The 55,943-nt window shown below is 65.6% G+C and carries 64 protein-coding genes, 1 tRNA gene and 1 pseudogene (1 of these 66 only partly in view); 29 read left to right on the plus strand and 37 right to left on the minus strand.

The genetic code is table 11. The annotated features are described in order from the left end of the window. Window positions 1–43: 43 nt before the first annotated feature. A complete protein-coding gene (locus ACQPXH_RS27680; protein WP_433599403.1) occupies window positions 44–1,174 on the plus strand; it encodes a MerR family transcriptional regulator in 1,131 nt (376 codons plus the stop codon). A gap of 140 nt (window positions 1,175–1,314) precedes the next feature. Beyond that, the gene (locus ACQPXH_RS27685) at window positions 1,315–1,671 is read left to right on the plus strand and encodes a hypothetical protein (protein ID WP_433599404.1); all 357 of its coding nucleotides are present in this window, start codon (window positions 1,315–1,317) and stop codon (window positions 1,669–1,671) included. 534 nt (window positions 1,672–2,205) lie between these two features. Here the strand turns inward: ACQPXH_RS27685 and ACQPXH_RS27690 are convergent. Further along, window positions 2,206–3,093 (minus strand): sigma-70 family RNA polymerase sigma factor, encoded by an 888-nt coding sequence (locus ACQPXH_RS27690; RefSeq protein WP_433599405.1) that lies wholly within the window; start codon window positions 3,091–3,093, stop codon window positions 2,206–2,208. Between the two features lie 124 nt (window positions 3,094–3,217). Here ACQPXH_RS27690 and ACQPXH_RS27695 point away from each other — a divergent pair, with 124 nt between their 5' ends. From ACQPXH_RS27695 to ACQPXH_RS27710, 4 genes are all read left to right on the plus strand, one after another. Continuing rightward, a complete protein-coding gene (locus tag ACQPXH_RS27695) occupies window positions 3,218–4,936 on the plus strand; it encodes an MFS transporter (protein WP_433599406.1) in 1,719 nt (572 codons plus the stop codon). Between the two features lie 388 nt (window positions 4,937–5,324). Next, complete coding sequence (locus tag ACQPXH_RS27700; RefSeq protein ID WP_433599407.1) at window positions 5,325–5,741, plus strand: hypothetical protein; 417 nt, start codon at window positions 5,325–5,327, stop codon at window positions 5,739–5,741. A gap of 6 nt (window positions 5,742–5,747) precedes the next feature. Continuing rightward, window positions 5,748–5,903 (plus strand): hypothetical protein, encoded by a 156-nt coding sequence (locus ACQPXH_RS27705; RefSeq protein WP_433599408.1) that lies wholly within the window; start codon window positions 5,748–5,750, stop codon window positions 5,901–5,903. A gap of 3 nt (window positions 5,904–5,906) precedes the next feature. Next, entirely contained in the window at window positions 5,907–6,791 is an 885-nt protein-coding gene (locus tag ACQPXH_RS27710) for a hypothetical protein (protein ID WP_433599409.1), read from the plus strand. Between the two features lie 80 nt (window positions 6,792–6,871). Here the strand turns inward: ACQPXH_RS27710 and ACQPXH_RS27715 are convergent. After that, window positions 6,872–6,945 (minus strand) — tRNA-Met (locus ACQPXH_RS27715). Between the two features lie 100 nt (window positions 6,946–7,045). Here ACQPXH_RS27715 and ACQPXH_RS27720 point away from each other — a divergent pair. Next, window positions 7,046–7,459, plus strand: coding sequence for a VOC family protein (locus ACQPXH_RS27720; RefSeq protein ID WP_433599410.1), 414 nt, complete (start codon window positions 7,046–7,048; stop codon window positions 7,457–7,459). 1 nt (window position 7,460) lies between these two features. Here the strand turns inward: ACQPXH_RS27720 and ACQPXH_RS27725 are convergent, their stop codons facing one another. Together ACQPXH_RS27725 and ACQPXH_RS27730 are read right to left on the minus strand one after the other, a co-directional pair. Beyond that, a complete protein-coding gene (locus tag ACQPXH_RS27725; protein WP_433599411.1) occupies window positions 7,461–8,171 on the minus strand; it encodes a hypothetical protein in 711 nt (236 codons plus the stop codon). Next, window positions 8,168–8,290 carry a hypothetical protein gene (locus ACQPXH_RS27730; protein ID WP_433599412.1) on the minus strand — a complete coding sequence of 41 codons (123 nt, stop codon included), beginning with the start codon at window positions 8,288–8,290 and terminating at the stop codon, window positions 8,168–8,170. The genes ACQPXH_RS27725 and ACQPXH_RS27730 overlap by 4 nt, the downstream gene beginning before the upstream one ends. 265 nt (window positions 8,291–8,555) lie before the next feature. Here ACQPXH_RS27730 and ACQPXH_RS27735 point away from each other — a divergent pair, with 265 nt between their 5' ends. From ACQPXH_RS27735 to ACQPXH_RS27755, 5 genes are all read left to right on the plus strand, one after another. Then, window positions 8,556–11,441, plus strand: a complete 2,886-nt coding sequence (locus ACQPXH_RS27735) for a BTAD domain-containing putative transcriptional regulator (RefSeq protein WP_433599413.1) — start codon at window positions 8,556–8,558, stop codon at window positions 11,439–11,441. Between the two features lie 379 nt (window positions 11,442–11,820). Further along, entirely contained in the window at window positions 11,821–12,525 is a 705-nt protein-coding gene (locus tag ACQPXH_RS27740; protein ID WP_433599414.1) for a flavodoxin family protein, read from the plus strand. 70 nt (window positions 12,526–12,595) lie between these two features. Continuing rightward, window positions 12,596–13,168, plus strand: coding sequence for a YdcF family protein (locus ACQPXH_RS27745; protein ID WP_433599415.1), 573 nt, complete (start codon window positions 12,596–12,598; stop codon window positions 13,166–13,168). A gap of 62 nt (window positions 13,169–13,230) precedes the next feature. Beyond that, on the plus strand, window positions 13,231–14,823 hold the full coding sequence (locus tag ACQPXH_RS27750) for a GMC oxidoreductase (protein ID WP_433599416.1): 1,593 nt from the start codon (window positions 13,231–13,233) through the stop codon (window positions 14,821–14,823). Window positions 14,824–14,833: 10 nt separating this feature from the next. Beyond that, on the plus strand, window positions 14,834–15,556 hold the full coding sequence (locus ACQPXH_RS27755; RefSeq protein WP_433599417.1) for a VIT1/CCC1 transporter family protein: 723 nt from the start codon (window positions 14,834–14,836) through the stop codon (window positions 15,554–15,556). A 50-nt stretch (window positions 15,557–15,606) separates the two neighbouring features. On the opposite strand, the gene ACQPXH_RS27760 is transcribed toward ACQPXH_RS27755, so the two are convergent. Then, entirely contained in the window at window positions 15,607–15,765 is a 159-nt protein-coding gene (locus ACQPXH_RS27760; protein WP_433599418.1) for a hypothetical protein, read from the minus strand. A gap of 11 nt (window positions 15,766–15,776) precedes the next feature. Next, window positions 15,777–16,259, minus strand: coding sequence for a hypothetical protein (locus ACQPXH_RS27765; protein ID WP_433599419.1), 483 nt, complete (start codon window positions 16,257–16,259; stop codon window positions 15,777–15,779). A 143-nt stretch (window positions 16,260–16,402) separates the two neighbouring features. Between ACQPXH_RS27765 and ACQPXH_RS27770 the strand changes: the two genes are divergently transcribed. Continuing rightward, window positions 16,403–16,594 carry a heavy-metal-associated domain-containing protein gene (locus ACQPXH_RS27770; RefSeq protein ID WP_433599420.1) on the plus strand — a complete coding sequence of 64 codons (192 nt, stop codon included), beginning with the start codon at window positions 16,403–16,405 and terminating at the stop codon, window positions 16,592–16,594. 12 nt (window positions 16,595–16,606) lie between these two features. Here the strand turns inward: ACQPXH_RS27770 and ACQPXH_RS27775 are convergent, their stop codons facing one another. From ACQPXH_RS27775 to ACQPXH_RS27800, 6 genes are all read right to left on the minus strand, one after another. Continuing rightward, a complete protein-coding gene (locus tag ACQPXH_RS27775) occupies window positions 16,607–18,184 on the minus strand; it encodes a Na+/H+ antiporter (protein ID WP_433599421.1) in 1,578 nt (525 codons plus the stop codon). A gap of 35 nt (window positions 18,185–18,219) precedes the next feature. Continuing rightward, window positions 18,220–18,456, minus strand: a complete 237-nt coding sequence (locus ACQPXH_RS27780) for a DUF418 domain-containing protein (protein WP_433599422.1) — start codon at window positions 18,454–18,456, stop codon at window positions 18,220–18,222. Window positions 18,457–18,462: 6 nt separating this feature from the next. Continuing rightward, window positions 18,463–18,717, minus strand: coding sequence for a hypothetical protein (locus ACQPXH_RS27785; protein WP_433599423.1), 255 nt, complete (start codon window positions 18,715–18,717; stop codon window positions 18,463–18,465). Window positions 18,718–18,762: 45 nt separating this feature from the next. Next, window positions 18,763–19,458 (minus strand): hypothetical protein, encoded by a 696-nt coding sequence (locus tag ACQPXH_RS27790; RefSeq protein ID WP_433599424.1) that lies wholly within the window; start codon window positions 19,456–19,458, stop codon window positions 18,763–18,765. Window positions 19,459–19,633: 175 nt separating this feature from the next. After that, window positions 19,634–19,846 (minus strand): hypothetical protein, encoded by a 213-nt coding sequence (locus ACQPXH_RS27795; RefSeq protein ID WP_433599425.1) that lies wholly within the window; start codon window positions 19,844–19,846, stop codon window positions 19,634–19,636. Between the two features lie 377 nt (window positions 19,847–20,223). Continuing rightward, complete coding sequence (locus tag ACQPXH_RS27800; RefSeq protein ID WP_433599426.1) at window positions 20,224–20,619, minus strand: nitroreductase/quinone reductase family protein; 396 nt, start codon at window positions 20,617–20,619, stop codon at window positions 20,224–20,226. A 150-nt stretch (window positions 20,620–20,769) separates the two neighbouring features. On the opposite strand from ACQPXH_RS27800, the gene ACQPXH_RS27805 reads away from it, so the two are divergent. From ACQPXH_RS27805 to ACQPXH_RS27815, 3 genes are read left to right on the plus strand one after another with little or no spacing between them, the layout of a single operon-like run. Continuing rightward, the gene (locus ACQPXH_RS27805) at window positions 20,770–21,420 is read left to right on the plus strand and encodes a phosphate signaling complex PhoU family protein (protein WP_433599427.1); all 651 of its coding nucleotides are present in this window, start codon (window positions 20,770–20,772) and stop codon (window positions 21,418–21,420) included. A gap of 3 nt (window positions 21,421–21,423) precedes the next feature. Beyond that, entirely contained in the window at window positions 21,424–21,744 is a 321-nt protein-coding gene (locus ACQPXH_RS27810; protein ID WP_433599428.1) for a hypothetical protein, read from the plus strand. 51 nt (window positions 21,745–21,795) lie between these two features. Continuing rightward, window positions 21,796–21,936, plus strand: coding sequence for a hypothetical protein (locus ACQPXH_RS27815; protein WP_433599429.1), 141 nt, complete (start codon window positions 21,796–21,798; stop codon window positions 21,934–21,936). 22 nt (window positions 21,937–21,958) lie between these two features. Here ACQPXH_RS27815 and ACQPXH_RS27820 read toward each other — a convergent pair whose 3' ends face one another. Then, the gene (locus ACQPXH_RS27820; RefSeq protein WP_433599430.1) at window positions 21,959–22,558 is read right to left on the minus strand and encodes a TetR/AcrR family transcriptional regulator; all 600 of its coding nucleotides are present in this window, start codon (window positions 22,556–22,558) and stop codon (window positions 21,959–21,961) included. A gap of 75 nt (window positions 22,559–22,633) precedes the next feature. On the opposite strand from ACQPXH_RS27820, the gene ACQPXH_RS27825 reads away from it, so the two are divergent. Then, entirely contained in the window at window positions 22,634–23,521 is an 888-nt protein-coding gene (locus ACQPXH_RS27825) for an oxidoreductase (RefSeq protein WP_433599431.1), read from the plus strand. On the opposite strand, the gene ACQPXH_RS27830 is transcribed toward ACQPXH_RS27825, so the two are convergent. The 3 genes and pseudogenes from ACQPXH_RS27830 to ACQPXH_RS27840 all read right to left on the minus strand — a co-directional run. Beyond that, window positions 23,522–23,644, minus strand: a complete 123-nt coding sequence (locus ACQPXH_RS27830) for a hypothetical protein (RefSeq protein WP_433599432.1) — start codon at window positions 23,642–23,644, stop codon at window positions 23,522–23,524. Continuing rightward, window positions 23,645–23,950, minus strand: coding sequence for a hypothetical protein (locus tag ACQPXH_RS27835; RefSeq protein ID WP_433599433.1), 306 nt, complete (start codon window positions 23,948–23,950; stop codon window positions 23,645–23,647). A gap of 22 nt (window positions 23,951–23,972) precedes the next feature. Continuing rightward, a pseudogene (locus tag ACQPXH_RS27840) lies at window positions 23,973–24,068 on the minus strand (haloalkane dehalogenase); the annotation flags it as partial. Between the two features lie 643 nt (window positions 24,069–24,711). Here ACQPXH_RS27840 and ACQPXH_RS27845 point away from each other — a divergent pair. Continuing rightward, the gene (locus ACQPXH_RS27845) at window positions 24,712–25,488 is read left to right on the plus strand and encodes an HNH endonuclease family protein (protein ID WP_433599434.1); all 777 of its coding nucleotides are present in this window, start codon (window positions 24,712–24,714) and stop codon (window positions 25,486–25,488) included. Between the two features lie 35 nt (window positions 25,489–25,523). After that, a complete protein-coding gene (locus ACQPXH_RS27850) occupies window positions 25,524–25,748 on the plus strand; it encodes a hypothetical protein (protein WP_433599435.1) in 225 nt (74 codons plus the stop codon). 479 nt (window positions 25,749–26,227) lie between these two features. Here ACQPXH_RS27850 and ACQPXH_RS27855 read toward each other — a convergent pair whose 3' ends face one another. The 4 genes from ACQPXH_RS27855 to ACQPXH_RS27870 all read right to left on the minus strand — a co-directional run bounded on the left by ACQPXH_RS27855 (window position 26,228) and on the right by ACQPXH_RS27870 (window position 30,701). Continuing rightward, complete coding sequence (locus tag ACQPXH_RS27855; protein WP_433599436.1) at window positions 26,228–27,796, minus strand: hypothetical protein; 1,569 nt, start codon at window positions 27,794–27,796, stop codon at window positions 26,228–26,230. After that, a complete protein-coding gene (locus ACQPXH_RS27860) occupies window positions 27,781–28,545 on the minus strand; it encodes an ABC transporter ATP-binding protein (RefSeq protein ID WP_433599437.1) in 765 nt (254 codons plus the stop codon). Before ACQPXH_RS27860 ends, ACQPXH_RS27855 begins: the two co-directional genes overlap by 16 nt. A gap of 105 nt (window positions 28,546–28,650) precedes the next feature. Further along, window positions 28,651–29,859 carry an FAD-dependent oxidoreductase gene (locus ACQPXH_RS27865; protein ID WP_433599438.1) on the minus strand — a complete coding sequence of 403 codons (1,209 nt, stop codon included), beginning with the start codon at window positions 29,857–29,859 and terminating at the stop codon, window positions 28,651–28,653. 179 nt (window positions 29,860–30,038) lie between these two features. Beyond that, window positions 30,039–30,701 carry a PadR family transcriptional regulator gene (locus ACQPXH_RS27870; protein ID WP_433599439.1) on the minus strand — a complete coding sequence of 221 codons (663 nt, stop codon included), beginning with the start codon at window positions 30,699–30,701 and terminating at the stop codon, window positions 30,039–30,041. 141 nt (window positions 30,702–30,842) lie between these two features. Here ACQPXH_RS27870 and ACQPXH_RS27875 point away from each other — a divergent pair, with 141 nt between their 5' ends. The 3 genes from ACQPXH_RS27875 to ACQPXH_RS27885 all read left to right on the plus strand — a co-directional run bounded on the left by ACQPXH_RS27875 (window position 30,843) and on the right by ACQPXH_RS27885 (window position 32,594). Then, entirely contained in the window at window positions 30,843–31,718 is an 876-nt protein-coding gene (locus ACQPXH_RS27875; RefSeq protein ID WP_433599440.1) for an oxidoreductase, read from the plus strand. Window positions 31,719–31,767: 49 nt separating this feature from the next. Then, entirely contained in the window at window positions 31,768–32,223 is a 456-nt protein-coding gene (locus ACQPXH_RS27880) for a transcriptional regulator (protein WP_433599441.1), read from the plus strand. 71 nt (window positions 32,224–32,294) lie between these two features. Continuing rightward, entirely contained in the window at window positions 32,295–32,594 is a 300-nt protein-coding gene (locus ACQPXH_RS27885; RefSeq protein ID WP_245567036.1) for a DUF3817 domain-containing protein, read from the plus strand. Between the two features lie 494 nt (window positions 32,595–33,088). On the opposite strand, the gene rdgB is transcribed toward ACQPXH_RS27885, so the two are convergent. From rdgB to clpS, 10 genes are all read right to left on the minus strand, one after another. Then, entirely contained in the window at window positions 33,089–33,700 is a 612-nt protein-coding gene (rdgB, locus tag ACQPXH_RS27890; protein ID WP_433599442.1) for an RdgB/HAM1 family non-canonical purine NTP pyrophosphatase, read from the minus strand. Next, window positions 33,700–34,470 carry a ribonuclease PH gene (gene rph / locus ACQPXH_RS27895; protein WP_433599443.1) on the minus strand — a complete coding sequence of 257 codons (771 nt, stop codon included), beginning with the start codon at window positions 34,468–34,470 and terminating at the stop codon, window positions 33,700–33,702. Before rph ends, rdgB begins: the two co-directional genes overlap by 1 nt. A gap of 42 nt (window positions 34,471–34,512) precedes the next feature. Further along, window positions 34,513–35,277, minus strand: coding sequence for a cyclic nucleotide-degrading phosphodiesterase (locus ACQPXH_RS27900; protein ID WP_433599444.1), 765 nt, complete (start codon window positions 35,275–35,277; stop codon window positions 34,513–34,515). A 157-nt stretch (window positions 35,278–35,434) separates the two neighbouring features. Continuing rightward, the gene (locus ACQPXH_RS27905; RefSeq protein WP_433599445.1) at window positions 35,435–36,139 is read right to left on the minus strand and encodes a rhomboid family intramembrane serine protease; all 705 of its coding nucleotides are present in this window, start codon (window positions 36,137–36,139) and stop codon (window positions 35,435–35,437) included. A 155-nt stretch (window positions 36,140–36,294) separates the two neighbouring features. After that, the gene (locus ACQPXH_RS27910) at window positions 36,295–37,257 is read right to left on the minus strand and encodes a PLP-dependent cysteine synthase family protein (protein WP_433599446.1); all 963 of its coding nucleotides are present in this window, start codon (window positions 37,255–37,257) and stop codon (window positions 36,295–36,297) included. 8 nt (window positions 37,258–37,265) lie between these two features. Beyond that, complete coding sequence (locus tag ACQPXH_RS27915) at window positions 37,266–37,538, minus strand: MoaD/ThiS family protein (RefSeq protein WP_433599447.1); 273 nt, start codon at window positions 37,536–37,538, stop codon at window positions 37,266–37,268. A 33-nt stretch (window positions 37,539–37,571) separates the two neighbouring features. Next, window positions 37,572–37,994 (minus strand): Mov34/MPN/PAD-1 family protein, encoded by a 423-nt coding sequence (locus tag ACQPXH_RS27920; protein ID WP_040687189.1) that lies wholly within the window; start codon window positions 37,992–37,994, stop codon window positions 37,572–37,574. A 153-nt stretch (window positions 37,995–38,147) separates the two neighbouring features. Continuing rightward, entirely contained in the window at window positions 38,148–39,224 is a 1,077-nt protein-coding gene (locus ACQPXH_RS27925) for a P1 family peptidase (RefSeq protein WP_433599448.1), read from the minus strand. A 15-nt stretch (window positions 39,225–39,239) separates the two neighbouring features. Then, window positions 39,240–39,809 (minus strand): DUF2017 domain-containing protein, encoded by a 570-nt coding sequence (locus ACQPXH_RS27930; protein WP_433599449.1) that lies wholly within the window; start codon window positions 39,807–39,809, stop codon window positions 39,240–39,242. Between the two features lie 23 nt (window positions 39,810–39,832). Beyond that, window positions 39,833–40,153: an ATP-dependent Clp protease adapter ClpS gene (clpS, locus tag ACQPXH_RS27935; RefSeq protein ID WP_040687186.1), complete on the minus strand. Its 321-nt coding sequence runs from the start codon at window positions 40,151–40,153 to the stop codon at window positions 39,833–39,835. A 120-nt stretch (window positions 40,154–40,273) separates the two neighbouring features. On the opposite strand from clpS, the gene ACQPXH_RS27940 reads away from it, so the two are divergent. From ACQPXH_RS27940 to ACQPXH_RS27955, 4 genes are all read left to right on the plus strand, one after another. Beyond that, window positions 40,274–41,611 carry a nicotinate phosphoribosyltransferase gene (locus tag ACQPXH_RS27940; RefSeq protein ID WP_433603600.1) on the plus strand — a complete coding sequence of 446 codons (1,338 nt, stop codon included), beginning with the start codon at window positions 40,274–40,276 and terminating at the stop codon, window positions 41,609–41,611. A 311-nt stretch (window positions 41,612–41,922) separates the two neighbouring features. After that, complete coding sequence (locus ACQPXH_RS27945) at window positions 41,923–42,489, plus strand: nicotinamidase (protein WP_433599450.1); 567 nt, start codon at window positions 41,923–41,925, stop codon at window positions 42,487–42,489. A 124-nt stretch (window positions 42,490–42,613) separates the two neighbouring features. Then, window positions 42,614–44,659, plus strand: coding sequence for an ATP-dependent DNA helicase (locus ACQPXH_RS27950; protein ID WP_433599451.1), 2,046 nt, complete (start codon window positions 42,614–42,616; stop codon window positions 44,657–44,659). Window positions 44,660–44,853: 194 nt separating this feature from the next. Further along, window positions 44,854–45,564, plus strand: coding sequence for a methyltransferase domain-containing protein (locus tag ACQPXH_RS27955; protein WP_433599452.1), 711 nt, complete (start codon window positions 44,854–44,856; stop codon window positions 45,562–45,564). 10 nt (window positions 45,565–45,574) lie between these two features. Here ACQPXH_RS27955 and ACQPXH_RS27960 read toward each other — a convergent pair whose 3' ends face one another. From ACQPXH_RS27960 to glgP, 4 genes are all read right to left on the minus strand, one after another. Beyond that, window positions 45,575–46,120 carry a DoxX family protein gene (locus ACQPXH_RS27960; protein WP_433599453.1) on the minus strand — a complete coding sequence of 182 codons (546 nt, stop codon included), beginning with the start codon at window positions 46,118–46,120 and terminating at the stop codon, window positions 45,575–45,577. 8 nt (window positions 46,121–46,128) lie between these two features. Further along, a complete protein-coding gene (locus ACQPXH_RS27965; RefSeq protein WP_433599454.1) occupies window positions 46,129–46,368 on the minus strand; it encodes a hypothetical protein in 240 nt (79 codons plus the stop codon). Between the two features lie 21 nt (window positions 46,369–46,389). After that, entirely contained in the window at window positions 46,390–46,536 is a 147-nt protein-coding gene (locus ACQPXH_RS27970) for a hypothetical protein (RefSeq protein WP_433599455.1), read from the minus strand. A gap of 152 nt (window positions 46,537–46,688) precedes the next feature. Beyond that, window positions 46,689–49,259: an alpha-glucan family phosphorylase gene (glgP, locus tag ACQPXH_RS27975; protein ID WP_433599456.1), complete on the minus strand. Its 2,571-nt coding sequence runs from the start codon at window positions 49,257–49,259 to the stop codon at window positions 46,689–46,691. A gap of 63 nt (window positions 49,260–49,322) precedes the next feature. On the opposite strand from glgP, the gene ACQPXH_RS27980 reads away from it, so the two are divergent. From ACQPXH_RS27980 to glgB, 3 genes are read left to right on the plus strand one after another with little or no spacing between them, the layout of a single operon-like run. Further along, window positions 49,323–49,649: a LysE family translocator gene (locus tag ACQPXH_RS27980; protein ID WP_433599457.1), complete on the plus strand. Its 327-nt coding sequence runs from the start codon at window positions 49,323–49,325 to the stop codon at window positions 49,647–49,649. Between the two features lie 38 nt (window positions 49,650–49,687). Then, window positions 49,688–51,691 (plus strand): maltotransferase domain-containing protein, encoded by a 2,004-nt coding sequence (locus ACQPXH_RS27985; RefSeq protein ID WP_433599458.1) that lies wholly within the window; start codon window positions 49,688–49,690, stop codon window positions 51,689–51,691. Further along, window positions 51,688–53,844, plus strand: a complete 2,157-nt coding sequence (gene glgB / locus ACQPXH_RS27990) for a 1,4-alpha-glucan branching protein GlgB (RefSeq protein WP_433599459.1) — start codon at window positions 51,688–51,690, stop codon at window positions 53,842–53,844. Before ACQPXH_RS27985 ends, glgB begins: the two co-directional genes overlap by 4 nt. Before the next feature lie 414 nt (window positions 53,845–54,258). On the opposite strand, the gene ACQPXH_RS27995 is transcribed toward glgB, so the two are convergent. The 3 genes from ACQPXH_RS27995 to ACQPXH_RS28005 all read right to left on the minus strand — a co-directional run. Further along, a complete protein-coding gene (locus ACQPXH_RS27995; RefSeq protein ID WP_433603601.1) occupies window positions 54,259–55,107 on the minus strand; it encodes a tetratricopeptide repeat protein in 849 nt (282 codons plus the stop codon). 61 nt (window positions 55,108–55,168) lie between these two features. Beyond that, window positions 55,169–55,537: a DUF3817 domain-containing protein gene (locus ACQPXH_RS28000; RefSeq protein ID WP_433599460.1), complete on the minus strand. Its 369-nt coding sequence runs from the start codon at window positions 55,535–55,537 to the stop codon at window positions 55,169–55,171. A gap of 97 nt (window positions 55,538–55,634) precedes the next feature. Then, window positions 55,635–55,943 carry the 3' portion of an acetyl-CoA C-acetyltransferase gene (locus ACQPXH_RS28005; protein ID WP_433599461.1) on the minus strand. The gene runs 870 nt beyond the window's last position, so only the last 309 of its 1,179 coding nucleotides appear in the window; its start codon lies off the right edge, out of view; it ends in the stop codon at window positions 55,635–55,637.

Raw genomic sequence — 55,943 nt, forward strand, 5'->3', positions numbered from 1 at the left:
CGGCGCTTGACCTTCGAGCTACCTGAGACTCCATGATGAGCGGGTGGCGGGCGATGGTTTGATCACGATCGGCGGGTTGGCGCGGGCCTGTGGGCTCACAGCCAGTGCATTGCGGTTCTATGACGATTGCGGGTTGCTGGTTCCGGTTCGGGTGGATGCGGTGACCGGATATAGGTACTACGGCGAGGCGCAGGTCGAGCGCGGGGTGCTGATTCGGCGGCTGCGGGGAATCGGGGTGCCGCTGGAGGTTGTTTCGGAGATTTTGAACGGGGACGCGGCACGGACGGGGCGGTTGCTCGATGAGCATGTGGCGGAGCTTGCGCAGCGGGCTCGAGAGGCTGCCGCGGTTGCGCGGGTGATCAAGGAGGAGTTCGGGGCAGGCGTGGTGTTGTCCGCGGCGGTGTTGGCGGCGGCCATCGAGCAGGTGCGCTCGGCTGCGGCGTCGGATCGTGAAATACCGGTGTTGGCTGGGGTTTTGGTGGAGTCGGATGCGGATTCGGTTACGTTGACGGCAACGGATCGGTATCGGCTTTCGACCCGGGCGGTGGTGCCGGTGCGGCCGAGTCGTGGGGCTTGGTCGGTGGTTGTCGATGCGGGTGAGTTGGGTGGAATCGGTTCCTGGCTGCGGGGATTGGATGAGGTCACCGTACGCGCTTCGGACGAAGGGCTCGTTCTGGCCGGTGACGATTCCGAGCATGAGTGCGGGACCATCGATGAAGCGTTCCCGGATTATCGAACGATGTTGGCGGGGCTGGGCGCCGTTCGGACGCGGGTGGTGGTGGGGCGGGATACGTTGCTCGCAGTGCTCGAGGCGGGCGGTGCGGCCCCCATTGTCTTCACCGTCGATCAGTCTGGGCTTTTGGCGACCTGCAATGGGCAACTCAGACCCAGCTCTCCCAGGTCACCCCGTTCACCGGGGTCACCCAGCTCACCTCGGTATACCGACCCACTTGCGCGCCTGCACATTCCGGCAACCGTTACCGGTCCGAGTATCGAACTTGCCTTCTCCCCCACGACATTACGGCCCGCATTGGTGAGTGCGCTCGGTCCGGAAATCATGCTCGATATCACTGCGGCCGACGCACCCGTGGTCGTTCGCTCCGCGACGGACGGTGAACTGACCACGCTCATTATGCCGACTGCTATACCGAATTCGAAGGAGTACGGCGCATGAATGCCGCTACGGACACCATGGCCTCCATTACCCAGGCGGTCGAGCTCGGACGAACAGGCTCCCCGGAGACCGCGCGGGAGGCGTTGCTCGGGATATGGGCGGCGCTCGGTCCGCAGGGTGATCCATTGCATCGGTGCACGTTGGCGCACTATCTCGCGGATCTGTATGACGATGCGGCACAGGCGCTTTGCTGGGATGTCCGGGCGCTGGACGCTGCGGACAGTCTGACCGATGAGCGGTTGCATCAGCATGATGCGAATTTGGATGTGCGGGGCTTTTACCCGTCGCTGCATTTGAATCTGGCGGACAACTATCGGCGGCTCGGTTCATTCGATGCGGCGCAATGCGAGATCGACGCGGCGCGAGAGTGTGTGGATGCGCTCGGCGACGATGGCTATGGGGCAATGATTCGCATCGCGATTTATGAAGTCGCCGAAGCGATTCGGACGCGGACGACCGCTCGACGGACCTCCGCGCCAAATGCGCGAGAACGGTGACACGCTCGGCGGGCCCGCAGTGACAACTACCTGTCGTCACTTTCAGCACAGAAGTGAGCGCGCTGTTGTGCGAGTCGTAGCTGATCTTCCCGCCTGGACTGGAGCTGGACGAAATCAAGGAAGGCATGGTGACGGCCGGATTTCGCGGCAGAGCCCGGCGGCGAGTCGAGTCTGCTTGCACTGCCGACGTTCTTCGGTGTGCTGGAGTTGTTGTTGCGAGCGGGTGTCACAGTAGTGGCGGAGGCGGCATTTCAGGATCGCCTGTGGCGTCCGGGGCTCGAGCCGCTAGGTGGTCTGGCCACTATGCGGGTGGTGCACTGCGAGGTCGAACCTGCCATCGCGATGGCGCGAATTCATCGGCGGAAGCGCGAAAACCCTTTGCGGCGAGCGCATTCCGGTCCCGACACAGATGCATCCGATGTCCACGGCGCGTTCGACTGCCTATCGCTGGGTGTGCCGACGACCGAGGTCGATACGACCGACGAGTATCGACCTGGATTCGATGAGATCGTGGCATTCGACAACAGGTGGACGTTACTCATCGGGAACGGCGAGAGACATGTCGGCGATGCGGTCCGGGTCGGCGATGATGTCGATGGTGGTTATCCGTTGGTCGGTGATGGTGAAGGCCAGGAGGAGGTTCAGGTTTCCGCTGGGGGCGACGACCAGGCCCATGTGGCCATCGATGAGGGCGGGGCGGGTGTAGGGGGCCTGGCTGGAGAACATCAGGGCGCTGGAGGCCACGCGGCGGGCGCCGCTCATGCGGATCGGGTGTCCGCCGGGGGCGGCGACGGCGTCGGCGTGCAGTTCGACGTCCGGGTCGAGTACAGCTATCAGTGCGTCGAAGTCACCGGTGCGGGCGGCCTGCAAGAAGGCGTCGACGACCACACGTTCATCGGCGATGCGGTCGGTCTCGGCCACAGGTGCGCCACGGACGCGGCGGCGGGCGCGGGCGGCCAGTTGCGCGGCCGCGGCGGGGGTGCGGCCGAGGATGGGCGCGAGTTCGGCGTATGGCAGATCGAAGAGGTCGTGCAGCACGAAAGTCAGCCGCTCAGCGGGAGTAAGGGTGTCGAGCACGACCAGTAATGCGAGCCCGACCGAGTCGGCCAGCACCGCCTCTTCTTCCGGATTCACGCTGTCCGCGGGGATGGCCGGCAACTCGGTCGGTAGCGCGCCGACCGGGTCTTCACGGCGGGCCTTGCGGGCGCGCAACATATCCAGGCAGATGTGAGCGACGACTGCGGTCAACCAGCTCCGCAGGTTGCGCACGCCTGCGGTGTCGGCGCGGTCCAGGCGCAGCCACGCCTGTTGGACCGCGTCGTCGGCCTCGTCGGCCGACCCGAGCATGCGGTAGGCGACCGCGCCGAGGTGGGCGCGGTGGTCCTCGAAGCGCTGCGCTAGCCACTGGGTCTCGTCGGTCATCGGCGCTCTCCTTCGTCCGATTGGTCCGTCATGTCGATGGGTCGTGCTCCGTCATATCGATGACGGCCGAAACCGCGGTGACATGACACGCCCGCGGATCCACCTCGGAGAGGAGGACGAGCTGATGCGCGAGACATCTGAACTGCGCACGCTGGAGCCGACACCGGACCGGCGACGCTGGCTCGCACTGGTGGTATTGCTGGTGGCCGGGTTCATGGACCTACTCGATGTGACGATCGTGAATGTGGCGCTGCCGACGATCCAAAACGATCTGAACGCACCCTACGCGGATCTGGAGTGGGTGGTGTCGGGTTATCTGCTCGGATTCGCGGCCATGCTGATCACCGGCGGCCGGCTCGGCGACCTGATCGGGCGCAAGACCATCCTGCTCGTCGGCCTGACCCTTTTCACGCTCGCATCGCTGGCATGTGGAATCGCGCCGGGCCCCGCGTGGCTGATCGCCGCGCGGATAGTCCAGGGCGCGACGGCGGGGCTGATGATCCCGCAGATCCTGGCGATCATGCACGTATCGTTCCCCGCCGCCGAGCGCGGGAAGGTGCTCGGCATCTGGGGCGGTGTGCTCGGTTCGGCATCGGTGGCCGGGTTGATCGTGGGCGGAATCCTGGTGCAGGCCAACCTTTTCGGCTGGGCATGGCGGCCGATCTTCCTGGTCAATGTGCCCGTCGGGGTGCTCGCGATTCCCGCGGCGATGGTGCTGGTGCGACAGTCCCGCTCGGCCACGGCGGATCGATTGGATCCGATCGGCACCGTGCTCGCGATCGGGGCGGTACTGCTGTTGGCGTATCCGCTGACCGAGGGACGAGCCCTCGGCTGGCCGGTCTGGACCTTCGTGCTGATGGCCGCCGCCGTGCTCGTCCTCGCGGTATTCGTCGCCTATGAGCGACGCCGAAGCGAAACGGTCGGTTCGCCGCTGGTGGTGCTGAATCTGTTCAGGGAGCGCACATTCAGTACCGGTATGGCGGTGTGGTTGTTGTTCTGGATCGCCCTCGGCGGCTACTTCCTGGTGTGGACGCTGTATCTGCAGGCGGGACTCGGCTGGACGCCGCTGCGGGCCGGGCTGAGTGCGGCACCGTTCGCGATTGCCGCCGCCGCGGGGGCGGGAACCAGTGTGGAGGTGTTCGTGCCGCGCTATGGGCGCATGGTTCTGCTCGCGGGCGCGATGATCAATGCCGCAGGGTTCGGGCTGTACCTCTATCTGGCCGCGCACTACGGCCCCGGCGTCACCTCCACGCAGATGTTCGTACCGCTCGCGATCAGCGGCTTCGGGTTCGGACTCTTCGTCGCCCCGACCGTCGATCTGATCTTGTCCGGGGTTCCCGGCCACGATGCCGGGTCCGCCTCCGGACAGTTGTCGACCATCCAGCAGGTCGGCATGGCGCTCGGTGTCGCGCTGGCCGGAGTCTTCTTCTTCACCCAGATCGACAACACCTCTGCCCACGGCACCACCGCGGCCATCCCTGCCCTCCAACAGCAACTCACCGATCTGAACATCCCGGCCACCGCCCGAGACCAGATACTGACCCAGTTCCGCGCCTGCGTACACGATCGCTCGGCCGCCACCGACCCCACCGCCATTCCATCCAGCTGCCGACCCGCACCCGGACAGCCGTTCTCCGAGCCGTTGCAGCAAGCGCTGACCAAGGCGGGGCTAGCAGCCAACGCGCACAACATGTCTCACACGTTCGCGCGAACACTGTGGTGGGCCATCGGCATTCTCGTCGCCGTCGCGGCAGGTGTGTTCGCACTCCCGCGCCGATTGACCGCAGAACCCGAAACCGATCGGCCCGGCGTGGATTCTCTTGCACCGGATGCCGTGCACTAGCCGGCCGATGCTGGACGAGTACTACGAGCGACGTTCCGGCGCGACTGGTGGCAGCACTACGCCGGTGAACCCAGGTGATGATCGCGCCACGGGGGAAGCGTCGACGCATCCTCTGGAAACCAGGCGGCGCGGCGCCCCGTCGCGTTCGGCATGAATGTGCAGGTGCGGTTCGCTGGAATTGCCGGAATCGCCGATGGCACCGATTCGCGCCCCGCCTCGACGACCTGTCCCGCGACACTGCCACGCCGTAGATGTGCGCGGATGTAGGCCGAACAGACTACAGCGGCAGACCACTCCGGACTGCCAGAATTGTGACCGCGGTGTCGCCCGCTCCCCTTGCGGCACTGAATGATTCAACGTTCCCGACGTCAACAGCCCAGGAGTCACCATGCCCCGTAGGCACAAGTACGCGGATTCCCATTTCGCCATCTCTACTCTGCTCTCGGCGGATCGATTCGCCGAAATCACCAAGCAAGTCGGCGACACGACCAGAATGCTCGGCGTCGGCTCGGTGCGTTTCGAAGGCGCCGAACGCGGAAGAACGAACTTTTCCGTGCGGAGTTTGTCGGGCTTCTACGAGCTGATCACCTTTCATATCGCGATCGCTGACACCGCATACGGATCCTCGGGACGCAGTTGCATCGACACCTACAAAACGACACAGCAGACGTATATGTTCATCCCGCTCTCACCGAAGACCATGAATGGGTACAGCATCTACCGCAAGTTCATGAATGCTGTTGCTGAGGCGATTCGCGCTGAAGACCCACGCGCACAGGTCACGATTTCCGAACGGGCGGTGTGAGTTCGGATGGACGCGCTGTTCACCCTCATCGGTTTGGGCCTGGCCGCGTTGGGCGTGTGGGGCACGATCAGCTTCTGGACCGACGGCAAGTACAAACGGAACCGCCCGGATCAGACGCTGTCCGGATTCAGATCCGACGACGATACCGAAGGTGAAAGATAGGATATGGATTTCGTCATCGGACTGCTCATCGCGTGGTCCGTCGGAAAAGCGAACCGCGTCGGGAAGCAGGTCAACGGCCTGACCGACCAGGCGCTCGACCTTGCGGTCGACCGTGTCCGGAATATCGTCGCGATGAAGCTGGGCAGCACCAACCCCGCGATTGGACGGTTGGTCGCCGAGGCGCAGCGGGGCGAAGTATCACCACAGACGCGCGCCGACGCCCAGCGCGTAATCGACGAGGCCGCCGCCGCGGACCCGCACTTCGGCGCCGCGCTGCGCGAGGCCGCCTCACCCGTCGCACAGACTTCCGTCCAGCGATCGAATACTCGTCAGTTCGCAGGAGTTTCGCTGGAAGGGGCCAGCGTCAACGGTTCGGTCGATATCAGGAACAAGAGCAAGATCGTCAACTATGCCAGCAGGCACCCCGGCGTCACCATCGTCGCGGTGATCGTCGTGATCATCCTGGCAGGCCTGGTCATCGGCCGGCTGACGGGCACGGGGGCCGACGCCGAATCGTCGTCGGGACTCGGTCCCGGCCGCAGCGAAACGAATTCGCCTAGCGGCGGCACGAGCCCGCGAGGCCGCACAGCGACAGACTCCTCGGCGATCGTCGGCACCTGGACCGCATCCGACGCCACCGGAACCAAGACCTTCAGCTCGAGCGGCGGCCGATGCGACGGCTTCTACTACTACCAGGGCAAACCACTCGATATCGGTGGCCCGATGACCTGCGTCATCTCGGGAAAGGCGGGCGCCGACGGACGCTATTCCCTCGTGGTCACCCAAAGCCCGAACCGCAGCACGTACAAAGTCGAATTCAGTGATGCCGACCACGCGGTCGTCTTCGACTCCGCAGGCACCCGCCTGTACGAACTGGAACGGTTCTGAGCCCGGCCCGAAATAGTCCAGGCCAGACCGAAGCAAATCGAAATTGGCCCGGAACAATGTGTTCCGGGCCAATTCCCTTGTAGCGGGGACAGGATTTGAACCTGCGACCTCTGGGTTATGAGCCCAGCGAGCTACCGAGCTGCTCCACCCCGCGTCGGTAGGGATAACGCTACAGCATGGGTCGGCGCTTACCTAAACGGCAGGTGGGAGGGGTTAACCAGCGGGTAATCGGCGGTGGGTGCGAGCATGTGGGTATGCCGATTACCACTAGTGCCATTGCCCATGTACGACTGACGGTTTGCGATATCGATCGGTCGCGGGCGTTCTACGAGAAGGTGTTCGGATGGCCGGTTGCGCTGGAGGTGCCCGCCGATGCGGATGAGGCGACACGGGAGCAACTCGGGTTCCTGTTCGGCGGGGTGATCTATCGGATGGAGCACGGGATGATCGGGTTGCGGCCGGTCGGCACCGACAGCTTCGACGAGAACCGGGTCGGGCTCGATCATCTCGCGTTCCCGCTGAACTCGCTGGCCGAATTGGAGGCTGCCGCAGCGCATCTCGATGCCTGCGGGATCGCGCGCGAAGACATCAAGGACATCGGGTTCAGCTATATCCTCGAATTCCGGGATCCGGACAATATCGCGTTGGAACTGATCGTCCGCAAGTAGGCTAGGCCGCCTTCACCACCTTCTGCACCGCTGCGACGAAGAACTGATCGAAGGCCGCTTGGTCGAGCGAATCATCCAGCGCGGCAACGCGAACCGCGACCGTGATGCCTCGGACCTCGGCGTAGCCCAGGTACGCGTTCTGCGTCAGCGGAGTACCGCTGGCATCCGTCGTCGCGGTGCTGGTCGCGTGGTAGGCGATTGCGTTCGCGCCATTCAGTCCCTGAGGCACAGGCTGACTCGTGACGCGCTCCGATGCGGTGACCTGATGGCCGTCATAGGTCGCGACCACCTCGACCGAACCGCAGCGCTTATTGCCATCCGCGATCCGTTGCAGATCTCCGGTCCGCCCGGAGACGAATTCGATAAAAATCTGGCCCGACTTACCGGTCGCAGCGGAGATGGACGACTGCGCGAGCAGTTCCTTGGTCGCTGCTCCGAGATCCTGCTGCGTGGAACCGCATTCCGCCGGTGTGAAGGTGGCGTTCTGCTGGGTTGCGGTGAGATCGGCGACCGTCGACTGCAGCTGCTCCGGCGGCAGATCGAGTTTCTTTGTGCCCGCGGGGAATTCCTCCGGGGTCAGTACCAGCTGTTCGCGAGGCGTGGTCGGCGCCGAAGAGTGATCCGCCGCGTCGTCCTTGCCGCTGCAGCCCGCGACGAGTACCGCGGCCGCCGCCATTGCCACTGCCCACCGTGCATTACGCAATTCGATCATGGGGTGATCATGTCAGCTGTCGCCATGAGCACCCATTTGCGGAAGGTATCGGCGGTCTGCTCCCAGTCGAGCGTCAGACCGATCAACGGCGTGAGCCGACCATCGGCGACCGGATCCACAAGGATTCCGAGATCTTCGCCCTTGGTCTCCTCGGGGACAGGGCTGATGAAGCCGACGATATGCGCGTGCCTGCTCGAGAGTAGAAGTCGGCAAGGTCAGGTGCCACCGGATCTGTGATGAAACCTCGCATGCTCGGCCACCCGATCGACCGGCGGTCGAGGTGCAACCGCTGTAGCAAGGATCGATGAACACCGGATAGTCAAGGAATGAACGAGCCGTTCGACGGATGCGCGCGTAAGCTCCCCGGTCCGGGAGGTCGGGTCGGTGAAGTTTTCGGTATTGGGTGAGGTCTGCGGGTGGCGTGGGGAGACGTCGCTCGAATTGGGTCCTCCGCAACGTCGCGCGGTACTGGCCGCGCTGTTGCTGCGTGCCGGAAAGTCGGTCACCGCAGCGGAATTGGTGGAGGGGATCTGGGGCGAGGATCCGGTGCCGCGCGCCGTCGCCGCGCTGCGCACCCATGTCGCGCAATTGCGTCGGGTGCTGGAACCGGAGCGGGTTTCGCGCGCACCCTCGACCGTGCTGGTCTCGGTCGGTGACGGTTACGCATTGCGGATCCCGCCGGGCTCGACCGATATCGAAGAGGTCGAGGCCCTGGTGGCCACGGCCGGACGGGTGCGCGGCGAAATGCCGGACGCGGCACGCGAAGCATTGATCGCCGCACTCGACCGCTGGCGTGGTCCCGCGCTGAGCGGATTGGCCGGACCCTTCGCCGAACGCCACCGCACCCGGCTCGAGCAGTGGCACTTGACGATTCTCGAAGACCGGCTCGCCCTGGATATCGAGGTCGGTCGCGCCGCCGACGCGGTCGCCGAATTGGGTCCGCTGATCGATGAGCATCCGTTGCGCGAACGGTTCCGGGCACTGCTCATGGCCGCGCTGTATCACTGCGGCCGCCAGGCCGAGGCGCTCGCGGTGTTCACACGGGCGCGCCGCGATCTGGTGGACGGGATCGGCGTCGAACCAGGTCCGGAACTGACCGCGATGCACGAACGCATCCTGCGTGCCGAAATGCCGACACCGCGATCGAACGGCTACGGTCCAGAGCCGGTCGTGCCCGCGCAATTGCCGCCGGATATCGCCGATTTCACCGGCCGCGTGCAATTGGTCGAGCACATTGCCGAGCAGTTGACCGGCGGCGGCAGCGCGGTCGCCATTTCCGCGATCGGTGGCATGGGCGGCGTCGGCAAGACCACATTGGCCCTGCATGTGGCCCATCACGTGCGCGATCACTTCCCGGACGGACAGCTGTATGTGAACCTGCGCGGCGTCGATCCGGTGCCGACCTCACCCGGTGACGCACTCGGCGGATTCCTGCGTGCGCTCGGCATCGCGGAAGGCGAGATTCCGGGCACCGTCGACGATCGCGCGGCCGAACTGCGCACCCGCCTCTCCGGTAAGCGCATGCTGATCGTCCTCGACAATGCCCGTGGCAGTGCGCAATTGACGCCGCTGCTCGCCGGAACACCCGGCACCGCCGTGCTGATCACCAGTCGTTCGGCGCTCACCGAGATGCCCGCCGTGCGCCGGACTCGCCTCGATGTACTGGAGCGCGACGAAGCCATGGCATTGCTGATCCGCATCCTCGGCCCGCAACGCGTCGCGGCCGAGGAAGGCGCGGCACGCCAGGTCGTGGCGCTGTGCGGCTACCTGCCGCTGGCAGTCCGCATTGTCGGCGCGCGACTCGCCGTGCGCCCGCGATGGACGATCGGATCGTTCGCGGCGCGACTGGCCGACGAGAAGGGTCGGCTCGCGGTGCTGGAGACCGGTGAACTCGGCGTCGAAGCCGCGTTCCGGCTCGGCTACGGGCAGCTGAACGAGCAGCAGGCCAGGGCTTTTCGCACACTCGCGCTCGTCGACTTCCCGGATCTGCCGGTCGACGGCGTGGCCGCGGTGCTCGGCATCGCGGAGTCCGAGGCCGAGCGAATATGCGAATCGCTGGTCGACCTGAGCCTGCTCGAGACGACGGTGCCCGGCCGCTATCGATTCCACGATCTGCTGCGCCTTTTCGCCCACAGCGTCGCCGACGAGGACGAGTCGGCGGTGCTGGTCCGGCTGCTGGACTACTACCTCGCGGGTGCGAAGAACCTATTGAGCGCCATCGACTACAGCAACACCACGCGCCTGTTGATCCCGACCACGGTGCCCGGGCGACAGTTCGCAGGCGGAGCCGAGGGACAGGTCTGGAACGACGTCGAGCGACCGGTGGTGATCGCGCTGCACCGGCAGGCCGCCAGAAGCGGTGGGCGCGCACTGCGGGTGGCGGCGGATCTGGCCTGGGTTATGGCCGAATGGATGGACGCGGGCACCCGCGCAAGGGAACTGTCCGAAGCACTGACGGCCTTGCTGGACACCGCAATTCGCGAGTCGCACGCGAGCGAACGCCGCATCCGGGTCGCGCTCGGCGCGCTGTTGCAGGTCGGGCTCGGCGAGGTCGGGGCGAGTCTGAAGTATCTCGACGCGGCGGCCGGGCCACCCACCGACGACGCTGATCGCCGGATCGCGGTGCTTTCGGAGGTATTGCTCGGCATTGCCGATCGGCGACTCGGCGATATCGAAACGTCGCGTCGACATTTCGAGAATGCGATGCGTTTCGCCCGTGAACTCGGTGACCGGTCGATGCAGGCCTGGTGTCTGGCCTTGGTCACCCGAACCTATTGCGAGGCCGGGCGATATGACGAGGCGATCGATATAGCGGATCGGGCCATCGCGCTGGCGCGGGCGTCCTCGAATCCGGTCGCACTCGGTTGGGCCACCCACGAATTGGCCGCCACGCTATCGATGTGCGACGAGCACGAGCGCGCCCTCGCACTCGGCCGCGATGCCGTGCGGATCGCGCAGCGCAATGGTGTGCGACTCTGGGAGGGTTGGGCGCGAACCAGATTGGCGCAGATCCAACTGCGCGCCGGCGATGTGGCGGATGCGGAAAGCCAAGCCGCAGAGGCGGTTCGGCTGCTCACCAAGGCCGCCGATCCGATCGATCGGGCGCGTGCCCTGGCTCTGCACGCGAGCGCGTTGGCGGCACAGGGACGCACCGGCCCGGCCGCGGCGGAGTTCGGCGAGGCCACCGAGATCTTTCGGCGGGCGAGGCTGGCCCCGCCCACCGTCGACCGGCTCTTCAGTGCCGCGCCGACCGCTGACGTCGCGGATTAGGCGGCGTTTATTCAACGTTTATCGGATGCTGATGGTTGCCTGGAATTCTCTGGGTCGATGCGATCGCCGTCGTGAGTGCCGCCGTGCGGGCGCGCTGTATCGACTTGTGTGCGCGGGTACGCAAGGCGTATCGGCATGTCCACCCGTGGTTCCGATCGATAGGGTCACCAGATCGCGGGCGTCGCATCGACAGCGGCTGCGGGCCCGCCGGGTCCGGTCCACGCAGTCCGCGCACGCCGTGGTCACCCCGGCAGCACCGGTTGCCGGTGCGCCCGGTCCGGCACCTTTCTGAAAGAACCTCTAGTCGCAATCTGACGAGTCCGTGACATGCCGGGCGAACTCCTTGTCGTGCCCCCCCGGACCAGCACACACTTCGGAGATGACAACCTTCGATGACCTCCGGGCACTGTTCATCAACTGCACGCTCAAGCGCTCCCCCGAGCCGAGCAATACACAGGGTCTGATCGATGTCAGCGCCCACATCATGGCGAAGAACGGCGTCCAGGTTTCGCATATCCGCGCCGTCGATCACGACATCGCGACCGGCGTCTGGCCGGATATGACCGAGCACGGCTGGGCCACCGACGAATGGCCTGCGCTGCAGCGGCAGGTGATGGACGCCGACATCCTGGTGCTGGCCGGACCGATCTGGCTCGGCGACAACAGCTCGGTCACCAAACGGGTAATCGAGCGACTGTACGGCAATTCGTCGATCCTCAACGAGCGTGGTCAGTACGCCTATTACGGCCGGGTCGGCGGCTGTCTGATCACCGGTAACGAGGACGGCGTCAAACACTGCGCCATGAATATCCTCTACAGCCTCCAGCACCTCGGCTACACGATTCCACCGCAGGCCGACGCCGGTTGGATCGGCGAGGCAGGCCCCGGGCCGTCGTATCTGGATCCGGGCTCCGGCGGACCGGAAAACGACTTCACCAACCGCAATACGACCTTCATGACATGGAACCTGCTGCACCTGGCCCGGATGCTGAAGGACAACAGCGGCATCCCCGCCCACGGAAATCAGCGCTCCGAATGGGATGCGGGCTGCCGATTCGATTTCGAGAACCCCGACTATCGTTAGGGCGCGGCAGATTCGGGCATGGTCACCGGACATTCTGTGCCACACCGGGATTCGGGTGTGAACTGCGCCGATGTCAGACACGGGTATCGTCGGAACGGTGTCCGGCCCCAGACGAGCTGGTTTGTTTTTCGGTGCACTGCTCGCCCTGGTCGCGGTCCTCGGTGTGGCGGGTCTGCCGGTGTATGTGCATCCGCAGACCGATCCGTTGCGCCGTGCCGATGCGATCGTGGTGTTGGGCGGCACCGCCTATGAACGTTTCGATGTCGGCCTCGATCTCGCCGAACGCGGATACGCACCGCAACTGCTGATTTCCCGATCGACCGGCGAGAACGATTCGGTGATGGATCGGTATTGCGCGCCCCGATTCGAGTTCACCGTCAGCTGTTTCGTACCCGATCCGTGGACCACTGACGGTGAGGCGCACGAAATCGCCCGGCGCGCAAGCCTTTACGGCTGGCACCACATCATCGTGGTGACCTATACCCCGCATGTGTCGCGGGCCAGGTACATTGTCGGCAAATGCTTCCACGGCGAGTTGACCATGGTGGCCAGTCCAAGCGACGGTGGGCTGAAGTTCTGGACCTGGATGTACATCCGGCAGTCCGCGGGCTATGTGCGGGCATTCTTCAACCGAGGTTGTTGAACCGCGAACGCAGCGATGTCGGGTCTCATAGGCTGGATACGGTTGTTGGGAGAGGACCGCCGTTGCGAATCGATGAGCTGCGCACGGTCGGTGACGACGAGCTGAGCGCTGATATCGTCATTATCGGATCCGGGCCCGCCGGACTGACCATCGCGACCGAACTTGCCGGAACCCCGCTACGCGTCCTGGTGCTGGAAAGCGGCGGGCTGACCGCGACCGAAGAGGTCGATGCATTGGCCGATATCGAGAATGTGGGCGCACGCCGGGCACAGTCGGATCGGGTTGCGGGCGACCGGATCCTGGGCGGTGCATCCCATACCTGGAGCGGCCGCTGCGGCCTGCTGGACGATCTCGATTTCAGTTGCCGTCCTTGGGTTTCCGGTTCCGGATGGCCGATCGGCGCGGCCCTCCTCGAACCGTATCTGGCGCGCGCGGCCGAACATATCGGCATCGGCTGCGGCAGTGGCTTCACCGATGACGCGTTCTGGCAGCTGGCCGGTCGGCCCCAACCCGCGGACGCCCTGGATCCGACGCGCCTGCGTCCGTACTTCTGGCAGATCAGCCGGGATCCGGTGGATCCATTCGACTGCAAGCGCTTCGGTGCGCACGTGAAAGATCTTGTCGCGCCGAATGTCCGGGTGCTCATTGATGCGACTGTCACCCATATCGACACCGATCCCGAAGGCACCCGGGTGGTTTCAGTCCAGGTAGCCGGTGCGGATCCGCGGCCGCGGCCGGTGCGCGCTGCCGTCTTCGTCCTGGCCACCGGCGGTATCGGAAATCCGCGGCTGCTGTTGGCATCTCGGCGAAGCGGGCCCGGTGGCATCGGCAACCGGCACGACGTGGTCGGGCGCTATCTGATGGATCACCGCTGCGGTGCGGTCGGCGCATTGGATCCGGCCGTGGCGAACAGCGCGCTGGAACGCTTCGGCAAGTACGTGGTGAAGACGCCGCACGGTAAGCGCACCTTCCTGCACGGCGTCGCGCTCTCGCCGAAGATCCAGGAGGACGAAGGCCTGCTCAATTGCGCACTGTGGCTGCAGGAGGTGCCCGCCGAGGACGATCCATGGGAGTCGGTGAAGCAATTGCTGCGTGGACGCGGCGATCGGCACGACGCGCGAGTCGCGGTGAGCCACGCGGGATTACTGCTCGCGGGCGCGCGCGCCAGGCTCATCGAACACGCCGGACTGCCGCACAAACTCGATCGAATCGAATTGCGCTGCATGGTCGAACAGCTGCCGAACCCGAACAGCCGCGTCACCCTGACCGACCGAACCGATCGGCTCAGCGTACCGCTGTCCCGGATCGATTGGCGGGTGAATCCGCAGGAAGACACAACTGTGCGCCGGGCGGCAGCCGTGGCGGTCGAGGAGTTCGCACGACTGGGATTCCCGGCTCCAACGCTGCACGACTGGGCGAGGATGGACAGCGAACTGCCGCTGATGCTCACCGATTGGGCACATCCGACCGGGACCACCCGGATGTCCACGGATCCGCGCGACGGCGTGGTCGACACCGACTGCCGGGTGCACGGAATGGCCAATCTATTCGTCGCGGGCAGTCCGGTTTTCCCGACCACCGGCCATGCGAATCCGACCCTGACGATCGTTGCGCTGGCGGTTCGGCTAGCTGATACTTTGCGGACTTTCGCATAGTCTGCGGCTTATGGACAAGACGCCCGGTTCGCCGCACCCACATGAACCACATCGTGACGGTCTGGCCTCTCGGCTGAACTGGTTGCGGGCGGGCGTACTCGGGGCGAATGACGGCATTGTTTCGACCGCAGGGCTGGTTGTCGGTGTCGCCGCGGCGACGACCAGCGCCTCGGCCATTTTCACCGCCGGCATTGCCGGACTCACCGCCGGTGCGATCTCCATGGCCGTCGGCGAATACGTTTCGGTTAGCGCACAGCGGGATTCCGAGCGGGCGCTACTGGCCAAGGAACGCACGGAACTCAAGGAAGAACCGGACTCCGAGCTGGCCGAACTGGCCGATATCTATCGGTCGAAGGGGCTGACATCGGAGACGGCGCGCAAAGTGGCCGAAGAGCTGACCGCGCACGACGCCTTCCTGGCCCACGCCGAGGCCGAACTCGGCCTGGATCCACAGGAGTTGACCAATCCGTGGGCAGCGGCCGTCTCCTCGGCGGCCGCGTTCACCGTGGGTGCGCTGCTGCCGCTATTGGCGATCATCCTGCCGCCGACCACCGCACGCATTCCGGTCACATTCGCGGCGGTGCTGATCGCGCTGGCGATCACCGGGTCGGTCAGCGCGCGGCTCGGCGGTAGTAATCGCGGGCGCGCGGTGGTACGAGTGGTGGTCGGTGGTGCGCTGGCGATGGCGGTCACCTACGCCATCGGTCAATTGGCGGGTATCGCCGGGATATGAGAACGGGCCGAAGGAACCCCTCGGCCCGTCCTTTGTTCAGCGCGTCGGCGTCAGTAGTAGTGCCGCCGACCGCCGACCGGGTGCCGCCCCACCGACCCGACGAGGGCCAATACCGCACCGATGAGCAGCAAGATGATTCCGGCCGTGGTGAGCAGACCGATTCCGAGTAGATACCCGACAATGAGGAGTATCAAGCCGAGGACGATCATTGTTCTTTCCTTTACTTGGTCGTCTTGACCGTTGTCCGGCCGGATGTTTCGACCGGTGCCGACCCGCTGGGCTGGCGCATGAACCGATTCCAGCTCCACACCGGCTTGCCGCCCTGCGGCGGGGTGACCTGCGCGGCGGGTTTGGTCGCGGCAGGCGGTGGTGCCGCCGGTGGCGTGCTTCGACGCCGCTCGGCGGCCTTGGCCTTCTCCTGGGCCGCCAACTCACGGCGCGACTGCCGCAGATCGCGCCTTGTGGCGCTGTTGCGGCGGGAACTACGCCAGACGCCCGCGAGCAGCAGGCCCAGGCCGAGCATCCCGAGCGCTCCGATCGCGATCCCGTAGAGGAAAAGTTCCCCCGCGGAAGCGGTGAAGTGATAGTCGAATACCCCGAAATCGCTGGATGACGTACGAACTTCGCCCGTATTGGCCGCCACTCCGGCAACGCCGATGATTACCGCGCCGATGAGAACGACGAGCCCGATGATAATGATCATGACAATCCCGTTGCGCTGGTTGACATTACCTTCTGGCTATGCCCGGTTATTCCGAAATCAAACACCGTACCGGCGCGGCGTTTGGAAACTCCTGATTCGGTTATCTGCCGAACCGAAGGACAGCCACCTACAAGGAGGTCGTGATGACCTATACCTTCGATATGACCGATTACTCCGACGAACGCGCCGTAGTCGCCGAACGCGCGCTCTACAGCCTCGGCGGCGTGCAGTCGGTCGACGTCGACCGCACCTCGGAAACCATCACCGTAAATTCCACCCTTTCCTACGGTGAAGTGCTCGACGCGATCCGCTCCGCGGGCGTCGGCGCGAAGTAGGCGGGAGCCGGTCTATCGCCGACCGAGGTCGAGGCGTCGAGTCACCCGGTCGACCAGGTCCGGGGGCATGCCGGGTTCACGGCGGGCGGCCAGAGCTTCGCGGCGGCCCGCTTCCAGGACATCGCCCTGGATATCGCGAATCTTCATCACCAGCTTCAGATCTCGGGCCGCGTTGGCCTTGGCGTCCTCGTCGGCGGCCTCCGGATCGGCGCGAGCCAGGCGTTGGCGGAGTTGGTTGCGCAGGCGTTCGTAGACCTCGTCGGGGAGGCCTTCGGTTTCGGCGATCTGCTTGAGGCAGTCGAGTTCCGCGCGGACGACACGTTCCCAAAGGCTCCGTTCGAGCAGCCGTTCCTTCTGGGAGTCGGCCTGAACACCGGTGAGCCGCACGACAAGTGGCAATGTTGGGCCCTGTAACAGCAGGGTGAACAGGACGACGGCGAAGGCCGTGAAGAGGATCTGGGTGCGGCCCGGAAACGGTTCGCGGGCATCGGTGAGCAACGGAATGGCCAGTGCCAGTGCGATGGTAGCGACACCCCGCATGCCCGCCCACCAGGTGACGACCGTCTCCTTCCAGGTGTAGGGTTCGTCGGCGTCCTCGTCGCGCCACCACCACCTGCGCAGGGATAGGGTGGTCAACAGCCACACCAGCCGCAGTCCGACCACCACGGCGACAACGACGCCGGCGACGCCGAGCAGTCGCGGCCAGTCGTCGCCCGTATCATCGAGTACGACACCGAGTTCCAGGCCGATCAACCCGAAAGCGAAACCGCTGATCAGCATTTCGGTGATCTCCCAGAACGCATCGCCGACCAGGCGGTAGTCGCGATCGCCGAAACTGGTGCCCGCATCGGTCAGATACAGTGCGCACACCAGTACCGCCAGCACGGCCGATCCCGAAAATGCCTCGGCCACACCGTAAGCGGCGAACGGCAGCAGCAGGCTCAGCGCCACCTGCCAGGACGCCTCCGCCAGCTTGCTGGTCAACTTGCTGCCCGCATAGCCAAGCGTCATCCCGACAATGATCGCGACCACCGCCGAGATCACGAACTCACCGACCGCATGCCATGCCGAAAACTTGCCCGTGAGCACGGCCTGCACCGCGACGCTATAGATGACGATCGCGGTCACATCGTTGAACAGCCCCTCACCGCCGAGCGTCACCACCAGGCGGCGCGGCAGGCCCAGCTTGCCTGCCATGGCCGTCGCGGCCACCGGATCGGGCGGGGCCACAACAGCACCGAGCGCAAAGCAAGCCGCCAATGGCAGCGCCGGATACCAGGCGTGGAAGACCGCCGTAACCGCGGCGGCCGTCGCCAAAACCAACCCGACCGCGCGCAATGCGATCGGACCCCAGTTCTCCGCGAACTGCCGCCATGAAGTCCGCCGTGCCGCCGCGTACAACAGCGGCGGCAGCACCAGCGGCAGGATCAGGTCGGGCGGCACATCGACCCGAGGAACCGCGGGTATCAGCGCGAGCACACATCCGAATACCGTCATCGGGACCGCCGATGCGACACCGAGCCGCCGAGCGAGCGGTTCGGCCAGGATCGTGGCGAATAGCAAGACGAACATCAGCACCAACTGGTCCATGACGCCCCAGTCTGCGGGGAGTTGCTGAGATTTCCCTAGCGACCGCGCCCATACGGCACTGTGAGTTTCCGGCGTTCCTGGAGTTTCCGGCGTTCCTGTCGCGTCAGACGGTTGGGCACCAGCTGCCACCAGGTCACACACCGCCACACCCATTCCAGCGGGCCGTAGCGGAACCAGTAATAGCTCCACAGCGCCTGCACCGCAATGATCGCGGCGGCCGAGCCGAATGCATCCACGCTATCGAGGGCCCGCTCCAGATCCGGTGAAGACAACGCCGCTCAGCCCCGGTTGGCGTCGACAAGCGCGGGCAGCACCAGTTCGCGGTGCACATGGTGGGTCGGGTCTTCACCGGTGGCCAGGACGTGGACGGCCTGTCCCCCGCCGTCCAGATCGAAGACCGCCGCCGAACCATCGGGTCGGCGCATCAGGGCGGCGGTGAGGTTGGCGGAGAAGTCGGCAGGGCGGGTGGTCGCCGCCATGACCAGATCCCAGCGGCTGACCAAGTAGAAATCAGTGTCGGCGATGCGGTGCACCGGCGATTCGGTGCGCAGCCGGTCGTAGAGTTCGTCGTCGATCGGCTATGGGAATCCGGGTAGCGGAGGCAGTGGCGGCAGGAATGGGAACGGATTCTCAGGCATCGGGTTGGGGATCGGGTTGGGATTCGGATTCTGCGGGACTGGATTCTCCGGCACCGGGTTCTGCGGGACCTGGTTCTGCGGAACCGGATTCTGTGGGACTGGATTCTCCGGCATCGGATTCTGTGGGACCTGGTTCTGCGGAACCGGATTCTGCGGGCCCTGGTTCTGCGGGACCGGCGGCGGTTCCGCGACGCCCTGACCTTGCGGTATGCAGGTCCAGTGGCCATCCGGCGACTGTCCCCATTGCGCGACGATCCCGTCGTGGGAGCAGTCGTCGCCGATCCGGTGCGCCTCGCGCGCCTGTTCCTGCGGTGCGCAGACCCACAGGCCGTTGCGCTGATCCCATTGCGCGACGACACCCTCGTGCGAGCAATCGTCGCCACGCTTGCGCGCCGGTTGCCCCGTGGAGGTCGTCGCGCGGTTCGACTGCGGCACGAGCGGGGGCTCGGGACGGGCGGTGCTGGCTTTGGCGCTCGACGTGCCCGATGTCGGTGCGTCGTTGTTCGGATCCTGATTCGACCGCAGTAGCGCGATCGCGACCACCAGCGCGAGCGCGGCGGCGATTACGGCCGCGATGGTCAGGACGCGCCCGCTATCGTTTCCCGATGTCGTACCGCCGCCGCGTTTCACTATCACACCGCCTTCGTGCCGAGTAGGGACTACCTTCACGAAAAGCTCTGCTGGCAGGCTACCGAAGATCGCAGTGCGAAATATCAACTTTTGCGACCTGCGTTTGCGCAGGTAGTGCCTTATTTGATGCCGACGCGCACCCTGACGGCGTCATCGTCGGTTTCGTGCAGCGCCCGACTGATCAGACTGCTGAGATCGATGCGCCGCGCACTCGCGGTGACCGCGTCGGCCAGCGGCCGCAATCCGGAATGAGCACCTTCAGCTCCGGCCCGACCTTGTCCATCCATTCGGTCACGCGCTGCGGGAACGGCACCAGGCCATCGTCCTCCAGATACATCTGCGGACTGTTCCCGGCCGTGACCAGCCGACCGACCGCCTCGACGAGATCGTCCAACGACTGACCGAACCGCACCAGATCGGGCGGAGGTCGCGCGGCTGGTCACCCAAGACCATGCCGATTCCGGGCAGCAATCGCTCCCAGGTGGCGGCCATGCTGGTCCGGTTGTGGAACGGTGTCGGGTCGGGAACTCGAACGATGTGCCGTCGTTGTCCCGGCGAAATCCGGTGAGCCCCAGTCTGTAGCCGAAGGGAGTACTGATCGGGTCGACCGGAGCCGGGATGAAGGATACTTTTCCGAGCCGGGGGCCAGGGTGAGCGCGGCTGGTAGCGGGATGGATATGTTCAGCGGGAAGTCGACGCACGGAGCATGACTTCCATCGTGTCAGCAAATTGTTCGCACCCGATCGCGCGTGATCGGACGCACGCGGTGGGTCAGTCGTCGAGATCGATCCGGACGGTCAGCAAGTCGGTGCCGAGCAATCGAACGCCCGCGCTGTTGGCCTTGGGCAACGATTGCAACCGCGCGCGCGGATCGTCATCCGGCAGTAGGTGTGCGGTCCCGGTATGCCAATGTCCGTGCACCCGCAATCGAACCCGGTTGTCGGCCTTGATATTTCGAATGTACTGCGACTTGTCACCGAATTCGGAGACGAGCCAGAACTCCTTGCCGACGCGTCGCCCCCCGATCGGCGTAATACGCGGCTGCCCACTCTTGCGCCCGACGGTCTCCAGCAACTGCTGCGTCGGCAATCTGCGCAGAATCGGATTCCCCAGCCGCCGCTGAAATGTTGTCACGACTCGGTGCTGAATATCACGCAAGTTCGCCATGCGCCGACGCTAGCACCGGCCGATCGCATCTGGCACTGTGCCGGTCACGACGGCGTGGGGTCAGCAGTGCCACCACGTATTCCGCCCCATGCGACGATCGACTCGAGATTTGTGTACTGGATAGCGCGGCGATAAGCGACAATGTGCGGAGTGCGGACCCAGTTCACTCGCGAGCTCATCGCGTTGACCAATGATTTGACGCTCATGTGTCGGCTCGCCCACGATGCCGCCGAGCGTGCCACGGCAGCGCTCGGCGATGCCGATCTCGCCGCCACCTATGAGGCCTTCGCGATCGACGAGCAGCTACAGAAGATGTACTCCGCCTGCGAGGCCAGAACCGTGGTGTTGCTCGCACTGCAGGCCCCGGTCGCACGCGACCTACGGCATGTGGTCACCGCCATCCAGATCGCCGGTGAACTGTCCCGGATCGGCTCGCTGATCAACCGCATCGCCGATCAGGTCTACAAGTACCATCCGGAACCCATTGCGCCCCAACATCTGATGGATATCCTCACCGCCATGGGTCGGCTGGCCGCACACCACACCGCCCTCGCGGGCGAATCGGTCGCCACCGGCCGCCAACCCGTTACTCCCGAATCCGGGACCCCCGCAATGGATCAACTCCAACGACAACTCCACTCGGCCCTGACCGAACGAACCGCCACCGAAGCCGCCATCGATATCGCCCTGGTGGGCAATAACCTCGAACGCTGTATCGACCACACCATCCGCATCGATCGCCTGATCCGCTTCCTGGACACCGGAATTCCGCCGACGGCCCAGACTTCCGAAGCAGGTTAGGAGTTGCGGATCCTGCTGTGCCTGGCCATGTTCGGCCTGAGCTTGATCGCCGCGCTGGTCGCCACCACCATGACTGGTGCACCACGGCGTTCCACAGTCGGGCGTGGTGCCCACCCTCTGGCTCGTACTCGGCCAGTCCGTCACCGCCGCGGGCCTGCTCGCCGAGGCCGGTCCCTCGGCCTGCCCGACCCCTATGCCAAGGGGCTGACCGTCTTCTCGGTCATCTTCGGCGTCGTCACCTGGGGATTCGCGATGCGGTGGCTGGCGCTGGCCACCGCCGTCACCGTAAAGACCGCTTGCACAGGCGAATTGCGGTTCAACTGACCTGGTGGGGCTTCACCTTCCCCGCTGAGCACCTGCATTACCAGCAGCACCGTGCTCTACGGCCACACCGGGGCGGATCTCTTCGCCGTCGCCGCGGTCGTGCTGTATATCGGACTGGTCAGCGGCTGGGCGGTCGTCGCCACCAAGACCATTCGCGGTGTACTCACCGGTCCGCTGCTCCGACCGGCCTGAGACATCGTGAGGTAGACACGGGTCAATCGCGGGGGCGCAGACCGTAGGTCAGCTGGGTAATCGTCTCGGCCAGTGCCGCTTCCACGTTCTCCGCTTCGACGAACCCGGACCCGACAAAAGTGGCCAACCCTTGCACTGAAGCAATGGCGGCAATACCGATCCGCATCGGATCACCCGCAACGACTTCGCCACCCGCCTGCCCCTCGGCAATCAAGGCGATGGGCACGGTGAATGCCCCCTCGACCGCGGCCGGCATTTCCTCACCCGAAGTCGGACTGTGTTTGTGGGCGAACATCAGCGCAAGCAGCGCGGGATTGTCGATCGCGAAATCCAGGTAGGCGAGCGCGACGGCATGCAGCCGCTCGGAGAACGATCCGGTCGGGTCGACCTCGCCGTACATCGCGGCGAGCCGATCGAACCCGACCAGCGCGAGCGCGTCGAGCAGCGCCTGCTTATCCCGGAAGTGCCTGCTCGGCGCAGCATGGCTGACGCCGAGATCGCGGGCCAGCTGACGCAGTGACAGCCCGTCCACACCGGACTCGCGCAATGTGGCCTCGGCGCGCTGGAGCAGCTCGGCGCGCAGGTCACCGTGGTGATAGGAGCGGGAGCGGACAAAACTCATGGTTGCTGCAGGATATCCGATATCGCAGGATTGTTGACATTGACTACTTTGTTGTCACTGCCTACATTGGGCGTTATGACGAACCACAAGTGGACTTCCGCAGATCTGCCCCGATTCGACGGCCGCACCGTCGTCGTCACCGGCGCCAATAGTGGAATCGGCCTGGTGACGGCCCGCGAACTGGCCCGCGTCGGCGCCCACGTCGTGCTCGCGGTGCGCGATATCGCGCGCGGCGAGGAAGCGGCGAAGCACATGTCGGGTCGCACCGAGGTGCGCGAGCTCGACCTCGCCGACCTGGCCTCCATTCGTCGCTTCGCCGCGGACTGGTCCGGCGATATCGATGTGCTGGTGAACAATGCGGGCATCATGATGGTCCCCGCCGGACGCACGAAAGATGGTTTCGAACGCCAATTCGGCACCAACCACCTCGGCCATTTCGCACTGACGAATCTGCTACTGCCCCATATCACCGATCGCGTGGTGACCATCTCCTCGCAGGCGCATCGCCGCGGCAGCATCGACCTCGACGACCTCAACTGGGAAACTCGGTCCTACAACTCCAGCGCCGCCTACGGGCAATCCAAACTCGCCAACCTGCTGTTCACCCTCGAACTACAGCGGCGCTTCACCGAAACCGGATCCCGGCTCGCGCTGAGCGCCCATCCCGGTTGGGCCGCAACGAATCTGATGGGCCACTCCGGAAACCGGATGCTGCACGAGTTCATGCGGGTGAACAATAAACTGCTCGCCCAGGATGCGAGTTTCGGCGCGCTGCCCACGCTGTTCGCCACCAGCCAGGAGTTGCCGCCGGGAAGCTACGTCGGCCCGGACAGCTGGTTCGAATTCCGCGGTCACCCGAAGATCGTCGGCCGCAGCACAGCCGCCGCGAATGCCGACCTCGCCAGCGCATTGTGGACCAAATCCGAAGAACTGACCGACGTGCGCTTTCCAGCCAACGCGTAATCAGTCGAGCATCGGGAACCTGTCCGAATTCAGTAGCCCGGCGATCGCGTCCATTTTCGCCTGCGCCGCAGCGTAATCCGGATACAGCCGGATTACCGCCGCGGCGTCGTGCAGTCGGATCATCTACCGTTCGGCCTCCAGCGGAATTCCCGCAGCCAGGCCAGCATCGGCTTGCGCGATTCCGGCGTGGGGAAGGGCGCGGCACACATCGTGATCTTCCTGCTTCAGATCGACAATGCCCTTCGGCAGGTCGAACTCGATGAACGTATTCTCCACCAGCACTATTCGCTCCCCTTCGGCCGTCCGGAATTTCCGGAACAGTTCGGCGCCGAGCGGCGCGAGCTCGTCCCAGCGCATCGGCCGCAGGAACGTCTCGATCAGTGCGAAGCCGCGGATGCGGTGCCGCCCAGTGCATACCGAGCGCGCCACCCCAGTCGTGGCCGACGATGACGACCTGTTCCAAGCCCAGCGCGTCGAACCAGGCATCCAGATAGCAGGCGTGATCGGCGAGGCGGTAGGCACTCTCCGGCTTCCCGGACGCACCCATTCCGATCAGATCCGGTGCGAGCACTCGGGTTTGATCGGCGATCCGGGTTTTGTGCCTGCACCTGGTTTCGACACACGCTTCGGCCCCGCTGTGACCCGCCACCGAATGTGACGATCGTCACCAGTCGGGAAGGCATCCGCACGGCCGATCTCAGCACAACCGCAGGTAAACCTAACTTCCGTATGTGAGCCGTACATGTTTCAACCGGCCGATGCGCCATTCAGGAGATTCTCAGACTTAAGTAAAGCGATTGCAAAGGAATCTGAGTTGATCTACTGTCTCTCTACGTAAGAACAATGAAGTTCACACAGACCGTCACGAGAGTTATCCGCAGACGACACGGCACGACGAGACTTCCCTCATCAGCCTCGTGGCGCCGCGAGAACGGATCATCCGGCCTGGACAACCGGCCCGTTCATCGGCCGCGCACGAGCTCATTCGTGACACGACCACCCCTGGAACGGCGCCGGCACGCCGAGTCAGGGGTGGTTCCACATCTACCGTCGAGTCCCCTTGCCACACCGTGCGTTCCTCGACTAGCTGTGCCGAACGTCATACGCGACAATCACATACGGGACGAGCGGGCGCAGGTAGCTTGACGCCCGACAAGTTCATCGGTGCGAGGCTAGGAAGTTCGATCTTTGTGAAGTGGTTGTCCCGCACCGCGCGTCGCGTACTCGCTGTTTGTGCACCCGTCGTATTGGCCGCCGTTGTCACCGTCGGCTGTTCCTCTATCGACGACCGGACCGGTAATACCGGCAAGGGCCCCGGACCGACGAATGCCGCAACGGTATCCGGCACGGATATCAACGACCTGCTCGGCCAGCTCGTCGATGCGCCCGAAGAGACGATGGAAGGCTACAGCCGGGAGAAGTTCCCGCACTGGGACACCAATAAGACCGAGCACGGCTTCGGCCCCGATTTCGCGCAGTACAGCAAGTGCACCAGCCGTGACGTGATGATGCTCAGGGACGCGACGGGCTCGGTCGAACTCGACCCGAAGACCTGTGAGCTCGAGGTGGGTAAGGGCGGCGGCTGGCAAGACCAGTACGGCGTCATGGATTCGAAGACCGGGAAACTCAAGCCGTACAAGTTCATAACCGACCCGGCCGGTGTCGACGCCGAACACATCGTGCCGCTGGCCGAGGCCTGGCGTTCGGGTGCGAATAAGCGCGATGAAGATACCCGCCGCCGGATCGCCAACGACGCCGTCAATCTGATCGCCTCCGATCCTTCGGCCAATAGGTCCAAGGGTGATCAGGACGCCGCGAACTATCTGCCGCCGGGAAAATTCCGGTGTGGCTATCTCGAGCACTACGTCAAGATCAAAGTAAAATATGCGCTGAACGTTGATCCCGCCGAACACACCGCACTGCGCAACGCAGTCGCCGACTGCGTCAGTCGAGGAGAGTTCAAATAAGCGACATCATCGAGATTTCCGCCAAGGCCGCCGTCATGACCGAAGAGGAAGGGACGGTCTCCGGCGAGCTCGATGTGACCGTCGATGCGACAGGTAAAGGTCTGGTTCGCTATCGCAAGACCGAGACCTGGTACACCATAGGCAATCTCGAGGCGGAGCCGCCGCGTACCTGGAGCACCGTCGCCGAGCTGGCGGCCGCCATCGAAGCCACCGCCGGAACCCGCGATGCGGCAGGCAATACCGTGCCCTTCGAGGCCTGATCCGAGCTACGGCATGGTGCTGACGACCTTGCCGAACGGATTGTCCACACGGAAGTAGCGGTACGCCTGCACCGCCCGGTCGAGCGAAATGTTCGATCGATGACCGGACGCATGCGGTATGCGGTCGCCGTGGACTCGGAATCCCTATCGCCCACCCGACAAGTGTATTTCTCACCCGACACTCGACCAGCCGATCACCGATCCCCTGCCCCTCCGCCCGTCGATGCGTTGCCGCGCAATCAGGTCCGGTTCGCTCGCCGAGCGCAGTCGAAAGGCGGCACGACGCGTCCAACGGCACCGCCGTATGACTGCGCTCGACGGATCGCGATTACCTCAGAAGCCAGCTCGACGCGGCGCTCGCGTGAGCGCAATCGTCGATGCGATTACGCGAGTCCCCGGAACTTTCGGTCTCCAGACGATCCGCTGCTCGCTTGCGCCGACGACTGGACCCGCAACACCGATCGCATTCCTGACCGGTATCAACGCGGCTGCACAGCCGCAAGAACCTCCGGCCCACGCGCGGACAACCGCTCTTCGGCGAGGCGTGCACCGACCACTGCTCCGATGACCCCGATCGCGATCCCGACCGGCAGGGCCAGCCACAGCACGACGGTCAGGTCGAGGGCAAGGCCGATGATCAGCACGATCAGAACCGGGATCACCGCGATCAGTTGGCCGAGGCTGCTGGCGAATTGCACCAAAGCCTTCGCGCAGCCTGGATTTCCGGAGGACGCGAAGGGGTTTCCGGTACGCGGCGGCAGCGGGTAGGGCGCGGTTACCGACAGGAATACGGCCGAGCCCGCGACGACGCCGAGCACAGCGAACAGTAGCGACAGCGTCCACGGGTACATCGACCAGCGGCCGAGCGCACCCGGCAGAACCACGGCCAGCAGCACGGACGGCAAGCCGATCACCAGCAGCAGGGCCAGCAGCCGCCCCCGCACATCAGCGCGCGCCGCGCCGGGCGTCACCAACGTCTGCCAGAGCGCGGTTCCGTCGTAGCCGTAGAGATTGTTGGCGGCCAGGCCCGCGAACCACGCGGCACTCACACCCGCGAACACCACACCGCCCGAGCCGTTGCCCTGGATTGCCGGAAAGACCGGCAGCAGCGCCCCTACCAGCAGCACGGGCAATAGCGCCGCCCGGCGTCGGCTGTCGCGAGACCACGTCCGCAACTCCTTGATCATCACCGCACCCACCGGCCCGGACGTCCGCACCCGGCCGAGCAGCATCCCACGCCCGCCCGTGCCGGAAACCGAATCCAGCGGCGCGGTCAACCGCCGCCGCAACAGCACCGACCATGCCTGCCACAGCACCGCCGTCAAGGCAAGCAATCCGACCAACGCGCCGAGCGCCACCAGCCAGTCACCGCGCGCAGCTGCCCCCACCGCACCAGGTGCCCACCCGGATGGCAAGGCGCGCAACACATTCGCCAACCACGGTGCCGACCCCCGCACCGAACTTACATGATTCAGCAGGAAACTCATCGGGTAGTAGGCCAGCCCGGCAAGACCGGCGAGCAGCACCCCGAGATCGCGCCCCCGCCGCGAACGCATCGCGGCACCGATCCACGCCAGCACCACCCGCGAGAGCAGCACCACGAATATCAACTGCAACACCACACCGACCAGCGCCACCACGGCCGCACCCCAACTCAGTTGCGCTGCAAGCACAATCAGTCCCGAGAAGGCGAGCAGGTTGATCACCGGCGCGGGCCCGACGAAAGCCGCCGCCAATAGCCCGGTGGCCAACTGCCGATTACTCAGCGGCAACAGCCGCAGATGTTCGGGCTGGACGGTCTCATCACTACTGCCCATCAATACCGGACCGCACAGCCAGCCGAGCGTCCATATCCCGAACCATGCGGCGGCCACCGTGATGCCACCGGCCACATCACCGTCCCGGACCCCGAATCCGATGAGACCCGCTGTGCCGAGCGCGAATACGAGTCCGATGATCACACCGCTGACGAACGTGACACCTTGCCAGCCATTGCCCAGCGCACGCTTGGTCAGCAACAACCGCATCCGAATCAGGACGCCAACCACGACAGCCCGTCCTCCCCGCCGACCCGGCCGCCGACCAGATGTACGAACGCCGTCTCCAAGGTGCTGCCTGCGCGCACCTCGTCGAGCGTGCCTGCGGCAACCACCCGCCCGGCGGTGATCACCGCGACCCGATCGCACAGATTCTCGACCAGCGCCATCACATGACTCGACAGCACCACCGCGCCGCCCGCCGCGACGAACCGCTGCAGAATGGTGCGAATCGTGCCCGCCGATACCGGATCCACGGCCTCGAACGGTTCGTCGAGCACCAGCAGTTTCGGCGCGTGCAGCAGCGCCGTCGCCAAGCCGATCTTCTTGCGCATGCCCGCGGAGTAGTCGACGACGAGAGTCCGCTCGGCACCGGTCAATTCGAAGACTCCGAGCAATTCCTCGGCACGTTCGGCCACCGTATTCGCGGGCAGTCCGCGCAGTAGACCGGTGTAGGTCAGCAGTTCTCGGCCCGTCAGGCGCTCCGGTAGCGCAAGTCCATCCGGCAAAACGCCCGCCAAAGTCTTCGCCGCGATCGGATCGGCCCACACATCGACGCCGAAGATCCGCGCCTGTCCGGCGTCCGGCCGTAACAGTCCGCAGGCCATCGACAAGGTGGTCGTCTTGCCCGCACCGTTCGGGCCGACCAGCCCGAAGAACGAGCCCGGCGGCACCGTGAGGCCGACATCGTCGACCACCCACGGACCGCCGAATCGCTTATAAAGCCCGGTCAGCTGCAGCGCAGGATCGGTATGCACCATCCATCCCCCTGGTGTTCGGTTCCCATCTCCTACGTTACGGACGAACCCGCCATCGGGTTCGAAAATAATGCTGCCCGCCCCTGGAAGGGACAGGCAGCACCAGCCCTACGCCCGCACAGTCGCCAGCTCCTGCTGCACCGGCGCAACCCAATCGATCCGATACCGTTGCTCGACCCCCATGGTCTTCTCCGGGTTCATTCCTTTGATCAGCAGCGGCATCAGCATGGACATCATCCGGCGCGCCACCGGCCCTGGCGTCTTGCTGTGGTTGATCTTGCGCGCCCGCGCCGCGACACCCTCCACCCGAGGCCGCCGCACCCCTTCATAGGCCGCGAAGGCCGAGGTGTGATCCGGCAGGTCCCGCAGACAGCGCGCCAACTGCACCGCACTCTCGATGGCCAGCGACGCCCCTTGACCCGAGCTGTTGGACGGCGCATGCACCGAATCCCCGACCAGCACCATGCGCCCCCGGTACCAGGTCGGCACCGGCGGCATAATGTGCAGTGCCCCAGTCGTTTCCAGGTTTTCCGCCGTGGTCCTGCGGGCGAATTCACCGCCCGGGGTGTCCTCGGCGTAAGTCTCCCGCAGGATGGCCAACCACTGCTCGGCCGGAATCGCGCGCGCCTCGGTCAGCGACAGGTACTCCTTGTGCGGTAGATTCGCACCCCACATGACCTTATTGCCGTCGACGGCTCCGTAGAGGTAGTACGCCTTCTTCCCGAATGCGAAAACCATTGTCTCCGGCGGAATTCCGAAATCGCCGTCGAGCATCGCACCGAATCCGATCATCCCGGTGTACTCCGGTCCCGGATTATCCGGGTCGATGAGACCTCGCACCGTGGATCGAATACCGTCCGCGCCGATCAGCACATCGGCGGTTGCGCGGCTGCCATCGGCGAAATACGCGGTGACACCGTCGGCGTCCTCCTCGACCCGGACGAGTCGCTTGTTGTACTCGAAGGGAACGCCGGCGGCGACCGCATGATCGTGCAGCGTCCGGTGCAATTCATTGCGGTCGACCATCTTCAACGACGGAACGTCCGGCATTTCCGGCATCCGCAGCACTTTGCCGCCGACCGACAGCTGGGTATGCGATATCGGACTGGCTATCTCACGAACGAGGTCGCCGGCACCGACAATGTCGAGGGCGGCAACACCATTCGGCGCCAATGCCAGCCCGCTGCCGATGCCGTAGGTAGGACCCGGATAGGCCTCGTAGACGCGAGCGGCAATGCCCGCCTTGTGCAATGCGGTGGCCGTGACGGGTCCGACGATACCACCGCCGATAACGATGGCCGTTTCTGTTTTGGACATGGGTGTACTCCAGTTATGTGCGATACAGGTTCGTCGAAAGCCCGAACCGACCGCCCCACCGCACACCCAGTTATTCTGTGGTTGCCAGCCTTGTAGCCGGGTGCGCGCATGCGGACGCGGTTCGAGACGGTTACATCGGGCTCGGCGGCGGTGTTGCCGCACCCCGCCGGGCCCGGTCTCTATTCCGTCATACCCCCTTCCACCATCCCCCTTTCCACCATCTCCGTGACCTCGGCGGGCGCCATGCCGACGGCATGCATATGCCGCCACAGATCGACGCCGGGGAAAGCGCCGGCGGCGATCTCGTCACGCAGCGACGCGGCCCACGCCACCTCGGCCTCCAGCATCGCCACACCGTATTCGGCTTCGACGACGAACAGCCTGGGCAGATCGGCAGCCGCGAGTTGATCGAGTTCTCGGCGCGCAGCCTCGATGATGCGACCCAGCGCGTCGATGCGCCGGCCGAGCAACTCGACGACTTCATCGGGCGGCAATGCCGCCACGACGGAGAGTCCGGCCGTGAACCGGTGATGTTCCGGTGCCGGCTCGGCAATCAATTCCCTTGTCCAGTCCGCCATTTCGGCGCGACCGGCATCGGTTATCGCATAGATCGTGCGTTCCGGCCGAGCACCGTCGCGCTCATTGCCGACGACCTCGAGAAAGCCCGCCTTCTCCATGTTCTGCACGACGGTGTAGAGCGAGCCCCATTTGATGTCCATATCGCGGTCCTTGCCGCGCTCACGCATCTGCGAGGCGATTTCATAGCGGTGCATCGGCCGTTCGATGACGGTCGCGAGCACCGCCAGCGCAAGCAGATTGTTCACCTTGCGCTTCGTGGCCATGGACACCTCCTTACTCGTATACGAATATACGTCTACGAGTATTCGGGCACAAGCACTAGGCGCGAACGGACTCGCGCGCTCCGTCGGTCCAGATCGCGTGTCGCTCTTCCGCCATAACTTACTCCAGAGTAAGGTCGGCTCATGGCATGGAACCCGAAAGATATGCCCGACCAGAGTGGGCGCACCTTTGTCGTCACCGGGGCCAACGGCGGCCTCGGCGTCGAGACCACCACAGTGCTGGCCGGCAAGGGCGGCACCGTGATCATGGCCTGCCGCAATGTCGCGAAAGCGCAGCCGATCGCCGACCGGATCGACGGCGACGTCCGGGTCGAGCAATTGGATCTGGCGGATCTGGCATCGGTGCGCGAATTCGCCGACAAGACCGGCGAATTCGATGTGCTCATCAATAATGCCGGTCTGATGAACATTCCGTTCTCCCGCACCAAGGACGGGTTCGAGACTCAGTTCGGCGTCAACCACCTCGGACATTTCGCGCTGACCGGACTGCTGCTCGATCGCCTCCGGGACCGGGTGGTGAGCCTGGCGAGCATCGCACACAAACAGACCCCGAAGCTGTGGATCGACGATCTCAACTACGAGAACCGCCGCTACCGGCGCAATCTCGCCTACGCCCAGTCCAAGCTGGCCAACCTGATGTTCGCCCGCGAACTGCAGCGGCGGCTGACCGAAGCGGGCTCCGACAAGAGCTCCTACGCGGTGCACCCGGGCGTCTCGGCGACCGATCTGTTCGCCAGGACCGAAACCCCACTGGACCGGATCAGCAAACCCTTCATCCGCATCATCGGCCATCCCCCGGCCAAGGCCGCCCACTCCACGCTGTTCGCGGCCACCATGCCCGATGCCGACCCAACCACCTACTGGGGTCCGAACCGGTTGTTCCAGAGCCAGGGCCCGGTCGAGCCCTCACCGTCGAGCAAGCTGTCGAACAATCCGGAACTGCTGCGCCGCCTGTGGGAGGAATCCGAGCGCATGACCGGCATCACCTACAAGTTCTAGGCCCTACCTGCTCCTACGTACCGTGTAGTAGACGGGTACCGTGGTATGCGTGTCCGCTCCACCTCGCCGCTCGGCACACAATCGCCCGGCTCTCATCGTGCTGGTGATCGTGGCCGCCCTCGCCTGCCTGGCATTGGGATGGTGGCAGTGGGAGCGGTTCGAATCCGCGAGCGGCACCGGGCAGAATCTCGGCTACGCATTGCAGTGGCCGCTGTTCGCCGGGTTCGCGGTCTTCGCGTACTTCCGATTCGTGCGGCTGGAATCCGAAGCGGACAAGCAGCCGGAAGCCGAACCGGCTCCCGCGAAGGCGCGCCGACCCACGAAAGTCGATGCGCCGCGAGAGATTCCGGCCGGACTGCTGCCCGAGCGGCCCAAGGCTGCCCGCGACGATGATCCGGTGCTCGCCGAATACAACAAGTATCTGGCCGAGCTGCACGCGCAAGATATCGACCAACACGTCCGGGATGCGGGCCTGGCCCACGACACACACAGGAGCGCCGGTTGACCACCAGCGAGAACTCGACCGAATCCGCCGCGACGCTCACCCCCGAGCCGACGGCCACGAACGTCGCGAAGATCAAGCCCGCGCTGCTGCGCTACCGTGTGCTCGCCTGGACGACGGGTCTGTGGCTGCTGCTGCTCACCGGCGAAATGATCGCCAAGTACGGCTTCGACGTGCACACCCCGAACTGGATCGCGGTCGTGCACGGCTGGGTCTATTTCGTCTACCTGCTGGTCACCGCCGACCTCGCGGTCAAGGTGCGCTGGCCGATCCCGCGCACCGTCGGCACCCTGATCGCAGGCACCATCCCGCTGCTGTCCTTCTTCGTCGAACACGTCAACGCGAACAAGGTCAAACAAGACTTCAACCTCTGACCGGAGTCAGGCCCACAGCGGATCCGGACCCGCTGTGGGCCAGCGCCTTCGCCGGGATCCGCTCCCTTTCGACAGCCCCACTGCACACTCCCGAGTTCACCCCCAGCCACCTTTCGCCGGGATCCACACCCGTCACAGGGGCCAACACGCGCAGCGAGGCCCGCACCCATCGCGCGGCCAACGCCTGTCGCCGGGATCCGCACCCGCTGTGGGCCAGCTCCTACGCCGGGATCCGCTCCCTCTCCACAGCCCCACTGCACACTCCCGAGTTCACCCCCAGCCACCTTTCGCCGGGATCCACACCCGTCACAGGGCCAACACGCGCAGCGAGGCCCGCACCCATCGCGCGGCCAACGCCTGTCGCCGGGATCCGCACCCGCTGTGGAGCCGCACCCATCGCCCGCACGCGTCGCCGGGGCCCGCACCCGTTGCCTGGAGTACAGCATCCATCGCCGGGGCCCGCATCCGCCGGGTCCCCCGAGCGCGCGGCTGATTCAGGACTCGGCGAGGGCCGCGAGCGCAGGGAGAAGTTGGGTGAGCGCGCGTCCGCGGTGCGATAAGGCGTCCTTCTCGGCGGGGGTCAGCTGAGCAGCGGTGCTGTCGCCGCCCGCCGGTATGAACAGCGGATCGTAGCCGAAACCGCCGTCGCCGACCGGTTTCCGGCCGATCGCACCGGGCCATTCACCGCGCACCGCGATCTCGGTGCCGCCGGGCACCACCAGCGCGCAGGTGGACACGAACTGTGCACCGCGCCGCTCGTCCGGTACGTCACCGAGTTGCGCGAGCAGCAGCGCGTTATTGGCCGCGTCATCGCCGTGCCCCCCGGACCAGCGCGCGGACAGCACACCGGGCATACCGTTCAACGCGTCCACCGCGATACCGGAATCGTCTGCGACACAAGGCAATCCGGTGGCGGCGGCACCATCGCGCGCCTTTGCCAGCGCATTCTCCTCGAAGGTCGCTCCGGTCTCGGGCGCCTCGTCGTAGGCGGGCACATCGGCGAGCCCGACGATCTCGATACCCGCGATACCCGCATCGGCGAGGATCCGACGCAGTTCGTTCAACTTCTTGGCATTGCGACTGGCGACCAGGACGCGGCGCGACATCACTTCTTCTTCGACTCGGCAGGCTGGGGCAGCACACCCGGATACGGCAGTGCGAGCGCCTCTTTCTGGATGGCGAACAGCCGGTCGCATCCCGCGAGCGCGGAGTCGAGCAGCTTGTCCAGGGTGGAGCGCGGGAAGGTCGCGCCCTCACCGGTGCCCTGGACCTCCACCAGGGTGCCGGTATCGGTGGCGACCACATTCATATCGACCTCGGCGCGCGAATCCTCTTCGTACGGCAGGTCCAACCGCACCCGGCCGTCGACGACGCCGACGCTCACCGCGGCGATCGCACACGAGATCGGCTGCGGGTCGGCCAATCCGCCCGCCGCGCCGAGGTAGGTCACCGCATCCGAGAGTGCGACATACGCACCGGTGATGGCCGCGGTCCGCGTCCCACCGTCGGCCTGCAGCACATCGCAATCGATGGCAATGGTGTTCTCGCCGATGGCCGCCAGGTCGATGCATGCGCGCAGCGACCGGCCGACCAACCGGCTGATCTCCTGGGTGCGCCCGCCGACCTTGCCCTTCACCGACTCCCGCCCGCTGCGGGTATGCGTGGCCGCGGGCAGCATCGCGTATTCGGCGGTGAGCCAGCCGAGCCCGGAATCGCGACGCCACGGGGGCACGCCCTCGGTGACGCTCGCGGTGCACATCACCCGGGTCTGCCCGAACTCCACCAGCACCGAACCGGCTGGATGCGTGGTGAAGCCACGGGTGATCCGTACCTCGCGGAGCTCATCGTCCGCCCTGCCATCGGCTCGTCTCGACACGCGCCAAGCCTAGTCACATGGCCTACCGCGCGCGGCAACCGGTCAGATGTCGAAGGTTTCGCCCGGTGTGACGGCGTGCACCGGTCCGGAGAACTGCGCCTTCGCCTCCGCGATCACGTCCTCGCGAGAGGTCCACGGCGGAATGTGGGTGAGCAGCAGCTCTTTCACGCCCGCACGGGCGGCGATAATGCCCGCCTCGGTGCCGGAGAGATGAATGCCGGCGGGCCGGTTGGCCGGATCGTGTGTCCACGACGCCTCCGACATGAGCAGGTCGGCGCCCTGCGCGAGTTCGAGTACCGCATCACACATCGCGGTATCGCCGGTGTAGACGAAGGTCCGCCCGGACGCGGTCGTGATGCGCAGCCCGTACGACTCCGGCGGGTGATGCATCCGACGTGCGAGCACCGTATGGCCAGGACCGAATTCGACCGCCTCGCCCTCGACCCACGTCTGATGGTCGATGACGTCGGACCAGTCGTCGCATTCACCGCCGATTTCGGCGGAGGCATTGCCGATGCGCACCGCGCTATCGGACGGACCGCGCACGATCGCCTGCCCCACCGGAGGGGTCGGGTGGTAGCGCCGCCAGACCAGCAGTCCGGGCAGATCCAGGCAGTGATCGGCATGCAGATGCGTGAGGAAGATATCGATTTCGCCGGGATCGACATAGCGCTGCAATGCGCCGAGCACGCCGGGTCCGAAATCGATGACCACCGGCGACATATCCGGCCCGGTCAGTAGGTACCCCGACGCTGGGGAGTCCGGGCCGGACACACTGCCCGAGCACCCGATGACGGTAAGGCGCATTCCCCCATGCTCCCACGACGAATTCGCACTCACGGCATCGCCTCGCCAGCGCTCGGCGATGTCGTGAATGCGAACTCAGCTGTGTTCATTGTTCGCTCGCTGCGCTCGCTCGAGAACCGATCCCCACGTACCGCTGCGCGCCGCGCGAGTACCTCGGCTACGCATTGACTCCGGCTCGATCCCCGCGACGGTGTCGACGTTCATCAGCAGAGAGTACCCAGCCGGCAAGCACTCCACCCATCGCCCCGAAAAGATGCCCCTGCCAAGAGATTCCGGGTTGTCCGGGCAGCACACCCCACAGCACCGACCCGTAAATCGCCAGTACAACCAGGCCGATGCCGATCTGCACCACGTTGCGGGCAAACCAGCCGCGAGAGATAAGGAAAGTCAGCCAGCCGAAGATCAGCGACGACGCGCCGAGATGCACCGATCCGGTGGCGCCGGTGAGCCAGACGCCGATTCCGGCCACGATCCAGATGATCGCGGTGGCGGCGAGTCCGCGCCCGATGCCCGCGAGCAGGGTGATGAAACCGAGGACGATAACCGGAAGTGTATTGGCGAACAGGTGATCCCAGCCGTGGTGCAGGACCGGGGCCCAGAGAATGCCCCACAGGCCGTCCGCTTCGCGCGGTTCGATGCCGTTGTAATCGAGTTGATTGTGGTCGAGCTCGTCGACGCCTTCGACGCCGTAGAGCAGGGCAACGAATGCGGTGATGATGACGCCCGCGCGCAGCCAGAGCTGTTTGAGACTGTTCGGTTGGACAGGCGCGCCGGAGGGCACGCGCGGCCGCCCGAGTCGGGCGCGTAGTGCGGCGATCCGTTCCGGATCGAACGATGAACCGATTCCCGAACCGCCGGTCATCGCAACCTCCTCGTCGAGCGAGGCCCGGACGCCGGGGATATGCGACAAGGGACTCGCTCTTTCGAGAGTACCGGGGCGTATCGCGACCAATCGGCCAGAGATACAGCGTGCGCTTTCCGCGCGAAAAGCGCACGCTCAGGCCGGATCGCTCGAATTCAGGCCCAGAGCTGGCCGTCGAGGCGTTCCTCGGCCTCTTCGAGCGTCCCGTCGTACGCGCCGGTGGACAGGTACTTCCATCCGCCGTCGGCAACCACGAAGGCGATATCGGCCCGCGTGCCCGCACGCACGCATTTACGCGCGACACCGAGCGCCGCATGCAGAATCGCGCCGGTCGAAATGCCCGCGAAAATGCCCTCTTCCAACACCAGCTCGCGCGTGCGCTTCACCGCGTCGAAGGGACCGACCGAAAAACGAGTGGTCAGCACCGACTCGTCGTAGAGCTCAGGAATGAAGCCTTCATCGATATTGCGCAGTCCGTACACGAGTTCGCCGTAGCGCGGTTCGGCCGCGACGATTTCGATGCCGGGCACCTTCTCGCGCAGGAAGCGACCGGTCCCCATGAGCGTGCCGGTTGTCCCGAGACCCGCGACGAAATGCGTGATCTCGGGCAAGTCGGAGAGAATCTCCGGGCCGGTGGTCTCGTAGTGCGCCAAGGCATTGGCCGGATTGCCGTACTGGTACAGCATCACCCAGTCCGGATTCTCCGCCGCGATCTGCTTGGCCAGCGCGACCGCCTGATTCGAACCGCCCGCGGCCGGGGAATCGATGATCTCCGCACCGAACATGGTCAACAGCTGACGGCGTTCGACCGAGGTGTTCTCCGGCATCACGCAGACCAGCCGGTAGCCCTTGAGCTTGGCCGCCATGGCCAGCGAAATGCCGGTATTTCCGCTGGTCGGCTCCAGGATCGTGCAGCCGGGGGGCAGCAGGCCGTCGGCCTCGGCCTGCTCGATCATCCGCAGGGCAGGCCGGTCCTTGATGGAACCGGTCGGGTTGCGGTCCTCGAGCTTGGCCCACAGCCGCACCGGGTGGTCACCGTCCCACTGCGGGGACAGGTTGCGCAGCCCGACGAGCGGGGTGTTGCCGAGGGTCGCGATCAGCGATTCGTAGCGCGTCACGGGGTCGATCAGCCTCCGGCGACGGCGGGCAGGATGGTGACGCTGGCGCCCTCGGGCACCTCGGCCTCGAGGCCGCCTGCGAAGCGCACATCCTCGTCGTCGACGTAGATGTTGACGTAGCGGTTCAGCTTGCCGTCCTTGAGCAGCCGCTCCGCGAGGCCTGGATGGTTGGCGTCGAGGTTGTGGATCAGCGCGGACAGGGTCGAGCCCTGCGCGTCGACGCGCTTCTCGCCTCCGGTAAGGCCACGCATGATGGTCGGGATGGACACGGTTACCGGCATTGGAACTCCTCGAATTCGACGAACATAGGGGTACTAAACGGTCTCGTACGCATCGACGATCCGGACCGGCTCCTCGGTGACCTCACCGTCCACGATCCGGTAGCTGCGCAGCTCGTGCTGCTCGGGATCGCGGGTGGAGATCAACACGTAATGCGCGAACGGCTCGGACGCATAGGAGATATCGGTGCGGCTCGGATAGGCCTCGGTGGCGGTATGCGAGTGGTAGATCACCACGGGGGTCTCGTCGGCATCGTCCATCGCCCGCCACACCTTCAGCTGTTCACCGGAATCGAACCGGTAGAAGGTCGGCGAGCGCTCGGCATTGACCATGGCGATGAATCGCTCCGGCCGATCCGAACCCTCCGGACCGGCGATGACGCCGCAGGCCTCGTCCGGGTGATCGGCGCGCGCATGCGCCACCATCGCCTCCACCAGGTCGGTCCTGATCACCAGCACGAGTTCAAACCCTTCCGCATTCGGGATATCCGCTGCCGACATATCGCACCCGACAACGATCCAGAATATTCGGCTATTCCCGCCCACCTGTCGGCCGGTACCCTCCCGGCGCACTTTCGCGGATTCCGCCAGGCATGTCGGTATGGGAACCCCCTAGGAGCGCGGGAAGAGGTCCGCGTAGGCGGGGATGCCGGCCACGGAGTTGGCGGAAAGGATCGCGTCGACGATGGCGCGCTCGACGCAGACCGCCGCCGCGGTACAAACCTCATCCAGCACCAGTAGGTCGGACGGGAAGGCGGGCGGCATCGGGGCGGCGGTGATTTCGGCGGTGCCGGTGGACAGCGCGAAGAGAGTGTCACCGTCGAGGGGTGAGTGGGCGGGACGGATGGCGCGGGCGAGCCCGTCATGGGCGGTGGTGGCCATGCGCCGGCAACCGGCGGGGTCCAGGGGTGCATCGGTGGCGACCACGCCGATCGTCGTGTTGAGAACGGTGCCCTTGACCGGTAGGGCGTTTGCCACGGCCAGTTGCTCGGGCGTGGCGGGATACAGGCCGAATACTTCGTGGCCTTCGGTCCCGACGCCCCATGGCAGGCCGGTCCGCGGGTCGAAGACCGAGCCGACCGGATTGGCGACGACCAGCGCCGCCACCGTGATGCCCGCGGCGGCACCCGCACCGAGCACGACGCTCGCGGTCCCCACGCCGCCCTTGATCGAACCGGCCCGCGCACCGACGCCCGCGCCGACGCAGCCCCGATCGAACTCCTCCGCCGCCGCCTCGGCCGCCAGGAAACCGAAGTCGGCGGTCGGTCGAATTCGCCAGTCCCCCACCGGAAGATCGAAGATCACCGCGGCGGGAACGATGGGCACCACCCGACTCGGATCAACCGGATCCATCTGTATGCCCTCGCGATGTTCCTCCAGCCAACGCATTACGCCGTCCGCGGCCGCGAGTCCGTAGGCGCTACCACCGGTGAGCAGGATCGAATTCACTTGGCGCACAGTGTTGCCCGGGTCGAGCAGATCGGTTTCCCTGGTCCCAGGTCCGCCACCGCGCACATCTACCGCGGCGGTCGCACCGCCGGGTATGCGCACGACGGTGCAGCCGGTCGCCGCGCCGGAGCCCAGCGTCGCATCCGGATCGAGCACATGATGGTGCCCGACCAGCAGGCTGGGCACATCGGTGAGCGAATTCCGCTGTCCCGCTTGCGCATTCTCCTGGGTGCTCGTCACGATCAACCCGGACCGTCAGGGTGCGAGGGCCTGCAGCAGGGAGTCCTGCATCCAAGTCAGCCAGTGATAAACATCCAGATGCGGCCCACGCGGATCATCGGGTTCGAGGTGATCCGGTGTCTCGGCATCGATTCCGAGTACCGTGCCCAATGCCAGCCGCACATCGGTCAGCGCGGTCAACCAGGCGTCGGCCTGCTCCGGCGTCAGCACGATCTTCCCGCCGTCGGTCGGCACCGTTTTCAGCACCACCGATCCGGCCGCCAATTTGGCATCGATGATCTCCGGCTCGTGCAAGCCGCGCAGTGCACTGTTGAGATCGGCGCGATCGGCATCGGGAGAGCCCGGTTCACTCCGGTGGAAATCCGGTAGCAGCCGGTGCAGCCGGGGATCATCGGGCGGGGTCGTATTGCCGCTACGCAACCCGGTGAGCTCGGCGAGCTCATCATCGGGCGCGGATTCGGCCCGCTCGGTCAGCAGGCCGGTAACGGCGCCGACCAGGGACCGCAGTACGCTCGCCTCACGCGTGTCCATTTCGGATCGCAACTTGAGGCCGCTCAGCGAGTTCTTCCGGCTCCACTTACGCACTGACGTCAGGGTAGTCGTACCGGTCAGTCGTCCCGCTGCATGGTCGCCCAGAGTCCTGCGGCGTGCAGCCTTCGCACGTCCTGTTCCATTTTGTCCCGCGAACCCGACGACACCACCGCCTTGCCCTCGTTGTGCACCTTGAGCATCAATTCGGTCGCCTTCGCTTTGCTGTAGCCGAACAGCTTCTGGAAGATGTAGGCGACGTAGTGCATGAGGTTGACCGGATCATCCCAGACGACCGTCACCCAGGGACGGTCCTCGGCCTCCAGGATCTCGGTGTATTCGACCGCCTCCGGAGTCGCCTGTGCCGCCGACAGTGTCGCGTTCACTTCGCACAAGGCCATAACACTCAGGGTACGACTCGACTCCGGATACACAACACCCGCGCACCAGGAATCGACAGACGCCCCGGCCACACCGATCTATCATGCCCGCCACAGCTGTCTACAGTGGCTTGCGTGGACATGCGCAGCACCGCACTGCTGACCGATCAGTACGAACTGACCATGCTCGCGGCCGCCCTCGGCGACGGCTCGGCGCACCGCCGCTGCTCCTTCGAGGTGTTTGCAAGGCGCTTGCCGAACGGTCGCCGCTACGGCGTTGTCGCGGGCACCGGCCGACTGGTCGACGCGCTGGCGCATTTTCGTTTCGAGGAATCGGAGCTCGCGATCGCGGCCGGTTTCCTGGACTCGAAGACCATCGATTGGCTGCGCGACTACCGCTTCACCGGCGATATCGACGGCTATCCGGAGGGCGAGCTGTATTTCCCAGGCTCCCCGATTCTTTCGGTGCGCGGCAGCTTCGCCGAATGCGTCCTGTTGGAGACCCTCGCCCTGTCGATCCTCAATCACGACAGCGCGATCGCCTCGGCCGCCGCCCGCATGGTGAGCGCGGCCGACGGTCGCCGGATGATCGAAATGGGCTCACGCCGCACTCACGAACTCGCCGCGCCGTCCTGCTCGCGCGCCGCATATCTGGCCGGCTTCGACGCCACCTCGAATCTGGAAGCCGTGCGCCGCTTCGGCGTGCCTGGGGCGGGCACCAGCGCGCATGCGTTCACCCTGCTGCACATGGGGATGGCAGTCGGCGGAGCCGACGGGGCGGGTAAATACAGCGCCGCGGACGGTGCGCACGAGGCGGCCGCGTTCCGCGGCCAGATCGAGGCGCTCGGCATCGGCACCACACTGCTGGTCGATACCTTCGACATCACCCAGGGGGTGGCGACCGCAATCGAGATCGCCGGACCCGAATTGGGCGGCGTGCGTATCGATTCCGGTGATCTCGGCGTACTGGCGAGGCAGGTGCGCGAGCAACTCGACGGGCTCGGCGCGACCAAGACCCGCATCGTGGTCTCCGGCGATCTGGACGAGTACGCGATCGCCGCACTGCGCGCCGAACCGGTGGACGCCTATGGGGTCGGGACGTCGCTGGTCACCGGGTCCGGGGCGGCTACCGCCGGAATGGTCTACAAGCTGGTCGAGGTGGACGGGCTGCCGGTTGCGAAACGCAGCAGCCACAAGGAGTCGCGCGGCGGCACCAAGAAGGCGATTCGACTGTCCCGCCGGACCGGCACCCTGGTCGAGGAGATCGTCTACCCGGCCGCCGGAAACCAGCCCGCCGCAAACGGATTCGAGGTTCGCGAGCTGCTGGCACCACTGGTGCGCGATGGCGAACCGGTCGATGGGCTGCCCACCCTCGCCGACAGTCGCAAGTTGGTGGCGCGCGGGTTGATCAGCCTGCCGTGGGAGGGCCTGAAACTGTCGGCTGGGGAACCTGCGATTCCGACGACATTTGTGAATTGACCCGAGCTGCGGCGTTGCGTCGGTTCACCCATTCCACGACGGCGCAGGCGACCAGCACGATCAGGACGCCCCTGAGCACCAGCCGCACCCAGTCGACGACCTCGTCGGGTCGGTTGCCGAGCAGAAAGTCGACGGCGAGGTAGGCCACATAGCCGATGAAGAATGCGATCGAAATTCTGACGGTGCTGCTCACCTGGACCTCCGAGTGTGTTCGTAGCCCGCCCGATCGATCAGGCGGCACAATGTAATCCACAGACAGGTGCCGAGTGTTTACATCCTCGGTTCTCAGATCGTGGGAAGGTGAGGTCGACATGAACCGAGCGTTGATCATCGTCGACGTGCAGAACGATTTCTGCGAGGGCGGATCGCTGGCCGTCACCGGCGGGGCCACGGTCGCCCGGCGCATCACCGGCTACCTGAACTCCGCGCATTACAGTGCGGTCGTCGCCACCCGCGACTACCACATCGATCCCGGCGGCCATTTCTCCGAACATCCCGATTATGTGGACACCTGGCCGCCGCACTGCCGAGTCGGCACTTCCGGCGCGGATTTCCACCCCGCCCTGAATACCGAGCAGATCCAGGAGATCTTCTCCAAAGGCCAATACTCCGCCGCCTATTCGGGTTTCGAAGGCGCCACCGAGGACGGCACCGGCCTCGCGGACTGGTTGCGCGAGCGCGCCATCGATGAACTCGACATCGTCGGCATCGCCACCGACCACTGCGTCCGCGCGACCGCACTGGACGCCCGCATCGAAGGTTTCGACACCAGGGTGCTGCTGGATTTCACCGCCGGCGTCGCACCCGACACGACCGCCGCCGCACTGGACCACATGCGCACGGCCGGAGTCGACATCGAGGGTTCGGTCGTTCACTGACCCGGACCGCCTGCCCCGACCTGCCGCAGGACACGCCGGGTTCACATGTGGAAGGTGCGCGAAGCAGGCCGAGTATCCGATCGGGCGGTGATCGGTTGTCGGTCCCGAGCAGTAGGCTCGTCGCGTGCCCGAACTGCCGCCCGTCCCCGAGCTTTTGGCCACCGCTGTGCGCGCGCTCGGCGGGAAGGAGCGCGTCGGGCAGGTGACGATGGCGGCGGCGGTGGATCACGCCATCGACACCAAGGAACACCTCGCGGTGCAGGCGGGCACGGGTACCGGAAAGTCGCTGGCGTATCTGGTGCCGAGCCTGCGTCACGCGGTGCGCACCGGCCGGACCGTGGTGGTGTCGACCGCGACGATCGCGCTGCAGCGTCAGCTCGTCGACCGGGATCTGCCGCGACTGGCCGAGGCGCTGAACAAACCGCTGGGCCGGGCGGCGAAATTCGCGATCCTCAAGGGGCGCAATAACTATCTGTGCCTGAACAAGATCAATAGCGTCATCCCCGACGAGCCCGCGGAAGCGGAGCTGTTCGACGCATTCGCCATCTCGCGGTTGGGCCGCGAGGTGCAGCGACTCAACGAATGGGCCTCGAATACCGAAACCGGCGACCGGGACGAGCTTGCCCCCGGTGTCACCGATCGGGCCTGGCGTCAGGTCAGCGTGTCGTCGCGGGAATGCCTCGGCAAGTCGCGCTGCCCGTTCGGCCAGGACTGCTTCGCCGAACTGGCCAGGGCGGAATCGGCGCAGGCCGATGTCGTGGTGACCAATCACGCCCTGCTCGCCATCGATGCGATCAGCGGCATCCAGGTGCTGCCCGAACACGATGTGGTCGTGATCGATGAGGCGCACGAATTGGTCGATCGGGTCACCGGCGTCGCCACCGCCGAACTGGCCGCATCGGCGATCAGCGCCGCGGCTCGGCGCTGCGCCAAACTCATCGACCAGCAGGAGGTCGACCGGCTCGAGGAGGCCGCAGAGGCCTGGCACACGGTGCTCGACGAACTGCCCGCCGCCCGCTGGGACGCACTGCCCGACGGCATCGCGCCGGTGCTCGCACTGGTCCGTGATGCCGCCTGGAATGCCCGCACCGCGCTCGCGCCACAGGGCGGCACCAACGCACAGGGCGATCCGGAAAGCGCCGCCGCCCGCACCCAGGCGCTGGCCGCCATCGACGAAGTGCACGACAGCGCGGTACGCGCCTTGACCGCATTCGACGAATCCGATCCGGCGAAGCGTCACGATGTCATCTGGCTCGCCGCCGACGAGATCCGCGGCGTCACCCGGCGCGCGCTGCGAATGGCGCCGCTGTCGGTGGGCGCACTACTGCGCAGCAGACTTTTCGGCACCGCCACCGTCGTGCTGACCTCGGCCACTCTGCAGATCGGCGGCTCCTTCGACGGACTCGCCATCACCTGGGGTCTGCCCGCACAATCGGCCAACCGGAGCGATACCGCAACTGCCAACGGCGCGCAGGCGCCCTCGGACACGGAGACTGTGCGCTGGAGTTCGCTCGACGTCGGCTCGCCGTTCGACCATGCCAAGTCCGGCATCCTGTACGTCGCGAAGCATCTGCCCGCGCCCGGCCGAGACGGTCTGGCACCGGCCTACCTCGACGAAATCGAGCGGCTCATCGGCGCTGCGGGCGGGCGCACGCTCGGGCTGTTCTCCTCGATGCGCGCCGCACGCACGGCCACCGACGCGCTGCGCGAGCGGCTGAATACGCCCGTTTTGTGTCAAGGGGACGACGCAACCGGCGCGCTGGTGCGGAAGTTCGCCGACGACCCCGAGACGTCCCTGTTCGGCACGCTATCGCTGTGGCAGGGCGTCGATGTGCCTGGTCCGTCGCTGAGTCTGGTGATCCTGGATCGGATCCCGTTCCCGCGCCCCGACGATCCGCTGCTGACCGCGCGACAGCGGGCCGTCGAGTCACGCGGCGGCAACGGCTTCATGACCGTTGCGGCCAATCACGCCGCGCTGCTGCTGGCCCAGGGCACCGGCAGGCTCCTGCGTAGCGTCGATGACCGGGGTGTCGTGGCGATCCTGGATTCTCGTTTGGCGACCGCACGCTATGGCGGCTATCTACGGGCCTCACTGCCGCCGTACTGGGAGACCTCGGATCCCGATGTCGTCGCCAAAGCGCTGCGTCGACTCACCGCCGCAAGCGCCTGAGCTGGTGAAACTGTGAGACCACTCACAAAGCATTCCAACATTTCCAGACAGAAGTAAATTGAGAACCCGGTACTTCGGTGGAACCCCAATTCCACACCGGATGTATCGGCGAGTCCCCGCGCCAAGCCCTGCACGCGGCGTGGGGACACCACAAATCCCTGTCACCGCCGGTCCACCCGTGAGACCGTTTCCCAATGACGCACCAGCCAGATATCGACACTCTCGGCGAATTCTTGATCAGCGCAAGATCTTTGGCCGAATATCGTGCGATCTTCGCACTCACCGAAGCCGACCTCAGCGGACGCATACTCGACTGCCCTGGCGGCGCGGCAAGTTTCACCGTGGAGGCGAGTGAACTCGGGGCCACGGTCATCGCGGCGGATCCGATCTATGCTCAACCCGCGGAGCAACTGCGGACCCTCGCCGTCTCCGAAACCGATCGCGGAAACATTTGGGCAACTGCACATCTGGATCGATATCAGTGGGACTTCTACGGCGATCCGCAACAGCACCGAGCGATACGCCTGGCCGCGGCGACCCGCTTCGGCGCCGATATCACCGCTCATCGCGATCGGTACGTCGCGGCGCTGCTGCCGTCGCTTCCCTTCCCTGACAACAGTTTCGATCTGGTCCTGAGCTCACATCTGCTCTTCACCTACGCCGACCGCCTCGATCCGGATTTCCATCTGGCTTCCCTGCTCGAACTCTCGCGAGCATCCGCAGGCGAGACACGCCTGTATCCACTGGTCGATCACACCGGCGCACGCCAAGACGACTTGGTCGCACATCTGCGAAAAGAACTGCACGACAAGGGAATCCGTTCATCGCTCCGGGAAACCACCTACGAGTTCCACCGCGGGGCGACCACGGTTCTGGTCCTGCACTCGAATCGCCACGAAGCGTGAAAACGACAGATCACAGCGTCCACTTGAGGATCAACGTGACGACGGCCGCGATCACGGCCAGCACGATCGCCGCCACGCCCCAGACAAACCCCTGACGCTGCCACGGGCGCCCGTGGTCGAGAGAGAACTTGCCGGGACCGGTGAATGCGACGACCGCGCCGACGGTGGCGAACAGCAAGGGCATTTCATAGCCCTTACCGGTCAGCAGGCCGCCACCCCAGGTGGCATTGATCGCATTGATCATGGTGCCGAGCACGATGGCCGAGGCCAGCGGCGTCAGCAGGCCGAGCAGCAGGAGGATGCCGCCGGTGAATTCGCTGAGTCCGGCAAGGGTGCCGAACAGTTTTCCGGGGTTGTAGCCCATGGAATCGAAGGTGGCGGCGTTGCCGCGCCAACCAGGGCCACTGAACCAGCCGAACAGTTTCTGTGAGCCGTGCGCCGCGAGCAGGCCGCCGAAGACGACGCGCAGCACCAAGAGGCCGATATGGGCGGCGGAGTTGTCGAGAGTCGCGCCGCTCGGATGGGTGGGGCGTTCGAATGTGCCGTTGGAAGTCATGCTGGTCCTCATCCGCGCATCGGTATGAACAGTGGCTCTTTAGCCTCGGCAATGAATCGGACTGCGGTCCGATTATCCCACAGTTCAGCCCGACCGCGCGATAGGCGAGACCTACTCCGCCCCGAGACCCACTCCGCGAGGAAGAAGAAGTATCCGAGGTACATCACCATCAGGGCCCACATCGCCGGATGCACCTCTTTGGCGCGTCCCTTCGCGACCATGACGATCGGATAGAACAGCATGCCCATCGCCAGTCCATTGGCGATCGATTAGGTCAGCGGCATCATGACGACGGTGATGAAGGCCGGAATCGAGTACTCCAGCCGATTCCAATCGATCTCGCCGAGCGCGCGGGCCATCAGCACGCCGACCACGATCAACGCGGGTGCGGTGATGGCCGCCGAACCGGCGACCACCGCGAAGATCGGATAGCAGAAACCCGCCCCATCAGCAGGTATAGGTTTTCGTGAGTAGCGTCACGGTGTCTTTCCTGGGGCCGACCGGACCGTTGCCCCGGGGCCCGAATGGCCCGGTCCAACTCAGCTCCGAGTAGGTCCCGGATTCGACCTCAGCCGTTCGGGGCGATTACCAAGCCCAGTTCGGCGTCGCTGGCGAGTAGTTCGTTGTGCGGCAGGACCCGGACCGTGTAACCGACGGCGCCGGACAGGGGGACCGGGGTTTCGACGGTGAAAAGGTCTACACCGGATTCGGATCCGGTGTGGGTCATCGGGAAGGTGGTGGTGTCGGAGAGGTCGTCGGTCGGTGAGACGCGGCCGAGTACCGCCTGCACCGTGACGTCGGCGGGGGTGAGGCCGCCGAGGTCGATGCGGGCGGAGAGCGAGAGTTCGGCGCCGATGATCGGAGTGTCGGGCAGGCCCGCGCTGTCGACCTGGATGATCTTGACCGAGGGCCAGGCGGCGTCGACTCGGCGGCGATACTCCGAAACCGCTCGGGCACCGGCGAATTCGTCGGCGCCGGCGCGTTTTCCGGCGGATGCGGCGGGGGCGTAGTACTCGACGGCGTAGTCGCGAACCATGCGGGAGGCCAGCACCTTCGGGCCGAGCGTTTGCAGGGTGTGGCGCACCATCTCGACCCAGCGCACCGGCATATCGGAGCCGTCGCGGTCGTAGAACCGCGGTGCGACGGTGCGTTCGAATAGGTCGTAGAGGGCGGCGGCCTCGAGGTCGTCGCGGCGGTGCTCATCGGAGACACCGTCGGCGGTCGGTATGGCCCAACCGTTTTCGCCGTCGTACATCTCATCCCACCAGCCGTCGCGGATGGAGAGGTTCAGCCCGCCGTTGAGCGCGGACTTCATACCGGAGGTCCCGCAAGCCTCCAGCGGACGCAGCGGATTGTTCAGCCAGACATCGCAACCCCAGTAGAGGTAGCGGGCCATCGACATGTCGTAATCGGGCAGGAAGACGATCCGATGCCGCACTTCCGGTTCGTCGGCGAACCGAACGACCTGCTGGATCAGCGCCTTGCCGCCATCGTCGGCGGGATGACTCTTACCCGCGACGACCAGTTGCATCGGCCGATCAGGATTCAGCAGCAGCGCACGCAAGCGCTGCGGATCGCGCAGCATCAGGGTCAGCCGCTTGTAGGTCGGCACCCGGCGCGCGAAACCGACGGTCAACACATTCGGATCGAAAACGCTATCGACCCATCCCAATTCAGCCGAAGCGGCACCACGTTCCAACCAGGACGCGCGAACCCGTCGGCGCACCTCGGCAACGAGGATGGCGCGCAAGGCATTCCGAGTCGCCCACAATTCACCCAGGTCGAAATCGCGCAGCTTCTCCCAGCCACGCGCCTCCTCGACCAGTTCGGGACCGATGTGCTCGCGTGCCTTGTCGAACCATTCGCGCGCCGCCCAGGTCGGGGCGTGCACACCATTGGTGACCGAACCGATCGGCACCTCGGTCGCGTCGAAACCGGACCACAGAGGCGCGAACATGGCGCGGCTCACCTCGCCGTGCAGTTTGGAAACACCATTGGCGCGCTGGGCGAGTCGCAAGCCCATATGCGCCATATTGAATACCGACGGATCGGCTTCGCGACCGAGCGCGACGATCCGGTCGACGGAAAGTCCTGGCAGCATGGCGGATTCGGATTCCCCGTGGCCACCGCCGAAGTACCTGCGCACCAACGGCATCGGGAAGCGGTCGATACCGGCGGGCACCGGCGTGTGCGTGGTGAACACGGTAGCGGCCCGCACCGCAGTCAGCGCGGTGTCGAAATCCAGCCCGGCCGAGACGAATTCACGGATCCGCTCGACGCCGAGGAATCCGGCGTGCCCCTCGTTCATATGGAACACATCGGGATCCGGCACACCAGCGGCGCGCGTATAGGCGCGCACCGCCCGCACGCCACCGATACCAGCCAGGATCTCCTGCTTGATCCGATGGTCCTGATCACCGCCGTAGAGCCGGTCGGTGACCGCGCGCAGTTCCGGATCGTTCTCGGCGATATCGGAATCCAGCAGCAGCAATGGCACCCGCCCGACCTGTGCGATCCACACCCGCGCCCGCAGCACCCGCTGATCGGGCATGGCCACGTGGATCAACACCGGCGAACCTTCGGTAGTAAGCAGCCGCAACGGCAGCCCCTGCGGATCCAGCGCCGGATAGTGCTCGGACTGCCAGCCGTCCGCGGTCAGCGACTGCCGGAAGTAACCGGAGCGGTAGAGCAATCCGACGCCGATCAGCGGCAGTCCCAGATCCGATGCGGACTTCAGATGATCACCGGCGAGAATCCCGAGGCCGCCCGAATAGTTCGGCAGGACCTCGGTGACGCCGAACTCCATCGAGAAATAGGCGATGCCACGCACCGGCTCATCGGTCTGTCGCTGGAACCAGCCCGGCCGCGTCAGATAGTCGCGCAGATCCGCGGCGGCGGCATCCACTCGCCCGACATAGTCCGCATCGGCGGCGAGCTCGTCCAGCCGCGCCGCGGGCACCTCGCCCAGCATGCGCACCGGATCGTGACCGAGGTCGCGCCACAGCACGGGATCGAGCTCCGCGAACAGATCCTGGGTAGCCCAATGCCACGACCAGCGTAGATTCGTGGAAAGTTCGCCCAGGGCCGCCAAACGCTCGGGCAGATGGGCACGGACGGTGAAACGACGGAGTGCCTTCACCAACCGAACCCTACCCAATGCCGCAGCACCTGGCGTCTCCAGCCGGGTCACGCCACTGGACCGATGACCAGACTGCTGCCCACCGGCCGCACCCTGGGTTCGGCGTTCCGCGCCTCGCTGGTCTCGATCGCAGCGAATCCGAAGGCGGCCGTTTTCGGCCCGACGATCCTGCCGCGGTTCCTGCCGTCGAGCGGTCCGGTGCTGCCGACCGTGCTGATCCTGGCCGGTATCCAGCTGGTCATCGATACCGCCTGGTGCATCGGCATCGTGCCGGCGGCGGACCGCGCGGGGACCTGGCTGCGGCGAGCCGGAATCCGGCAGCGGGTGGAGTGCGCGCTCGGCTCGATCTTGGTCGTGCTCGGTCTCGGTCTGGCGGCCGACGCACGCTGATCCAGTCCAACCGACCCGCACCCGGTAGGTTGGTCGACGTGACCGGCCGCATCGCCATCGATGACACCGCCCCTTCGATCCCCGGCGGTCGTTCGGCCAAGGCCGCGGTCGGCGAGGTGTTTCCGGTGCGCACCGTGGTCTGGCGCGAGGGGCACGACGCCGTCTCCGCCACGCTCGCGGTGCGCGGCCCCGGCTCGACGCGGATCACCCGCATCCGCATGACGCCGGACCACGAGCCGGATGTCTTCAATGCCACCTTCGTACCGAACCTGCCCGGCACGTGGACCTACCGCATCGAGGGCTGGAGCGATCCGATCGCCACCTGGCGGGCGGCGGTAGAGGCCAAGCTCGCCGTCGGACAGAGCGCCGCCGACCTCGCCAATGACCTGGAGCTCGGCGCCCGGCTGTTCGAGCGGGCCGCGCAGGCCGTGCCCAAGAAGCAGTTCGAGCGCTTGCGCGCCGCCGCGACGGCATTGCGCGCCGACGATCAGCTGCCCGCCCGGGTCGCCCCCGCCTTCAGCGCGGAGGTCGCGGAGATCCTGCGCGATACGCCATTGCGGGACATGGTCACTCGCGGCCCGCAGCACTCGGTACTGGCGGAACGTCAACGCGCACTGTACGGCTCGTGGTACGAATTCTTCCCACGATCGACCGGTGGCGTCGATGCCGCGGGCAACCCGATCCACGGCAATTTCGCCACCGCCGCAAAGGAATTGCCGCGCATCGCGGGCATGGGCTTCGATGTGGTCTATCTGCCGCCCATCCACCCGGTCGGCGAGATCAACCGCAAGGGCCGCAATAACTCGCTCGCCGCCGAACCCGGTGACGTCGGCTCCCCGTGGGCGATCGGGTCGAAGGATGGCGGGCACGATGCGATCCATCCCGCACTCGGCACCACCGCCGACTTCGCCGAATTCGTCACCACCGCAACCGGACTCGGCCTCGAAGTCGCGCTCGACCTGGCGCTGCAGTGCGCACCGGATCATCCGTGGGTCGCCGCGCACCCGGAGTGGTTCACCACGCTCCCGGACGGCACCATCGCCTACGCCGAGAATCCACCGAAGAAGTATCAGGACATCTACCCGGTCAACTTCGACAACGATCCGGACGGACTGTACGCGGAGGTGCTGCGTGTAGTCCGGCACTGGATCGGCTTGGGCGTCAAGATTTTCCGCGTCGACAACCCGCACACCAAGCCCGCCGATTTCTGGGAATGGCTGATCGCGACCGTGCGACGCACCGATCCGGAGGTGATCTTCCTCTCCGAGGCCTTCACCCGACCTGCCCGGCTCTACGGTCTGGCCCGCCGCGGATTCAGCCAGTCCTATACCTATTTCACTTGGCGTGTCGCGAAATGGGAGCTGACCGAATTCGGCAACGAACTGGCCGCCAAGGCCGACGAGGCCAGACCGAACCTGTTCGTCAACACCCCCGACATCCTGCACGAAAGTCTGCAGCAGGGTGGGCCCGGCATGTTCGCCATCCGCGCGGTGCTGGCCGCGACCATGGCCCCCACCTGGGGTGTCTACTCCGGATTCGAACTCTTCGAGCATCAGGCGGCGCGCCCGGGCAGCGAGGAATATCTGGATTCGGAGAAGTACGAGCTGCGCCCGCGCCCGTTCGCCGAGGCACTCGCGCGTGGAGAATCATTGGAGCCGTGGATCACTCGTCTCAACGAGATCCGGCGCGCGCATCCGGCGCTGCAGCAATTGCGCTGCATCCACTTCCATCACGTCGACAACGACGCACTGCTGGCCTATTCGAAGGTCGATCCGGTCAGCGGTGACGCGGTGCTGGTCGTGGTGAATCTGAACCCCTATGCGGCCGAATGGGGCATGATCTCGCTCGACCTGCCCGCCATCGGCCGCGAATGGCACGACCATCCGGTGGTGTTCGACGAGGTCAGCGGCGAGGAATACCATTGGGCGCAGACCAATTACGTGCGGCTGGATCCGGCCCGCGCGGTCGCCCACGTTCTCACGCTGCCCGCCGTATCGCAGCAGGCACGCGCGGAACTGGCGTTCCGGAGGACATTTCGATGAAGCGTCGCGATCTGATGTTGCTCGCGGCGGGCACCCATACCGATCCACATACCGTGCTCGGCGCGCACCCGCATCCAGACGGCACGATCGTGCGAGTGCTGCGACCGCATGCCGATACCGTGTTCGCCCGGGTCGGCGGCGTCGACCATCCACTGAAGTCGTTGGGGCACGGCATCTTCGCCGGCGTCGTACCGCATCCCGACCTGATGGACTACCGCATCGTCACCAATTACCAAGGCGGACAGACGATCATCAGCGCGGACGGATACCGCTTCCTGCCCACCGTGGGCGAGCTGGACCTGCATCTCATCGGCGAGGGCCGCCACGAACACCTGTGGGGTGTACTCGGCGCGCACCCGCGTCACTACACCACTCTCGACGGCGAGGTGGACGGGACCTCGTTCGCCGTCTGGGCACCGAATGCCCGAGGTGTCACCGTGATCGGGGATTTCGACGGGTGGAGCGGGAATACGGCACCGATGCGTTCGCTCGGGTCTTCCGGGGTTTGGGAGGTCTTCGTACCCGGGGTCGGTGACGGCACCAAATACAAGTTCCGGGTGCACGGCGCGGACGGACGCACCGTGGATCACGCCGATCCGCTGGCGTTCGCGACGGAGCTGCCGCCCGCGACGGCATCCGTGGTCACCGAAAGCACATACGTGTGGTCCGACGGTGACTGGGTTTCCACCCGCGAACGCACCGACCCCACTCGCGCGCCGATGAGCGTCTACGAAGTGCACCTGGGCTCCTGGCGTCCCGGCCTCGGCTACCGCGAATTGGCAGATCAGCTCGCCGATTACGTGCACGCGGCCGGATTCACCCATATCGAACTGCTGCCGATCGCGGAGCACCCGTTCGGCGGCTCATGGGGTTACCAGGTCACGTCCTACTACGCACCCACCGCCCGCTTCGGCTCCCCCGACGATTTCCGCGCCTTCGTCGATCGCATGCACGCCGCGGGCATCGGCGTACTGCTCGACTGGGTGCCCGCGCACTTCCCCCGCGACGAATGGGCTCTCGCGCGCTTCGACGGCACCGCGCTCTACGAGCACGCCGACCCGCGCCGCGGCGAGCAACTCGACTGGGGCACCTACATTTTCGACTTCGGCCGCAACGAGGTGCGCAACTTCCTGGTCGCCAATGCGCGGTACTGGATCGAAGAATTCCATATCGACGGACTGCGCGTCGACGCGGTCGCCTCCATGCTGTACCTGGATTACTCACGCGCCGAAGGTGCATGGGAACCCAATGTGCACGGCGGCCGGGAGAACCTGGAGGCCGTCGACTTCCTGCAGGACCTCAATGAAACCGTGCACCGCCACCATCCCGGCGTCGTCACCATCGCCGAGGAATCCACCACTTGGCCCGGTGTCACCCGCGGCGCCGATGTCGGCGGCCTCGGCTTCACCATGAAGTGGAATATGGGCTGGATGCACGACACCCTGGGCTATTTGGGGCGCGATCCGATCCACCGCTCCTGGCACCACAACGAGATCACCTTCTCGCTGGTGTACGCGTGGAGCGAGAACTATGTGCTGCCCATCAGCCACGACGAGGTCGTACACGGCAAGGGCACCCTCTGGACCAGGATGCCCGGCGACGATTTCTCCAGGGCGGCGGGCGTGCGCGCACTGCTGGCCTACATGTGGTCGCATCCCGGTAAGCAATTGCTGTTCATGGGCCAGGATTTCGGCCAGTTCCGGGAATGGTCACACGACCGCGGCCTGGACTGGCACGAACTGGAAAATCCACTGCACCAGGGCATTACGGCCGCCGTCCGGGATCTGAACGCGGTCTACCGCGCCCATCCCGCGCTGTGGAGTCAGGACACTACCCCCGGCGGCTACTCCTGGGTCCAGGCCGACGATCGCGAAAACAATGTGATCGCCTTCCTGCGCTACGGCTCCGATGGTTCGGTGATCGCCTGCGTTTTCAATTTCTCCGGCTCGGTGCACGGCGAATACCGCGTCGGCCTGCCGAGCGCAGGCACCTGGCGCGAAATCCTCAATACCGACGCCGACGAATACGGTGGCTCCGGCATCGGAAACCTGGGCGGTGTCAAGGCAACCGATGAGCCATGGCACGGACGACCGGCTTCGGCCACCGTGGCGCTGGCCCCAAACACCGCGATCTGGCTTGTGCCAGAGTCATAACCCACCACACAGGTGGATCGAGCCACCCCGCAACGCTCAGCCCGGCTCGGACCCTAGTAGCGCCGATCTGGAATACCGCGATCTGGCTTGTGCCGAAGACTTTGAGCCACAACACGCTAGGTCGAGCAGGCCACCCGCGTGAGTCGCCCAGGCAAGGCCGCAGCGCTGAGCCCGGCCTTCGGCCACCACAGCGCTAGCGATCCAGCCCGCACCAGAGTCATTGGCCACCACAACAGGTAGGGCGAGCCGCAAGCCACCCGCAGCGCCCAGCTGCACCAGTCCCGCAGCGCTCGGCGCTCAGTGCTTGGCCGATGACCGCCACGGCAATCGACCGCACTGCGGTGATCGGCCGATACGGCCCGATCGCATCGGCGCAGGCTATCCGCCGATGCGTGCGCGCAGCAGCAGCCGGGGTCAGTACAGCGCAGCAGCCAGCTTGCGGCGGGCAGCAACCACGAACGGCTCTGCCGGGTCGAACAATTCGAAGAGTTCGAGCAGTCGAGTGCGCGCCTTGGTGCGATCATCGCCGGCCGTCTTCTTGATCACGGCGATCAACCGGTCGAACGAGGCATCCGGCTGCTGGCTCAGCATTTCCACATCGGCGGCGTCCAGCGCCGCGTCGACATTGGCCGGATCGGCATCGGCGGTGGCGATCGCGGAATCCGAAACGGCCTGCGCACGGGACAGGAAGCGCACCTGACGCAGTGCGTTCTTTGCTTCCTCATTACTCGGCTCCGCGGCGATGATGGCCTCATAGGCCGCTTCAGCGCCGGCCATGTCGCCGCGCTCGAGCGCGGCCTCGGCGGCGGTGAAACGCGGGTCCTCTACGGCCTGGGGCTGCTCACCGCCCTCGAGCTGCCCGCCGACCGCCTCGACGACAGCGCTCAACCACTGCCGGACCTGCGGCTCCGGCTGAGCGCCCTCGAAATCCGCGAGCGGGCGGCCACCGGCCACCGCGATCACGGTCGGAATGCCCTTCACACCGAAGGCCTGCGCGATCCGCATATTGGCCTCGGCCTCGACCGTCGCCAGATCCCACGCGCCCGCGGCCTCCTGGACAAGCCGCTCCAGCGTTCGGACCAGCTCGACGCTGCCCGGGCTGCGCTGCGAATACAGCGCGACGACCACCGGCACCTGGGTGGACCGGCGCAGCACCTTCGTTTCGAAATCCGCCTCCGAGACGGCGTAGTCGCCGCCGCCTCCCGCACCCGACGCACCGGCCGGGGGCTGCTTCAGGCTGGACAGATCCACCGCACCTGACATGGCGGCGGCGACGGCTGGCGAAGGGCGGCGGGCGGCGGGTCGAGTCACGCTTTCCAGTTTGTCACGGCGTGACCGAGGCCGGGACTCCGGAGTCGGCGGAAGTCACCTCGCTCAGCTCACCGAGCTTGCCCGCGCGCACCGCCCACAGCTCGAAGAGGACAGTGAAGAACGGCGGAATGCTCGACAGCAACGCGAGCACCGTGGTCTTCGTGTTCCAGGCCAGCTCGCGTGCCGCGAGGATCGCGGTGATAACGAAAAGGACGAAGATGATGCCGTGCGTCATCCCGAACACCTTGACCGGCCACAGCACCGGTTCGGGGAGGCGCTTGAACACCATGCCGACGATCAGGAAAACCCAGGAGATCGCCTCCAGCACAGCGATGAAGCGGAACCGCTTGGCCACGGTGCTCAAGTCGAAGAAATTGCCCATGGCCACCATTGTGCCGGACTGCTACGACGGGTCGTAGTTGAACCGGTCACACCTGAACTCCGCCGCCCCGGTATCTCCGGGGCGGCGGAACCGAGAATTACACCTTGATGATCAGCGCATCGCCCTGACCGCCGCCACCGCACAGCGCCGCCGCGCCGATACCGCCCCCGCGCCGCTTCAGCTCCAGCGCCAGATGCAGCAGGATGCGTGCACCCGACATGCCGAGCGGGTGACCGATGGCGATCGCGCCACCGTTGACGTTCACCTTCTCCGGATCGATGCCGAGCTTGCGGGTGGATGCGATGCCGACCGCCGCGAACGCCTCGTTGATCTCGACCAGATCCAGCTCTGCGGGCGAAATGCCTTCGCGCGCACAGGCCTTGGCGATCGCATTGGCGGGCTGATC

Origin of the sequence: Nocardia sp. CA-135953 (assembly GCF_050955735.1) — a bacterium.
Lineage (GTDB): Bacteria > Actinomycetota > Actinomycetes > Mycobacteriales > Mycobacteriaceae > Nocardia.

Coding starts and splice junctions, on each gene's coding strand:
- ACQPXH_RS27690 (WP_433599405.1), bottom strand. CDS start 3,093: ATGACCGACGAGACCCAGTGGCTAGCGCAGCGCTTCGAGGACCACCGC.
- ACQPXH_RS27695 (WP_433599406.1), top strand. CDS start 3,218: ATGCGCGAGACATCTGAACTGCGCACGCTGGAGCCGACACCGGACCGG.
- ACQPXH_RS27700 (WP_433599407.1), top strand. CDS start 5,325: ATGCCCCGTAGGCACAAGTACGCGGATTCCCATTTCGCCATCTCTACT.
- ACQPXH_RS27705 (WP_433599408.1), top strand. CDS start 5,748: ATGGACGCGCTGTTCACCCTCATCGGTTTGGGCCTGGCCGCGTTGGGC.
- ACQPXH_RS27710 (WP_433599409.1), top strand. CDS start 5,907: ATGGATTTCGTCATCGGACTGCTCATCGCGTGGTCCGTCGGAAAAGCG.
- ACQPXH_RS27720 (WP_433599410.1), top strand. CDS start 7,046: ATGCCGATTACCACTAGTGCCATTGCCCATGTACGACTGACGGTTTGC.
- ACQPXH_RS27725 (WP_433599411.1), bottom strand. CDS start 8,171: ATGATCGAATTGCGTAATGCACGGTGGGCAGTGGCAATGGCGGCGGCC.
- ACQPXH_RS27740 (WP_433599414.1), top strand. CDS start 11,821: ATGACAACCTTCGATGACCTCCGGGCACTGTTCATCAACTGCACGCTC.
- ACQPXH_RS27745 (WP_433599415.1), top strand. CDS start 12,596: ATGTCAGACACGGGTATCGTCGGAACGGTGTCCGGCCCCAGACGAGCT.
- ACQPXH_RS27755 (WP_433599417.1), top strand. CDS start 14,834: ATGGACAAGACGCCCGGTTCGCCGCACCCACATGAACCACATCGTGAC.
- ACQPXH_RS27760 (WP_433599418.1), bottom strand. CDS start 15,765: ATGATCGTCCTCGGCTTGATACTCCTCATTGTCGGGTATCTACTCGGA.
- ACQPXH_RS27765 (WP_433599419.1), bottom strand. CDS start 16,259: ATGATCATTATCATCGGGCTCGTCGTTCTCATCGGCGCGGTAATCATC.
- ACQPXH_RS27770 (WP_433599420.1), top strand. CDS start 16,403: ATGACCTATACCTTCGATATGACCGATTACTCCGACGAACGCGCCGTA.
- ACQPXH_RS27775 (WP_433599421.1), bottom strand. CDS start 18,184: ATGGACCAGTTGGTGCTGATGTTCGTCTTGCTATTCGCCACGATCCTG.
- ACQPXH_RS27800 (WP_433599426.1), bottom strand. CDS start 20,619: ATGGCGAACTTGCGTGATATTCAGCACCGAGTCGTGACAACATTTCAG.
- ACQPXH_RS27820 (WP_433599430.1), bottom strand. CDS start 22,558: ATGAGTTTTGTCCGCTCCCGCTCCTATCACCACGGTGACCTGCGCGCC.
- ACQPXH_RS27825 (WP_433599431.1), top strand. CDS start 22,634: ATGACGAACCACAAGTGGACTTCCGCAGATCTGCCCCGATTCGACGGC.
- ACQPXH_RS27830 (WP_433599432.1), bottom strand. CDS start 23,644: ATGATCCGACTGCACGACGCCGCGGCGGTAATCCGGCTGTATCCGGAT.
- ACQPXH_RS27850 (WP_433599435.1), top strand. CDS start 25,524: ATGACCGAAGAGGAAGGGACGGTCTCCGGCGAGCTCGATGTGACCGTC.
- ACQPXH_RS27860 (WP_433599437.1), bottom strand. CDS start 28,545: ATGGTGCATACCGATCCTGCGCTGCAGCTGACCGGGCTTTATAAGCGA.
- ACQPXH_RS27865 (WP_433599438.1), bottom strand. CDS start 29,859: ATGTCCAAAACAGAAACGGCCATCGTTATCGGCGGTGGTATCGTCGGA.
- ACQPXH_RS27870 (WP_433599439.1), bottom strand. CDS start 30,701: ATGGCCACGAAGCGCAAGGTGAACAATCTGCTTGCGCTGGCGGTGCTC.
- ACQPXH_RS27875 (WP_433599440.1), top strand. CDS start 30,843: ATGGCATGGAACCCGAAAGATATGCCCGACCAGAGTGGGCGCACCTTT.
- rdgB (WP_433599442.1), bottom strand. CDS start 33,700: ATGTCGCGCCGCGTCCTGGTCGCCAGTCGCAATGCCAAGAAGTTGAAC.
- ACQPXH_RS27900 (WP_433599444.1), bottom strand. CDS start 35,277: ATGCGCCTTACCGTCATCGGGTGCTCGGGCAGTGTGTCCGGCCCGGAC.
- ACQPXH_RS27905 (WP_433599445.1), bottom strand. CDS start 36,139: ATGACCGGCGGTTCGGGAATCGGTTCATCGTTCGATCCGGAACGGATC.
- ACQPXH_RS27915 (WP_433599447.1), bottom strand. CDS start 37,538: ATGCCGGTAACCGTGTCCATCCCGACCATCATGCGTGGCCTTACCGGA.
- clpS (WP_040687186.1), bottom strand. CDS start 40,153: ATGGCCTTGTGCGAAGTGAACGCGACACTGTCGGCGGCACAGGCGACT.
- ACQPXH_RS27940 (WP_433603600.1), top strand. CDS start 40,274: ATGCGCAGCACCGCACTGCTGACCGATCAGTACGAACTGACCATGCTC.
- ACQPXH_RS27945 (WP_433599450.1), top strand. CDS start 41,923: ATGAACCGAGCGTTGATCATCGTCGACGTGCAGAACGATTTCTGCGAG.
- ACQPXH_RS27955 (WP_433599452.1), top strand. CDS start 44,854: ATGACGCACCAGCCAGATATCGACACTCTCGGCGAATTCTTGATCAGC.
- ACQPXH_RS27960 (WP_433599453.1), bottom strand. CDS start 46,120: ATGACTTCCAACGGCACATTCGAACGCCCCACCCATCCGAGCGGCGCG.
- ACQPXH_RS27965 (WP_433599454.1), bottom strand. CDS start 46,368: ATGGGCATGCTGTTCTATCCGATCGTCATGGTCGCGAAGGGACGCGCC.
- ACQPXH_RS27980 (WP_433599457.1), top strand. CDS start 49,323: ATGACCAGACTGCTGCCCACCGGCCGCACCCTGGGTTCGGCGTTCCGC.
- glgB (WP_433599459.1), top strand. CDS start 51,688: ATGAAGCGTCGCGATCTGATGTTGCTCGCGGCGGGCACCCATACCGAT.
- ACQPXH_RS27995 (WP_433603601.1), bottom strand. CDS start 55,107: ATGTCAGGTGCGGTGGATCTGTCCAGCCTGAAGCAGCCCCCGGCCGGT.
- ACQPXH_RS28000 (WP_433599460.1), bottom strand. CDS start 55,537: ATGGGCAATTTCTTCGACTTGAGCACCGTGGCCAAGCGGTTCCGCTTC.